The organism is Streptomyces sp. NPDC104313 (assembly GCF_055583985.1).
Map to the genome: position 1 here is coordinate 1 of NZ_JBVJMW010000002.1, position 57,328 is coordinate 57,328.

A 57,328-nucleotide genomic window follows, 5' to 3' on the forward strand; every position below is an offset into this window, starting at 1 on the left:
GGGGGGGGGGGGGGGGGGGGGGGGGGGGGGGGGGGGGGGGGGGGGGGGGGGGGCGCCGGGGGGGGGGGGGGGGGGGGGGGGGGGGGGGGCGGGGGGGGGGGGGGGGGGGCCCCCCCCCGGGGGGGGGGCCGGGGGGGGGGGGGCCCCCCCCCCCCCCCCCCGACGCTCAGGTTCGGGACGTCATCGGCGGTGGGTCACCCGCTGATGACCGGGGACTTGCCCGTCGCCTGGTTCACGATGGTGTACAGGCCCTGAAAGCTGGCGGTGGTGCCGACGATGCCGCAGCCGCCGCCGACCTTGTTGGCGATGGCGAGGGTGAGGCCGCCACCCGCGGTGTTCAGCGTGCCGTTGCTGCCGCCCGCGCTCGGGTTGTTGTACTTGGCCGCGACCTTGCCGGTCACATCGAAGGTGCACGGGCCGAGGACGCTGTTCCCGGACACCTTCGCCTTGATCGCTCGGATCTCACCGGTCACCTGGCCCGTGGAGTTGGCGCCGGCGCCCGCCGCGTAGTCCAGGCCCCAGATCTCCCACGGCGGCGTGGTGGTCACCGTCCATGTCGAGCTGAACGGCCCGGTGCACGGCGAGTTGAACGAGATCGCCGAGATGGACGCGAGCTTGGCCGGGCTCCCGGCGACCGGGGAGGTCGGCGCCGAGCCCGAGGCGGCCGAGGTCGCACACTGGATCTTGTTGCCGTTGTTGTCGGTCAGGACGGTCACTCCGGCGCTGCCGTTGAAGGGGCCCGCCGGGCTGATCGTCCAGCTGGTCGGCGCGGCGACGGCCGACGGGGCGGCCAGGACGACGGATGCCGCGGCGGCACCGATCGCGGTCAGGACACCGGTTCGCTTGAACATGGGGTACTCCCTTTACTCGTCCCGTTGGGGATGCGGCTGAACGTGACTGGAGAGGCGCTTTTGCTCAGTTGCTCGCCGTGCCGGACGGTGCGGCACTCGGCGGATCCCCGACACCGGCTCGTGTCGAGGTGCGCGGACAAGGGCTTGGGGGGCGGGTTGCGCACCACCTCCTCGTACTCGGGATCAGGGGGTGTCCGGCGGATCGTGCCCGGGGCCTACCGCTTCGCGGAGTGCCAGAATTCGGACAGCTTCCTGCCCTCGTTCGGCGCGAGGCCGACGGGGTCGTAGGGGCTGCCGAAGTACGTCGAGGTGGCGTCGAGCGTCACGCTGTTCTTTCCGGCAGCGGACGGGAGACCGGTCTTGAGATTCACCGCCCAGTCCAGGAGCCCGGCACCGCAGCCGCTGGCCCCGGGAACGGCGAACGCGGCGTCACCCTGGTCGGCGCCGTCGAAGGTGTAGCGCCCCATCTCGCCCTCGTCGTCGTTCGGCGTCCCGTCGGCCGAGAACCGCTGCAGTGAGAGGCTCGGAGCCGTCGCGTTCTGTGGCTTCAGGAGCACCGGGTTGGACGTGGTCCCGATGTAGCACTTGTCACCGAGGAACGGATTCTTGAGGTGGATGCGGACCGGAATGGTGAGAATGGGCTCACCGGCGGAGAATGCCGCGCTCATATGGAAGTCGCGCGGCGCTCCGGCCGGTTCGATGGTGGCCGTCACACGGTTGAGATTGTTGTCCGTCAGCTGGCGGCAGATTCCCGATACGAGCGGAATTCCGCTGGGACACATGAGCCCGATCAGCCCGCCGGGGATCTCCGCCGGGTCCGCGGTGAGCGCCCCCTCGGGCGGGGCCACCAGTGAGGCGGCGCCACCGGGGCGCTGGATGACTCCGAGCTGCAGATCGGTGTGGCCGGTGGAGACCTTCGTCTTGCCCAGTGTGATGGTTCCGCCGGCCGAGCTGGACGCTATGCAGGTCGCGATGGTGTTGAGGCCGTCCGCGGCGAGCATGGTGGGCGCGTCGACCGGGCAGCGGTCGAAGGGCGCCCAGTCGCCGTTGAGCTGGGTGGCGGCGGTGGCCGAGCCGGTGGAAAGCAGGGCACTGAATGCCGTGAACGCCGCGAGCAGACCTACGCGGGTTCGATGGGAAACGGATCTCATGTCGTCCCCTCTGTCGGCCGCCGTGGCGCGGCCTCGTGCACGAAGTTGACCGGTTCTGCAATGCAAGCCCGCACCGCGACGACTTCTCGACGGCGATGGAGCCTCGGGTGGGCCCGGGGGCGAAGGATCGGAGCATCAAATTTCGGGCAGATTTCGTGACCGAATTGATCGAGGCGTGATGTTACTCGCGGGAAACAGGGCGACACAATCCGTCCGTCTAAGATTCTTTGCACCACACCCTTTTTGATGCGGAAATGAGCATCGGGGCACCGCTTCCTTGTCAAGGAATGCGCACCCGGGGGTATGGATTCGGGCTCGGGCGACCGGAACCCCGCACGCCGTGCGCACACGGCGGCGCGGGGGCGGGGGCCGCGGAAGCCCCGCCTCCACTCACCCCACGGATAGCGCACATATCAGCCACTCGGCCAAAAACGCTCGCCGAAGAGAGGCCCCGCCCGCATTCACCGTGGTGAGCCGCCCGCGCGCCCTGCCGCCACAAGGATCGACCGACGACGCGCGCGCCTCACCGGGAACATGTCGGTGCGGTGGAACGACTTTGTTGTCACCGTCGGAGCATGCGGCCGAAATTCATTGTCCGAAAGCGCGCAGTACCGCCCGACCTGCACGAAAGTCGCACCGTGCGGCCGGGCCGTGTGCCCCTCGCACTTCGATCTTGTCCAAGTGGTTTGCAGTGCCAGTTCGTTGGTCTATCTTCGTCGCGAACTTGGTACGCACCTGTCGGTTCGTGGGAGCGCTTTCCCCCCACCGCCTCACCCCACCACCGGGCGCCGAGAGCAAGGGGACTTGTCATGGCACATCTCATACAGCCGTTGGATACCGAAGACCCGCTGGGGCCGCTCCCCCAGGAATTCGCGGCGATCATGCGGCCCGAACTGCCCAGCCTCATCAAGGAAATCGGCGTCGAGGTCACCCGGGCCTATCCGGAATACGCCCGTCTGCTCGACGGCCCGAACGGGCAGACCATCCGGGTGGGCGTGGAACAGAGCCTCGCCTCGTTCGTCGATCTGGTGGCCGAGCCCTCCTCCCCCACCACACTCCGGGACGACATGTGCCGGCGCTTCGGACGTTTCGAGGCGTACGAGGGCCGGACCATGGACACCCTGCAGGGGGCCTACCGGCTGGGCGCACGGGTGGCCCTGCGGCGGGCCAAGAAGGTCGGGCAGAGCTACCACCTCTCCCCCACCCTGATGCTGAGCTTCGCCGACGCGCTCTTCGCCTACGTCGACGAACTGGAATCGCTTTCCCGGGAGGGATTCCAGGAGGCGCAGTCCCAGTCGGGCGAGCACAGTGAGGCGTTACGCCGCCGTCTGCTCCACCTCATCCTCGCCGGACGCCCGGCCCCCGGCAGCGCCATCGCCGATCTGTGCGAGCAGGTCGGGTGGGCGCTGCCGGAGGAGGTCACGCTGATCGCCGTCCGCGCCCCGGCGAAGCTGGACCGGCTCGGCGCGGACCGCGACCTCCTCGTCGATCTCAGCGCCCCGCAGCCCCATCTGCTGATCCCCGGCGCACTGGACGACGCACGAAGATCCATGCTGGAGCAGGCGCTGCCGGCCGGCCGCGCGGCGATCGGACTGACCGTCCCCACGGCGCTGGCCTGCGAGTCGATCCGCTGGGCCCGCCGGGTCCTGGAGCTTGTCGACTCCGGCGTGATCGACGACGCACCGCTGATCCGCTGCGAGGACCACCTCACCACCCTGTGGCTGCTGTCCGACCCCGCCCTGCTGGACCAGCTCGCCCAGCGGGAGCTGGCCGCTGTCGCGGGAATCAGCGCCACCCGTCGTGACCGACTGGTCGAGACGCTGCGCATCTGGCTCGACACCCGGGGCACCGCGGCCCAGATGGGTGCACTACTGGATGTCCACCCGCAGACCGTGCGCTACCGCATGCGGAGCCTGGATACCATCTTCGGTGACCAACTCATCGATCCCGAGAGCCGTTTCGCCACCGAGGCGGTCCTGCGAGCGCTGCGTCTGCGCTCCCGCGCGACCGGCACATCCCCCTGATCCGGATCACCTGCGGCCCGATCCGGATCACGTTCGGCGCGATCCGGATCACGTTCGGCGCGGCGGGTCAACTTACCGCCGCGTAACGCGAAATAGACGGTCAGTCCCCAACGGTTGCGACACGGAGACGTATCCGACGAGAAACCCGGAACCGCGTCCCGTACACAGGAAGGAACCTGCCGCCCACCAGGTGACAGGACCCGTGCACCGCCTCCTGGCCAACCACCCGAGAGGGAACGCCCCATGACCGCCTCGCACCTCCTCGTCCCCGTGCCGATCCCGGACCGGGTCGCCGCGCTGATCGGTTCGTGCATTCCGCCGCACATCCTCCAGGCCGAGTTCGCCGCCGACTGCGCGGCCCGCGAGGTACGCCGGTTCCGCGGTCCCCGGCTCGGCGTCGAGGACCAGGCCGACCGCGAACAGGCCCTGTCCGACCTGGCCCGCGCCAACAAGGTCCTGGCCGCGCACCACCCCGGACTCGCCGTGCTGCCGGGCTCGCCCTTCTGACCGTCCCTCATCTCTCGCCTCTCGCCCGCCGCTCTCCCCTCGACCGGCGGCGGACCGGCCTTGCGGGGCGCCCGTCCCTCCTGCTGGATCTGCCCCTGATCCGGACCGGTTCCCCCCTCGAATCCATGTGATCCTCGTCGCCTCGAACGCGTACGCCGACGTGGAACGGAGCCGTGGAAATACCCATCGGGTCAGGCCGGACGGTGATCGTCACCGAGCGCGTCGGAGCGTGTACGCGACAGCTCCGAGGCCCCGCCACAGGCCGCCGACGTGCGGCAACAGGGTTCGGATCGTCCGGTTGTGACGATCCGTGACGGCGGTATGGAGAGAGTCGCGGCACGGGGCGACAGTGTGTCGGCGCCGCTTCGGGGCCGGGGACGAACGGTGCCCGTGGTGGGCCCCACACGCGTAACCGGTGCTTCTCCGGCTCCCCTGCCACTAGCCTCTTCACATGACCTCCACTTCGACCGAGCCGACGCCTGCCCGCCCGATGGTTGTGCTGAACGCGGAGATCCGCGCTCTGGTCGCCGACGGCGGTGTGGTGTCGCCCGAGGGCCGCCGGGAGTACGAGCGGCTGCTCGTCGAGTGGGTGGCGGCCGTACGGAGCGGATCCACAGAAGCTGTCTGACCCCGGGGCGGGGCTCCCGCCGGGTCGGTGAGGACGTCCGTGAGGCGTTCGTGGCGCGGCTGAAGGCGTCGATCGTCCCGCTGCTCCGCTGACCCCCGTCCGGCCCGCCCCCGCATGCGGGGGCGGGGGGCCGGTGTGAGGGTGCAGGGGTGACCACTGCCAGCGAGCAAGCCCCCGCCGCGCAGAGTGCCGCCGCGCCGCCGCCTGTCCTCGACCGGCGGCGGCGCAACATCGTCTTCACCACGATCGTGCTGGGCATGCTGCTCGCCGCACTGGACCAGACGATCGTGGGCACGGCCCTGCCGACGATCGTCTCGGACCTGGGCGGGGCCGAGCACATGTCGTGGGTGGTCACCGCTTATCTGCTGGCGGAGACGGTGGCCACCGTCCTGGTCGGCAAGTTCGGCGACCTGTTCGGGCGGAAGCTGGTCTTCCAGGTCTCGGCGATCATCTTCATCACGGGTTCGTTCCTGTGCGGCCTCGCCTCGGACATGCTGCTGTTGATCATCTGGCGCGGTATGCAGGGCATCGGCGCGGGCGGCCTCATGGTCACATCGATGGCGCTGATCGCGGACGTGATCCCGCTGCGCGAACGGGGCAAGTACCAGGGCGCGATCGGGGCGGTCTTCGGCATCTCGACCGTGATCGGGCCACTGATCGGCGGACTCTTCACCGACCATCTGACCTGGCGCTGGGCGTTCTACGTCAATGTGCCGATCGCCATCGTGGTGGTGATCGCCGCCGCCCGGACCATTCCCTCGGTGAAGGCCGCGGGCCGGCCGGTCATCGACTACGCCGGGATCGCGCTGGTCACGGTCGGGGCGAGTGCGCTGATCCTGGCGACGAGCTGGGGCGGCAACGAGTACGCCTGGGGCTCGCCCATGATCATCGGGATGTTCGTCGGCGGGCTGATCGCCCTGACGCTGTTCTGCGTGGTGGAGACGCGGGCGAAGGAACCGATGCTGCCGATGCGGCTGTTCCGCAACCCGGTGTTCACGGTCTGCTCGGTCCTCAGCTTCATCGTGGGCTTCGCGATGCTGGGCTCGATGATCTTCCTGCCGACCTACCTGCAGTACGTGGACGGGGACTCGGCGACGCTCTCCGGGGTGCGGACGCTGCCGCTGGTCGCCGGTCTGCTGGCCGCCTCGATCTTCAGCGGCAACGTGGTGAGCAAGACGGGCCGCTACCGGCTGTTCCCCATCGTGGGGACCCTGGTCATGGCGGCCGGACTGTTCCTCCTGTCCCGGATGGGGCCGGGGACCGGCGTCTGGCTGGAGTCGCTCTACATGGTGGTGCTGGGGCTCGGCATCGGGCTGGCCATGCAGGTGCTGACGATCGCCGTGCAGAACACCGTCGACTACGAGGACCTGGGCACGGCCACCTCGGGCGTGACGTTCTTCCGCACCCTGGGCAGCGCCTTCGGCACGGCGGTGTTCGGCACGATCTACGCCAACGCGCTGAAGCCGAACCTCACTGACGGCGTCGCGCGGGCGGTGGCCGCGGGCGGCGACCCGGCGGCCCTGGCCCGTGCCTCGCACAGCCCGCAGGCCCTGCACGCGCTGCCCGCCGCCCAGTCCGAACCGCTGGCCCAAGCCTACGCGGACACCCTGCACACCGTGTTCCTGTGGACGGTACCCGTCGCGTTGATCGGCTTCGTCGTCGCCCTGTTCCTGAAGGAGGTGAAGCTGCGGGACTCGGCCCGGCTCGGGTCGACGGACATGGGCGAGGGCTTCGCCCAGCCGGGCAGCGGTGATTCGGCGCAGGTCCTGGAGTACTCCGTGGCCACGCTCCTGCACGGCGCGGGCCCGGACACCGCCCGTCGGATCACCGCCGAGTCCGACACCCGCCTCGATATGGCGGGGGCCTGGGCGGTGATGCAGGTGGACCTCTTCACCAGGATGGTCGGCCACGCGGGCCTCGGGCTGATCGCGGCCCGGCACCGCATCCCGCCGGAGGTGCTGGTGCCCGTCTTCGACCGGATGATCGAGGAGGGCTATCTGACGGGCGACGGCCGGATCTTCTCGCATACGGCGGCGGGCCGGCGCGAGGCCGCGGTGATCTCCGACGCCTGGGGCCGCTGGCTCAACGAGCGCCTGGCCGAGGACGGCGCCCGCCCCGACGACCGTCAGCTCCGGGCCACCGTGGATGTGATCGCCAAAAGGCTGCTGGCGGAGGACCTGGCCCAGGAGCTGTCCCCGGCGGCCGGTCCCGGCGGTTCGAGGCGGCTGGGGGCCCCCGTCTGAGGCAGCCGCTCGGACCCGCTCCAGGTCCCGGGCGCCGCCCTTACGGGCGGGTCAGTGCTCCCAGGACCGGGGACGCTCCAACGCCTCCCACTCCGCGCGGAGCAGGCCGAGGACCGCGCTGTCGTGGCGGCGGCCGTGGTGCAGGCACGAGGACCGGCGTACGCCCTCCCGGACGAAACCGGCTCCGCTCAGGACGGCGAGGGCCGCCGCGTTGTCGGTGTGGGTGAAGGCCTCGACCCGGTGCAGGGGCAGTTCGCCGAAGGCCAGGTCGGTGAGGGCTTCGAGCGCGTCGGCGCCGAGCCCCCGGCCGCGGTGTCCGGGGGCGAGCACGAGGTAGACCTCGGCGGTGCCGTCGACGAAGTCCTCCTCGATGAGGGCGATGTGGCCGACCGGCGTGCCGTCCTCGAGGAGGACGAGGAAGTCGTCGCGGCAGCGGTCCTCGATGTGGGACTCGATACGCTCACGGAGTTCGTGCAGGGTGCCGGGCCAGACGCCGGTCTCCCGCGCGGTCACCGGGTCCACGCGCCAGTGGTGGATCAGTTCGGCGTCGTCGGGCTCGACGGGGGTGAAGGCGACGTCACGACCCCGCCAGAATCGTTTCCGCGCGGCGTACGGTGTCACTGCTTCGTCCTCGTCCATGCGCGGATCGTACGATCGCGCGCGGTCCGCCGGGAAACGAATTCCCGCGGGTCCGCGATCACCGTCCGGGAAGCGTTCGGACGCTCGTGAGGAGGTGGGACGGCCTCGGGAGGCTGATCGGCCGGCTCAGTCGACGAAGACCGCCTTCGTGTAGACCCAGGCGCCCTCGTGCCGGCCGAAGCGGCTCTTCTCGTGGAGGGAGCCGGGGAGCCCGTCGTCGGTGTAGTGGGCGCGGAAGGTGACCGTTCCGGTGGAGTGGAAGGCGCTGCCCTCGGTGGTGTCCAGGATGTCCAGCCCCACCCAGCACGTCGCGGGGTCGAAGTCGACGCCGGGCGGCCGGGTCTCGGGGTGCCAGGTGCGCAGTAGGTACGCCGCGTCCCGGACGACGAAGGCCGCGTACCGGGAGCGCATCAGGGCCTCGCAGGTCGGCGCGGCGACGCCGCCGGAATGAAACCGGCCGCAGCATCGCCCGTAGGGGGCGGGCAGGCCGCAGGGGCACGGGGAGGCGGAGGTGATCCGCGCGGCGGGCCCCCGGGGCCGGGAAGTGCGTCGTGACATGGGTCCATTGTGACGCGTGGCGGCGGGCTCAGCGGGCCGGGGCGGGGCGACAGCGGTATTCGGGGGCGTCGGTCCGCTGCGGCGGCGGGGCTGGGCGCCCGGTCCGGTCGCCGTGCCGGGCCCGCCGGAGCGGGCGATCAGGTCGCGTTCCTGACGGCGTTCCAGGAGCGGCGGGCCTGCGTGACGCGCTGCTCGGTGAGCCGGGCCGACGGCCTGGTGCCCAGGGGCTGGGAGCGGCGATGGAGCGTGGCGGGGCCGACGTCGGGGGGCGATGCGCACGACGAGGCACCCGGGCATGTGGCCGTCACCATGGGAAACGCTCTCGGCGCCTGAGCAGGGGACTCCACCGCCCGCCCGCGTCGGATGCGGGCGGGCGGGCGGTGGAACCGGAGATCAGGGTTTGCGAGCCACGCCGGCATAGCCGGGGATCGGCTCGTCGCCCTGGACGTCGATGACCTCACCGAGCTCCGGATGCCAGTCGGCGCAGAGCGAGACGCCCGGCTCCACCAGTTCGAGACCGTCGAAGAACGCCGTGAGTTCGGCGTGGCTGCGGGGACGCAGCGTCATCCCGCGCGCCTTGTACATGGCCCGTGCCTGCGCGGCGCCCTCCGGGTTGAAGTCGCCGGTGGTGTGTGAGAGCACCAGATAGCTGCCGGAGGGAAGACGCTCGACCAGCTTGTCGACCAGTTCGCCCGCGCCGTCCTCGTCGTCGATGAAGTGCAGCAGGGCCAGCAGCGACAGGGCGATCGGCTCGTCGAAGTCCAGGACCTTGCCGGCCTCCGCCAGGATGGTCTCCGGCTTGCGGGCGTCGGCCTGGATGTACTCGGTGGCGCCCTCCGGCGTGGAGCGGAGCAGCGCCGCGGCGTGGGCGAGAACGATCGGGTCGTTGTCGCAGTAGACGACGCGTGCGTCGGGGGCGGTCTGCTGGGCGATCTGGTGGAGGTTCGGCTCGGTGGGTATGCCGGCGCCGATGTCCAGGAACTGGCGCACCCCGCTCTCGGCGAGCCGGCGGGTGGCCCGGTGCATGAACGCCCGGTTGACCCGCGCCATGTCACGGCCCCTCGTGTCCAGGGCGAGCAGCTGTCGCGCCATCTGTTCGTCGACCGGGTAGTTGTCCTTGCCGCCGAGGAACCAGTCGTACATCCGGGCCGGATGCGGCTTGCTGGTGTCGATCTCGATGGAGTGGGGTTCTTGCCCGGTCATGGCGCGCTCCGTGGTCAGGTATCCGTACGTCGACGATGGGAACAAGCGAAGGAACTGCGGGTACGTGCCCAAGTGTTGTGCCGGTCCGGACGCTTCGCCGGATCCGCACTGGGCTCTGTACCACCGTGTTGAGCTCTGTACTGGGCTCTGTACTGGGCTCTGTACTGGGCTCTGTGCCGGGCCCTTCGGTATCCGGACAACACATGGGGTGTGGTCTCAGGTGAGGAGGAAGTCCGCCTGGCCGGCCTTGGCGCCCTGGATGAACGCGGCGATCTCGCCGTTGGAGTAGATCAGGGCGGGGCCGTCCGGGTCGGCGGACTGGCGTACGGCCACCCGCCCGTCGGCGAGCTTCATGGCCTCGACGCAGTTGCCGCCGTTCCCGCCGCTCCACGGCTTGTACCAGCCTTCGGAGCCGAGGTCACCGGCAGGCATGCCGTTGTATATGTGGTTCATCACAGCTCCTTGCGGAAGTCCCGGAGGATTTCCTTCGTGCGTTGTGCAGTCGCGGCCTGAGCCGCCATGCGGTCCATGACTTCGAGATAGGAGGCCACCTCGGGGCGGGCGTCGAAGTAGACGGCTCCGGTCAGGTACTCGCTGTAGACCATGTCGGGGAGTTCGGGAACGGCGAACCGGAAGAGGACGAACGGTCCGTAGGTTCCCGGGTGGTGGCCGGTGGCGAACTCCGCGATCTGAAGCGTGACGTGGGGAAGCTCCGTGGATGCGAGCAGCTTGTCGATCTGCCCCCGCATCACCTGCGCACTGCCGACGGGACGCCGCAGGACGGTCTCGTCCATGATCGCCCACAGTCTGGGGGCGTCGTCCTTGGCCAGCAGTGACTGGCGCTCCATCCGCAGCGCCACATGGCGCTCGATGTCCTCGGGCCGGGTCTGTCCGACGGCTCCGGTCCGCATCACGGAACGTGCGTAGTCCTCGGTCTGGAGAAGTCCGGGCACGAAGTGCGGCTCGTACATGCGCAGCAGGCTCGCCGCGCCCTCCAGGCTGACGTACATGCTGAACCAGTCGGGCAGGACGTCGTGGAAGCGTTGCCACCAGCCCGGTTTGTTCGCCTCCTCGGCCAGGTCGACGAAGGCGTCGGCCTCCTGGTCGGCGATGCCGTACGCCTTCAGCAACAGCTGGACGTAGGGGATCTTCAGCCCGACCTCGGCCGTTTCCATTCTGCGTATCGTCGCCGGTGCGACCCTGAGTACCTTCGCCGCCTGGTCACGGGTCAGGCCGACACGCTCGCGCAGATCCTGCAGGCGCTTGCCGAGAACGACCTGGCCCACGGTCGGGGCGGACCGCGGTTCGCTCACTTCAGACCTCCCCATGCGCTGTTTTGCGAGCAGTGTGCCATGCGTGCGCCCCCAACGACACAGTCACTCTGAAAATTTCAGAGTGCCCCTTGCCAAGTGTCATCGTCGGGGGGAGAGTTGAGACCCGAACCAGTTCGCTCGGTCGCGCCCGCCCCCCGATCACCCGGGGAGCGAAGCGTGACGCAGCCCCCACTGTGAGGAATCGGTCGTGGCACCTGACAGTGCGCTCATCCCCCGGCTCATGGACCTCAGCCCCGGGACGGAGACGCTCCGTTACTGCTTCGCGCTGCCGGCGCACCCCGAGTCGGTGGCCGGTGCGCGCGCGCTGACGCGAGCCCGGACGGACGCCTGGAAGCTGAACCGCGACGCCTGTGACGCGGCCGTCCTCATCGTCTCCGAGCTGGTGACCAACGCCGTCGTGCACACCGCGAGCACCCGGGTGGTGTGCGAGCTGAGCCGGCCCGGCGGTCGACTGCGGATAGCCGTGCAGGACCAGGGGCACCAGCCCGGCGGCCCGCGGCTGCGCCGCTCGTCCGACGACGAGCACGGGAGGGGTCTACTGCTGGTCGACGCGATGAGCAGCGCCTGGGGCTCGCACGACGCCGGGAACGCCTCCGGGCGCATCGTCTGGGCGGAGCTGCCGTACGACACGGAGCAGCCGTACGACGCGGAGCAACTGTCCGGCGCGGAGCGGCCATGCTGAGGAACGCGCTGGCCAGGCTGCGCTCGGCACACCGGGCCCGGACGCCCGAGCAGGTCCGTGGCGGCCGGGTGCGGCTGGTCCTGCCGGCTGCGATGTCGGCCACCCTGGGCTGTGACGCGGTCGGGGTGCCCGCCCGGCACGGCTTTCGTCTCATGTCCCATCTGCCGCGCACCGGATGCGTCTTCGCCGACGCGGACCGCTGGTGGTGGATCGTCCCGGCCGGCTCCGACCTGGATCTCGACTGGCCCGAGCAGGTGACATACGCGCGTGACGCGGACGTGCCCGGCGGACGGCTGCGGCTGATCCACACACCGGGCGGCCTCACTCCGTACACCCCGCCCATTCCGCTCTTCCTGATGGTCTGCCAGGTGACCGGGGTGGTGCCGAGCTGGGCCACGGCCGGCCGGACGAGCGTGGTGTCCGCGCCGTAGCCTCCCTGGCGACCGGGCCTCGGGGCCCGCGTCGGAACGAGCCGGGCCCGGTCAGGTCGGGCCCGTCTCGTTCCGACGCGGGTCGCGCGGGCTCAGGTCCCGTCGAGGTACGCGAGCCCCGGGTGGACCTCGGCGTACCGGTCGAGCAGCCTCCGGGCCACTACCACGGAGTCGACCAGCGGGTGCAGCGCGAACGCCTGGACGGCCGCCGTGCGGGACCCGCTCTCCGCCGCCTCCAGCACCGCCCGCTCCACGGCCTTCACCGCGGTGACGAGGCCGACCGCGTGGTTCGGGAGGGGTGAGACAGCCACCGGGTGGGCCCCGTTGGCGTCGACGAGGCAGGGCACCTCGACGACGGCGTCCACGTCCAGGGCCGACAGGGTCGTGCGGTTGCGGACGTTGAGGATCAAGGAGGTGCGTTCGTTGCGGGCCACGGCCCGCATCAGGGCGAGGGCGACCTGTTCGTAGCCGCCGGACTCCAGGTCGCTCTCCTCCCGCTCCCCCGCCCCGGCCACGTCGCGGTTCTCCGCCATGTACGTCGCCTCGCGTTCGGCGCGGGTGCGGTCCCAGGTGGCCAGGGCAGGGGTGCCGGGCTCCCGCATGCGGGCGTAGAAGCCCTCCTGCTGGTCCTGGAGGAAGGCGCCCCGGGTCTGTCCGGCCTCCTGGTAGGCGCCCTTGGCCTCACGGTTGAAGTAGTAGTAGTGCAGGTATTCGTTGGGGATCGCGCCCAGCGACCGGAGCAGTTCCGCGCCGAAGAGACGGCCCTCCTCGAAGGACTCCAGCAGCTCCGGGTCGGCGAGCAGCCGGGGCAGTTCGTCCCGCCCGTCCACATACAGTCCCCGCAGCCATCCGAGGTGGTTGAGCCCGGAGTAGTCGATCCAGGCCCGGTCCGGGTCGGCGCCCAGGACGCGGGCGACGCGCCGCCCCAGCCCGACCGGCGAGTCGCAGATCCCGATGACCCGGTCGCCCAGATGCCGGGACATCGCCTCGGTCACGAGGCCCGCCGGGTTGGTGAAGTTGATGACCCAGGCGTGCGGGGCGAGCCGGGCGACGCGGCGGGCGAGGTCGAGGGCGACGGGAACGGTGCGCAGCCCGTACGCGATACCGCCGGCGCCGACGGTCTCCTGGCCGAGGACGCCTTCGTCGAGGGCCACCCGCTCGTCGGCGGCACGTCCGGCCAGCCCGCCGACCCGGATGGCGGAGAAGACGAAGTCGGCTCCGCGCAGCGCCTCGTCGAGTTCCGTGGTGGCGACGACGGCGGGCGCGTCCGCGATGCCCCGCCCCTGCTCCTCCAGGACGCGGGCGACGGCGGTGAGCCGGTCGGCGTCGGTGTCGTACAGCGTGACCCGGGAGACGCGGCCCTCGGCGTGATCGCCGAGGAGCGCCCCGTACACGAGAGGCACCCGGAATCCGCCACCGCCAAGAATTGTCAGCTTCACGCTGCTCGATGGTACGGGCAGGCCCGGGCTTCAGCCGTCGGCCGCGCCCACGGGCCCGGGGCACGACGCGGTGGCCCGGGCCCGTGGGCGTGCTCCGGGGCCGCCGCGGCCCGACGTTCGACGGTGTGTCAGTAGCCGCTCCACCAGCGGGCGACCGCCTGCCAGAGCCGGGCGGGGGCGGCCGGTCGGCGCTGCTGCGGGATCGTCGCCACCGGCGCGGGTTTCGGGGAAGGTGCCGGCTCGGCCGCGGGGGGTGCGGCCGGGGCGGGAGTGGGTGCGGCGCCCGAGGCGTGGGCGGGCTGCGCCACGGCCGCCTCGTGCCGGGGCTCGGGGACCTGCCTGGTCGGGGAGGGGATCTCCCAGGCGTCGGCCGGGCGGGCGGCACGGGCCATCACCGAGAGCGGATCCGCGTCCAGCTTCTGCCGGGGGCTGGGGGCGAACTTCACCGGCAGCTCGATCAGATGGCGGGACATGATGGTGCCGATCCAGCGCAGCTCGCTCTCCTCGGCGCCGAGCTCCAGGTCCGGCAGGCGCATCAGGAGCGCGTCGATCCCGACGTCGGCGATGGCCCGGCCGATGTCCTGTCCCGGGCACTCGTGGGGGCCACCGCTGAAGGCGAGGTGGGCGCGGTTGCCGCCCATGTCGGCGCCCGGGTCCGGGCGGACGGTGGGGTCGGTGTTGGCCGGGGCGATCCCGATGAGCAGGGCGTCGCCCGCCTTGATCTGCTGGCCGCCCAGCTCCGTGTCACCGACCGCCCAGCGGCCGAACACGGCGGTGAAAGGGGGCTCGTCCCAGAGGGTCTGCTCGACCGCCTCGGGGATGGTCATGTGCCCGCCGCTGAGCCGGGCACGGAAGCGCGGGTCGATCAGGACCATGCGCAGCACGTTGGCGATGAGATTGGCGGTGGACTCGTAGGCGGCGATCATGATGAGGCGCAGATGCTCGATGACCTCGGTGTCGGTCATCGTCGCGGGATGCTCGACGAGCCACGAGGCCAGGTCCGGCGAGGGTTCGGCGCGGCGCCGCTCGACCAGGCGCGTCAGCACCGACACGATGTGGGCGTTGCTCGCCACAGCGGTCTCGGTGCCGCGTGTCATGTCCCGGGCCGCCTGGACGAGACGCTCGTCGTACTCCTCCGGCATGCCGAAGATCGCACACAACACCATCATCGGCAGATGCTCCGCGAACTGGCTGACCAGGTCGGCGGTGCCCTTCTCGCAGAAGTCGTTGACGAGGCGGTTACTGAAGCGGTTGATGTGGCGGCGCACCCCGCGGGTGTCGATGCGCTCCATGCTGTCGGTGACCGCGCCGCGCTGCCGCTCGTGCTTGGCGCCGTCGGCGAACACGCAGACGGGCTGCCAGGTGAAGATCGGGGCGAGCGGGTGGTCCGGGGCGACGCTGCCGTCCTGGAGGGCCCGCCAGCGCCGCGAGTCCCGGGAGAACTGGGAGGGCGTACGGGTGACATGAAGGTTCTCGCTGTGGCCGAGCACGAGCCAGGCGGGCACGTCGCCGTGGAGCAGGATCGGGGCGACCGTGCCGTGTTCGGCGCGGAGTTTGTCGTAGAGACCCGCCGGGTTGTTCTCCGCCTCGGGTCCGTAGAACCGACGCAGTCCGCCGGGGCCGATGTCGAGGTTGTGGGCCGGGCACTGGGGCGGGGGCACGGCGCCGGGTTCGTGGTGGAAGGGGGTTGTCACAGGGGCTCCAGGGATCAGGATTCCAGGGCTGGTGCACAAGCGGGCGGGACGGGCCGACGGTTCACGGACCGGGCCGGGGGCAGACGCCGCGGGATGGCGCGCCCCCGGTCGTGGATCCGGTCGTGGATCCGGTCGTGGATCCGGTCGTGGATCCGGTCGTGGATCCGGTCGTGGATCCGGTCGTGGATCCGGTGGTCCGGGGTGTCCCGAAGGAGGTTCCGCGTCAGACGAGCGGGACGGCCAGGCTGTGCAGATAGCGCATCAGGGTCATCAGCACATCGCGGCTGGAGGCCCGCGACCGGGCGTCGCAGTCGATCATCGGGACCTCGTCCGGCAGGTCGAGGGCTCTGCGCAGGGACTCGACCGGGTGGTGCGGCGCGTCGGGGAAGGTGTTCACGGCCACCACGAAGGGCACTCCGCGCTCCTCCAGCCGGCCGATGACGTCGAAGCTGACTTCGAGCCGTCTCGTGTCGATGAGGACCACCGCGCCGAGGGCGCCCTCGAAGAGGCCGTTCCAGAGGAACCAGAAGCGTTCCTGACCGGGGGTGCCGAACAGATAGAGGATCAGTTCCTCGCTGAGGCTGATCCGCCCGAAGTCCATGGCGACCGTGGTGGCGGTCTTCGTCTCCACCCCGGCGTTGTCGTCCACGCCTACGCCGGCCTGGGTCATGGTCTCTTCGGTCGTCAGCGGCCGGATCTCGCTCACCGAGCCGACCATGGTGGTCTTGCCGACGCCGAACCCGCCGACGATCACGACCTTCACCGCGGCGGTGACCGTGGTGGGAAGGACGTCCTCACTGCGGGGTCCGGTGATCGTGTCAGAGTTTCTGAAGTCCATGCATCACCGCTTCGAGAAGGGACCTGTCAGGGAGCGTGGCGCGGACGATCGGCGCACGCGACTGGATGAGTTCGGTTGCGAGGAGATCGCTCAGGAGCGAGGTGACCACGCTGAACGGCAGGCTGAGGTAGGCCGAGATCTCGGCGACGGACAACGGTGCCTGGCAGAGTCGCAGGATCGCCGCCTGCTCGGGCTGGAAGGTCGGCGAGGGCTCTGCCTGCGCGACGACCATCGTGACCAGGTCGAGCGCGGACCGTTCGCTGTCGTCGAGATCGCCGGTGATCACGTACAGCCGTTCCGGATCGTGCCGGTCCGGATCGGCCTTGCGGCGCTCTCGTCGAGGACCACTCATCCGGACTGCCCGCCGTGGCGGGGCGGGCTGGTCAGGTGGGCTCCGATCCGCACGACCATGTCCCGCATCCGGGCCCCGACGAGTCCGGCGTCGACCGTCTCGCCGGCCAGGACCGCGAGATAGGCGCCGGCCCCGGCCGCCATCAGGTAGAAGAACCCGCCCGTCACCTCGATGACCACGAGCTTCATGAGGCCGTCGCTGTACGGGATCTCGGTGGCCACGGCGGCGGCCAGGCTCTGCAGCCCGGCACAGGCCGCCGCGAGCCGGTCGGCGACGTCGGGGTCGCCGCCGTGCATCGCGATGCGCAGGCCGTCCGACGAGAGCACCACGATCTGGTGGATGCTCGGAACGTCGTCGGCCAGTTCCTTGAGCATCCAGTCCATGTTTCCCCGCTGCTGGATCACTTCAGGTCTCCCTTGTCCCACGCGTCATCGGAGTCTTCGCCGTGCTTTCGTTCCTGCGGTACGCCGTTGACGGCCTTGGTGAAGGCCTCCAGCCAGAGGCCGGGGGGCTTCTCCTCGCCGCGCCCCTCGTCCGCGCCCTCGTCCGCGCCGGGGTGGAAACCGTTGGCGGGGGCGGGGGGCGGTGAGGGCTGCTGCGGGAGGTTGTGCGAGCCGAGCGGGGCGCGGCCCCGGCTGCGGCGCTGCGGCAGCCCGTTCTCGGTCCACTCGGTGACCACGGGAAGGTCGTCCTCCATGGCTGCCGCGGGAACGACCGGGTGCGACGTGGCCACGGGGGCTCCGGCGGAGACCGGTGCGGCCACGGACGGCACGGGGCCGGTGGCGGCGGGCTTGGGCTTGCGCTTGCCGGGCGGCGGCACCACGTGCTGGAGCTGCGACATGTCCAGGGAGCTGGTGGGCCGCGAGGTGGCGCCGATGCCGTGGGCGATGCCGGGGGCGGGCCCGGTGGTGATCATGTCGCGCGGCACGATGAGGACGGCGCGGACGCCGCCGTAGGCCGACTGACGCAGCGACACCTGGAGCTGGTACATCCGGGAGAGCCGGCCCACGACGGCCATGCCGAGGCGCGGGGACTCGCCGAGGTCGTTCATGTTGATGCCGGCCTGGGCCTGGGCGAGCATGTTCTCGGCGCGGGCGCGGGCCTCCTCGCTGAGGCTGACGCCACCATCCTCGATCTCGATGGCGATGCCGGTCTGCACCTCGACCGCGGTGACGTGCACCCGGGTCTGGGGCGGCGAGTAGCGGGTCGCGTTGTCGAGGAGTTCGGCGCAGGCGTGGATGAGCGGTTCGACCGAGGTGCCGACGATGGCGACCTTGGCGATCGAGTGCAGATCTACGCGCTGGTACTCCAGGATGCGGGACATCGCACCGCGCAGCACGCTGAACAGCGGTACGGGCTTGGGCCACTGGCGGCTCGGGCGGGCGCCGCCGAGCACGGCGATGGAGTCGGCGAGGCGGCCGATCAGCGCGGTGCCGTGGTCGATGCGCAGGAGGTCGTCGAAGACCTCGGGGTTGCGCCCGTAGTGGTCCTCCATCTCCCGCAGTTCACTGGCCTGGCGGTGCACGATCGCCTGGACGCGGCGGGCGACGCTGACGAAGGCGCGCTGAGCGGAGTCACGCCGCGCCTCCTCGTTGTCGATGACTTCGAGGACCTGGTAGATCTGCTCGCGCAGCGCCTTGGGGAGATGACGGTTGGCCACATCCGCGTCGACGATGTCGCGCATTACCTCTTCGGGCGAATTGCCCGCGCGCAGCCGCCGGATGGCGGCGGGCATGACTTCCTTGGTGAGCCGTACCGTCTCGGCGTCGTGCGAGAGGATGCGGTGTTCCAGGTAGGCGATGCGCTGTTCGTACTCCGCGCGCTGGACGCGCATGGCGCGTCGGCGGCGGTGCAGCGCCACGGTAAGTACGGCGACCACGAGCGTGGCGATCGCGCCGCACACGACGACTGGTATCCGCGCGGCCGGTGCGACCAGGGCCGAGCCGGCGGCGGTGGCTCCGAGGAGCAGGGCCGCGGGCGGCAGGACTACGCGGACGACGGGAATTTCTCTGTCGGTCGGCGGTGATTCAACACGGACCATCTAAAACCCTCTGGCGGTTGATTCCGGGATACATGCGCACGTGAGCGGAGACTCAGGAACAAGTGCTCGAATTCATCTCAACTCGACTTCACTGTGCGTGAGCTTAGCCAGATCAGAACAGTGCTTCGGCATATTCACCCAACCCTCTGCGGAAGCTCGCCGAGAGGAATACACTCACCAGTTTTCGCACGCTGCGCTGCGAGGCGTGTGCGGTGAGTGATCGCGGCGGAAAAACGTCTCTCTCGAGACCCGCCCGCCACGGAAGGCCGGAACCATCCATGCCAGTTAGCGGCTTTTTCTAGGGCAAATCACCTTCACGTGAGCGACTCTCACCCCACAGAACAGGACAACGGCACAGATGATCGAACCGGATCGAAAGGTGCAGATTCCCGACCAACGGGCGAGTGACACGCGAAATCGCCGCGCTGACGCGTCCGCGAAGCACCTCCGCGCCCACCGGGGGGGCAACTCCCGGTGGGCCCCGCGCAGGGCGCCGAGGAGGTCGAATCCAGCGCGGGTCAGTCCGGCGGAAGGGTTGCGGCGGAGAGCCGGCCAGGGCAGATAGGCGCATAGGTCACTCATACGCGTCGGCAGGTACCGCACCGGTAAATATTCTGGACTCTGTTCGAGCGGCGACGACTCGGGCACACTGTCCCGCGGACAGCGACCCATCTTCTTTGAATCTTCATGCACCCACTACGATGACGGGCGATGACCAGGGTGAGCACGCGGACCGACCGGCAGCGGTACAGCCCCCGCACGCCCCTCGCTCTGGGCTGGGTGTTCTTCCTGCCGGCCATGGCCATGCTCTTCTGCTGCTCGATCACCACCTCGGCCGCCGCCGCGCCCGTCGCGGCGGACCCCGCCGGTGCGAGTGCCGTCCGCGCTTTCACCCCGACGCCCGACGCCGCCTTCGAACCGGTCGTCACGGCCTCCCCGGCGGACCGCGGGCTCGGGACGTCGTGCCACGGCGGCTCGACGCACGCGGCGGCCGTCGTGCTTCCGGCGTCGTCCGCCCCCGTCACCGTCCCCTCGCCCGTGACCTCCGTTCCCGCCATCCCGCTCACCGGCGCGGCGGCCATCCGGGGTCCCGCGCACGACGGTGTGCGCTCCGTCGATCAACTACGCCTTCAGGTCCAGCGGATCTAGAGGCCGGGTCCGCTCTCCCGCCGCGCCCCGGCGCCGGTTCACCGGGAGCGGCTTTTCGCCTGCCCCGCACCCCTTCCCCCTTCATGCATCGCCTGTATGCATCGGTTGAACGACGAGGACTCCCCATGGCTTCCGCCAAGAACCAGAACAACCCGGCCTCAGCGCGTCGCGCCAAGCTCGAAGAGGCGCGCCGCAAGGAGCGCGCCCGCGAGCGGCGGGTCCGCATCATCACCATCAGCGCCTCGGTGGCCGTGGTCGGCGCCCTGGTCGCCGGGGGCGGTTACCTGATGTCGCAGGCGAACGAGAAGGACAAGAAGGAACAGCAGGCCAAGACCTCGCCGGTCACCGGCGAACGCAGCTGGGACAAGCTGACGCAGGAGCATGTGGCGACCAAGGTCGACTACCCGATGAACCCGCCCGTCGGCGGCGACCACAACCAGGTCTGGATGAACTGCAACGCCGACGTCTACACCGACGAGATACCGAAGGAGAACGCCGTGCACTCGCTGGAGCACGGCGCGGTCTGGGTCACGTACAACGACAAGGCCTCGGACGCCGACATCGAGGCGCTCACCAAGAAGGTCAAGTCGACTCCGTACTCCCTGATGAGCCCGGTCAAGGACCAGAAGGACCCGCTGACGCTCAGCGCGTGGGGCAAGCAGGTGACGATCAAGAGCGCCACGGACGACCGGGTCGCACAGTTCTTCACCAAGTACGTGCAGGGCCCGCAGACCCCTGAGCCGGGGGCCGCCTGCACCGGCGGGCTGGACAAGTGACCGCCCTGTCGCCTTCCGGCTCCACCCCTCGGATGGTCCTCGCGGGGGCCGCCGTGCTGCTCCTGGCGCTGGGGCTGGTGGCGCTGATGGTCGTACGCCCCTCCTCGGCCTCCCCGTCCGGGGCGTCCGCGGTGGCACGGTCCGCTCCGGCGGAGGACTCCGTGGACGCGGGCTTCGCCCGGGACATGGCGATCCACCACCAGCAGGCGGTCGAGATGTCGTTCATCGTGCGGGACCGCACCGGCGACGAGGACGTGCGGCGTCTCGCGTACGACATCATCAACACCCAGGCCAACCAGCGCGGCATGATGCTGGGCTGGCTGGAGCTGTGGGGGCTGCCGAAGAGCGCGGCCGGGCCGCCGATGGAGTGGATGGGCCACACCCTCACGCCGGCCGACGACGGTTCGCTGATGCCGGGCATGGCCACCGACGCGGAGCTGGCGGCCCTCACGGCCGCGGAGGGCGAGAAGGCCGAGGTGCTGTTCCTGCGGCTGATGACCGTGCACCACCGCGCCGGCGCGGACATGGCGCAGGCGGCCGCCGGGGCGGCCAGGACGGATGTCATCCGGGATCTGGCGGCGGGTATGGTCCGCGGCCAGCAGTCGGAGATCGGCCTGATGGCGGACATGCTGACGGCCCGGGGCGCCAAGCCCTGAGCCGAGGTGGATAGGGGGTGGTTCCGGCCGGACGGCCGGAACCACCCCCTTCCGCGACGCGTCCCCCTCCCCTTCCGCGATACCGCCCGTTCCCGCACCCCCGCCGGGAGCCCCGCATCACATAGGCTCGGCGACGATATGAAGAGCATCCTCACTCCGCTGGGGCCCAAGGCCGACAAGGACACCGTGCGACGGCACAATCTGAGCCTGGTACTCCGCGCCGTACGGGACGAGGGCGAGCGCGGCGAGGCGACCCGGGCCGGAGTGGCCGCCCGGGTCGGACTGACCCGGGCCGCGGTGTCCTCGCTCGTCGAGCAGCTGATGGACAGCGGGTTCCTCACCGAGTCGGGCAAGACGTTCAGCGGGCAGGCCGGCCGCCCCGGCACCGCGCTCAAGGTGGCCCGGACCGGCCCGGCCGGACTCGGCGTGGAGATCAACATCGCCTACGTCTCGGTGTGCGTGGTGGACCTGGCGGGCACCGGCCGGGTCCGGCAGACCGAACACCTCGACAACCGGGGCGCGCCCGCCGATGAGGTGCTGGCCCGGGCGGCCCGGATCGCCGCGCGGACCCTGGAGTCGGCGTACGAGCAGGAGTTGCGTCCGGTGGGCGCGGCACTGGCGCTGCCGGGTCTCGTCTCCGGCGGGTCGGTGCGGCAGGCCCCCAACCTCGGCTGGAACGAGGTTCCGGCGCAGGAGCTGTTCGCCGACGCGCTGGCCGCCCTGCGCCCCGGCCACCCGGTGCTGCCGGTCGCCTCGGAGAACGAGGCCAATCTCGCGGCGCTGGCCGAGCTGTGGTTCGGCGGCCTCGATGACGTGCGGAGCTTCCTCTATCTGACGGGGGAGATCGGGGTCGGTGGCGCACTCGTCCTGGGCGGCGAACTGCTGCGCGGTGCGCACGGTTTCGCCGGCGAGATCGGGCACGTGGTGGTGGATCCGGCGGGGCCGGAGTGCCGGTGCGGTTCACGGGGGTGCCTGGAGCAGTACGCCGGTCAGGCGGCGCTGCTGCGGGCGGCCGGGATCGAGGGCCTCGGCGGCGCCTCCGGGGTGCTGGAGCTGGAGCGGCGCGCGGGCGCCGGGGACCGGCGCGCGGTGGCCGCGGTCGGTGAGGCGGGCCGGATGCTGGGCCGGGTGCTGTCGGGCGCGGTGAACCTGATCGACCCGGACGCGGTGGTGCTCGGCGGGATCTATCGGGGGCTGATGCCGTGGCTGGCGCCGCCCGCCGACGAGGAGCTGACCGGCCGGGTGGTGTCGGGGCTCTGGTCCCCGGGCAGCGGCCGGCTCCGGGCGTCCTCGGTGGCGGGCGACGCGGCGCGGGGCGCGGCGGCGCTCGTGGTGCAGGACGTACTGGACGATCCGGTGGCGTACGCGGAGCCGTCCGGCGGCTGAGCCGGGGCGGACCGGCCCCGGACCGTCCGGTGTCGGACCGTCCGGTGTCGGCCCGGCGGGTCAGCGCACGGCGAGCAGGTGGTCCATGGCGAGCTGGTCCAGTGCCTCGAAGGCCATGCCGCGTGCCGCGGCGGCGTCCACATCGAAGTCCTCGTACGCGCCGCGGTCGGCGAGGAGACCCGCCAAGCCCTCCCCGGCGGTGGGACGCGCCAGTTCGTCGAGCCGGGACGCGCGCAGGGCCGCCCGCACCTCGGGGTCGGCGCGGAAGGCCGCGGCCCGCTCCTTGAGGATGAGGTAGTTGCGCATGCAGCCCGCGGCGGAGGCCCAGACACCGTCGTAGTCCTCGGTGCGCGGGGGCTTGAAGTCGAAGTGGCGGGGGCCCTCGTAGCCGCTCTCCAGCAGGTCGACGAGCCAGAACGCCTGGCGCAGATCGCCCGCGCCGAAGCGCAGGTCCTGGTCGTACTTGATGCCGGACTGACCATTGAGGTCGATATGGAAGAGCTTGTCCGCCCACATGGCCTGGGCGATGCCGTGCGGGAAGTTGAGCCCGGCCATCTGCTCGTGCCCGGTCTCCGGGTTGACGCCGACCAGTTCGGGGCGCTCCAGGCGCTCGATGAAGGCCAGGGCGTGGCCGATGGTGGGCAGCAGGATGTCGCCGCGCGGCTCGTTGGGCTTGGGCTCGATGGCGAAGCGGAGGTCGTAGCCCTGTTCGACGACGTACTCGCCCAGCAGGTCGAAGGCCTCCTTCATCCGATGGAGGGCGAGGCGGACGTCCTTCGCGCCGCCGGACTCGGCCCCCTCACGCCCGCCCCATGCCACGAAGGTCCTCGCGCCCAGCTGGACGGCGAGGTCGATGTTGCGCAGGGTCTTGCGGAGTGCGTAGCGGCGCACGCCACGGTCGTTGGCGGTGAATCCGCCGTCCTTGAAGACGGGATGGGTGAAGAGGTTCGTCGTCACCATGGGCACGACGAGTCCACTGCCGTCGACCGCCCGCCGGAAGCGCTGGACGATCCTTTCGCGCTCGGTCTCCGGCGCCCCGAAGGGGATCAGATCGTCGTCGTGGAAGGTCACCCCCCAGGCACCCAGTTCCGCGAGCCGCTGGACCGACTCGACAGGGTCGATGGCCTCGCGGGTCGCGTCGCCGAAGGGGTCCCGGCCCTGCCAGCCCACGGTCCACAGACCGAAACTGAACTTGTCCTCGGGGGTGGGAGTGAAGCGTTCCGTCATCGTCGTCCGACCGCCTTCGCCTGCCGTCGGGACGCCCGGCCACCAGCCCGGCACCCCTATTTGTTCAGAGTCATGACTAATCAAGCACACCGCACCCCTGACATGGAACCCCCCTGCCGCACGGAGCGCCCCCGACCCTCTGTGCAGGGGGCCACGCATCCCGTAATTTGTTCGTGCCGCAGCCGAATACCGGACCCGTGACCAGCACCCGCAGCGCGAAAGAGGCCCTCATGCCGTCACCCGCCGTCGTCATCGGCGTGGACAGCTCCACCCAGTCCACCAAGGCCGCCTTCATCGACGCCGTGACCGGCGAGCAGCTCGCCGTGGGGCGCGCCCCGCACGTGGTCACCGGCGAGGCCGGGGCCCGGGAGAGCGATCCGGAGGTCTGGTGGCGGGCCCTGTGCGAGGCGGTGGCCGCCGGCCTGAAGGAGTCCGGTCTCCCCGCCCGCGCGGTCACCGGCATCGCGGTCGCCGGGCAGCAGCACGGGCTCGTCGTGCTGGACGGGGCCGGCCGGCCCCTGCGCCCCGCTCTGCTGTGGAACGACACCCGCTCCGCGCCGCAGGCCGCCGCTCTCACCGACGCGCTCGGCGGACCCGGGGCCTGGACGGAGCGGACCGGGTCCGTGCCGGTCGCCTCGATCACCGCGTCCAAGTGGCAGTGGCTGCGCGAGAGGGACCCGGCGAGCGCCGCGAACGCGGCGGCGGTCCGGCTCCCCCACGACTTCCTGACCGAACGCCTCGCGGGCGTCGCCGCCACCGACCCCGGGGACGCCTCGGGCAGCGGCTGGTACTCCACCGCCACCGGCGCCTACGACCCCGACCTGCTGGAACTGCTCGGCCTCGACGCGGCCCTGCTCCCGGAGGTCGCGCCCACCGGGGCGGCCCGGATCGGCTCGCTCACCGAGGCGGCGGCGACAGCGCTCGGCCTGCCCGCGGGGATCGCGGTGGCGGCCGGCACCGGCGACAACATGAGCGCCGCCGTGGGCCTCGGGCTGGGCGGCGCCGGGCTGCTGGACCACCCGGCTCTCAGCCTCGGCACCTCCGGCACGGTGTTCGCCGCCTCCCGCACCCGGTCCACGTCCACCGCGCTGAACGGATTCGCCGCCGGCGACGGCACCTACCTCCCGCTGGCCTGCACCCTCAACTGCACGCTCGCCGTGGACAAGGTGGCCGCCCTGCTCGGCCTGGACCGCGAGGACGCTGCCGCCGGCGGCGAGGCGGTCCTGCTCCCCTACCTCGACGGCGAACGGACCCCCGACCTGCCGGCCGCCTCCGGGCTGCTGACCGGACTGCGCCACGACACGACCCGGCAGCAACTGCTGGGCGCCGCCTATGAGGGCGCGGCCGTCACCGTGCTGCGGGCCATGGACGAACTGCTGTCGGCCTGTGGTCTCGACCCGGACGCGCCCGGGGTCACCGACCGCCCGCTGCGCCTGATCGGCGGCGGGGCACGGGGGCGGATGTGGGTGGAGACGGTGCGCCGGCTCTCCGGCCGGCCGCTCGTCATCCCGGGCAGCGGGGAGCTGGTCGCCCTCGGCGCGGCGGCGCTCGCCGCCTCGGCCGCCGGGGGCGGCGATCCGGTGGCGCTGGCGACGGCCTGGCAGGAATCCGGAACGGACCGCCGTCTGCCGCCGGTGGAACGCGACCTGGAGACGTGGGGGCGGGTCACCTCGGTCCTGGAGCGCGCTTCGAGGCCCCTGCTCGGCGGCTGAACCCCGGGCTGCGACGACGGCCGGGCGGGGGCCCCGCGCCCCACCGGCCGGCCCGCGGGGCCTTCGGCCGGGGACTGTCGGGCGCCCCCGGGGCCACCATTCCCTCGACGAGGCCGACGGCGCGCGGGGTACCGCCCTCGCTCCGGCGCGGCGGCGTGCTCGCCGCGCCGGCAGCCGTGTTCGCCACCTCGCTGACGCGGGGCCGTGGCCGGCCGGATCACGTGCCGCCCGGCGTCCGAGCGAAGGAGCCGACGCTCCCCGAGTGGCGGCCTTGCCCGGCCTCGAAGATCCTGGCCCCCGACGGGGGCGGGATCGTCGGAACAGGGGAGGCACGACCGGTGTGGCAGTTCTTCGCGGACAACCCGTGGGTGGCGGTGTTCACCGTGATCACGCTCGGCGCGCTGCTCGGCATGGTGCGCTTCGGCCCGGTCCGGCTCGGCTCGGCCGGGGTCCTGTTCGTCGGCCTCCTCGTCGGGGCACTCGACGAGGACATCGCCGCCGCCGTGCCGGCCGGGGTCTCGGCGCTGGGCCTGGCCCTGTACGTGTACACGGTCGGCCTCGAGTCGGGCCCCGCGTTCTTCCGTGAACTGCGCGGCCAGCTCCCGGTGATGGCCGGAGCCGTGGTGGCCCTGGCGCTGACGGCGGCGGTGGTCGGCTTCGTCGGACACCGCGGGTTCGGCATCGACGGACCGTTCCTCGCGGGCGGGTACGCGGGCATCGGTACCACCACCCCGGGCCTCGCCGCCGCCCAGGAGGCCTCCGCGGATCCGGCCCAGCCCGCCGTGGGCTACGCCATCGGCTATCCGCTCGCCGTCGTCATCACGATCCTGTTCGTCTCGGCGATCGCGGCCCGCCGCCACTGGGCCGCCCGCCGGGACCCCGACTCGGGCCTGCCGTCCACCCTCGTCACCCGTACGGTCCTGGTGGCCCGGGAGCTGCGCTGGGCGGACGTGCCCGGCGTCGCCGCGCACCGGGTGCTGGCCAGCGGGTACCGTCCCGCGGACGGCGTGACCCGGGTCGCCCGGGACCTGGACCGTCTCTCCTCCGGCGACCGGGTCGTCCTGGTCGGCGGCGAGGACGACGTACGGGCGGCGACGGACGCGCTCGGGGCCCTCGCCCCGCGCCATCTGCTGGACGACCGCAGTGCGGTGGACTACCGGCGGGTCCTGCTCACCAACCCGGACCTGGCCGGGCGCACCGTGGGGGAGCTGGGGCTCGGCGAGAAGTACGGGGCCCTCGTCAGCCGGGTGCGGCGGGGCGACTTCGACATGCTCGCCCACGACGACCTGCCGCTCCAGCTCGACGACCGGGTGCGGGTGGTCATGCCGCGCGAGCGGACGGGCGAGGTCACCACCTACCTCGGGGACACCGAGGCGAAGGTCAGCGAGGTCAGCGCGGTCAGCCTGGGGCTCGGTCTCACCCTGGGCTTCCTCGTCGGCATCCCCTCCCTGACCCTGGGCTCCACCACGCTCGCCCTGGGCACCGGGGCCGGACCGCTGGTGATGGGGATGATCCTCGGCTGGCGCCGGCGCACCGGCCCCCTGGTGTGGACCCTGCCGACCCGCGCCAACCTCACCCTGCGCCAGATCGGGCTGCTGCTCTTCCTCGCCGTCGTGGGCCTCACCTCCGGCTACTCGTTCCGGGAGAACGCCTTCTCCCTCTTCGGGCTGAAGCTGGTGGCCGTGCTGGCGATCGGCGCGGTCGTCAGCTACACCCTGATGGTGCTGGTCGCGAAGGCGCTGGGGCAGAGCCGGGAGCGGACCATGGGGCTGCTGTCGGGCTACGTCGGCAATCCGGCGATCCTGGCGTACGCGAACAGCCGGGCGAGCGACAGCCGGATCAACAACGGCTATGCGACGCTGTTCGCACTCGCCATCCTGGTCAAGATCGTCTGCATCCAGCTGATCGTCGGTCTCTGAGCCGTGCCGCCCGCCCCGGGCCTACGCTGAACCCCTCACCGGCCACGGCGGAGGGAAGCGGGATGGGCGGCGGGAGTCCGCGGATCCCCGGCAGGGTCGTGTACGAGGACGAGCACCAGGTCGTCGTGGTGCCGGAATCAGCGGGCGAACAGCTGGCGACTGCCCCCGACTCGCCTGCTCCGCAGGGTGCCTGACTGATTCCGGCCACGCCTGTCGCCGCCCTGGCGGAGTGCCGCCCCCATCCTGTTCGATAGAGCTCGAACAGTCGCGCGCCGGTGGCGGCGCGCCCCAGGGAGCGGAGTTCCTCGATGTCCACGCAGACCGGCCCGGCGCTCGACACCCCGCCTCACGGCCACGCGTTCGTGCCGGGCCCCAAGGGGCTGCCGCTCGTGGGGAATCTGCCGCGATTCGGCAAGAACCCGCTCGCGTTCTTCGAACTCCTCCGCGGTCACGGGGACATGGTGAGATGGCGGTTCGGCCGCAACCGGTGCGTCTTCCTCGCCGACCCCGACTGCATAGGCGAGTTGCTCACCAAGACGGAGCAGACGTTCGACCAGCCGAAGCTCGGCATCGCGTTCCGTACGGTGCTGGGCAACGGGATGCTTGTGGCGCGGGGCCGGGACTGGCGGCGCAAGCGCTCGCTGGTGCAGCCCTCCGTGCGGCCCAGGCAGGTCACGTCGTACGCGACCACGATGGCGGACTGTGCGGTGGAGCTGGCGGACCGCTGGGCGGACGGCCAACGGGTCGACGTCAAGCGGGAGATGTCCGCACTGACCCAGAAGATCGCGGTACGCACGATCTTCGGCGTGGACACCCCTGCGGACTCCGAGGCGATGGGGCGTGCGATGGACATCGCCCAGATGGAGATCGGCAAGGAGTTCGCCGGGCTCGGAGCGCTGCTGCCGGACTGGGTGCCGACACCGGGCCGGGCTCGGATCAGGAAGGCCGCCGCCGTCATCGACGCCGAGGTCCGCCGGGTCGTCGCCCGGCACCGGGACGGTGAGGAGGAACGCCCCGACCTGCTCAGCCGGTTGCTCAGCGCCGTCGACGAGAGCGGGGCACACCTCAGCGACGAGGAGATCCGGGACGAGGCGGTCACGCTGTACATCGGTGGTCATGAGACGACGAGTACGACGCTGGTGTGGGCGTGGTACCTGCTCGCCCGTAACCCCCGGGTCCGCGACGCGCTCGCCGAGGAGCTGGACCGGGTGCTCGGCGACCGGGAGCCCGGCTTCGAGGACTACGCGCGACTGCCCTACGCCCAGGCCGTGGTGAAGGAGACCCTGCGGCTGTTCCCGGCGATCTGGCTGATCACCGGGATCGCGAAGAAGGGGGCGACGATAGGCGGCCTGCCGGTCGAGGAGGGCACCCGGGTGTGGAGCAGCCAGTGGGCCACTCACCGCGACGCCCGGTGGTTCCCCGAGCCGGAGGAGTTCCGGCCCGAGCGCTGGGACGCCACGGGCGGCGAGAAGATCCCGGAGTACGCGTGGTTCCCGTTCGGCGGCGGTCCCCGGGTCTGCATCGGCACGCGCTTCGCGATGGTGGAGTCCGTCCTCCTCCTCGCCGTGCTGGCCCGCCGTTTCACCCTGAACGTGGACCCGGGTGTGATCACGCCGCTGACGGGTCTGACGCTCCAGCCGGACCGGGACCTCCTGGCGACGGTCCGGGCGCGATAGCGGAGCGGTGCCCGGCCCCTCGGGAGAGGGGCCGGGCACCGGACCGTGTCAGTCCCTCGGCAGCCACTTCTTCCAGATGTCGGGGTGGCGCTCGACCCAGCGCTTCGCCGCCTCCTGGGGGGTGAGCTTCTGCGAGGCGATCATCTCGGAGACCTCGTTCTGGTCCTTCTCCGACCAGTGGAACTTCTTCAGGAACGCGGACGCCTCGCCGCCGCGCTCGGCGAAGTCGGCGTTGAGGAACTTCTGCAGCGGTGTCGTCGGGTACGCGCAGTCGATGTCGGCCGGGTCCTTGGCCGCGCACGCCTCGGTGTATTCGGGGAGCTTCACCTCGGCCATCGGCACCTCGTTGAACAGCCACTGCGGCTGGTACCAGTAGCTGAGGAAGGGCTTCTTCTCCTTGGCGAACTGCTGGATCTGGGTGATCTGGGCCGCCTCGGAGCCGGCGAAGACCACCTGGTAGTCCAGGTCCAGGTTCTTCACCAGCGCCACGTCGTTGGTGACGTAGGAGGGCGAGCCGTCCATCAACTGGCCCTTGCCGCCGCTCTCGGCGGTCGTGAGTTCCTTCGCGTACGTGTCGAGGTTCTTCCAGTCGGTGACATCGGGGTTCTCGTCCGCCCAGTACTTCGGGACGTACCACCCGATGTGGCCGGTGACCCCGAGGTCGCCGCCCCGGACGATGGTCTTCTTCTCGTCGACGTACAGCTTCTCCTGGTCCGGGTGGCCCCAGTCCTCGAGGATCGCGTCGACGCGGCCCTGGCTGAGGGCGTCCCAGGCGGGGACCTCGTCGGTCTGGACGAGGTCGACGCGGTAGCCGAGTTCCTCCTTGAGGAGGTGCTCCGCCACGGCGACGTTGGCCTGGGCGCCGACCCAGGACTGGACGGAGAGCGTGACCGTCCTGACCCCGGCGGGGGCCGCGAAGGGAGAGGCCTGCTCGGTCATGTCGGCGGCGCCGCAGCCGGCCGTGGCGAGCAGGGCCCCGGTCGAGGCGAGCGCCACGAGCAGGCGGGTGCGGGAGCGGTTCATCTCAGCTCTCCTGTCGCTGGCGGCGGGTGGTGGGCTGGGTGACCCGGTCGAGCGTCAGACCGAGGCAGACGATCGCCGCTCCGGCTACGAGGCCGGTGGCCAGGTCGCCCTGCGCGAGCCCGAGGACCACCTCGTAACCGAGTGCGCCGGAGCCGACGAGTCCGCCGATGATGACGACGGCGAGCACCAGGACCACCGCCTGGTTGACGGCGAGCAGCAGGGACGGCCTGGCCAGCGGGATCTGGACCTGGCGCAGTTGCTGACCCGGGGTCGCGCCGAGCGAGCGGGCGCACTCCATCGCCGCCGGGTCGACGCCCCGCAGCCCCTGGGTGGTGATGCGGATGACGGCGGGCAGCGCGTAGATCACCGCGGCAGCGGCGGCGGGGGCGCGGCCGACACCGAAGAGGGCGACGACGGGGATCAGGTAGACGAACTGAGGCATCGTCTGGAAGACGTCCAGGATTGGTCGCAGCAGCCTCTCCAGGCGTTCGCTGCGGGCGGCTCCGACGGCGACGCCGAAGCCGATGACCAGGGTGACGGCGACGGCGGCGAGCACCTGGCTGAGGGTGTCCATCGAGGGCTCCCACACGCCGAGTACGCCGATCGCGGCCATGGCGAGGACCGCGGTGGCGGCGGTCCGCCAGGTGCCGATGGTCCAGGCGAGGGCGGCGACGATGAGCAGCACCGACCACCAGGGCAGACCGGTGAGCCCGCTGCGCAGCGGGTTGAGGACGCCGCTGGTGAAGTGGGAGGCGAGGTCGGCGGTGCCGCCGACGACGGGCACCCCGGTGTAGAGGTGGTCGACCATCCAGTCCTTGGCGGTGTTGACCGGTCCGGCGATGGCCAGGGTCACGTCCTCGGGCCAGACCCGGCCGTCGGTGGCCCGTCCGGCGACGGCGACGGCCGCGGTGACCACGGCGGCCAGGGTCCAGCCGCGCGGGCCGCGCAGCAGGGCCGGACCGGTGGGCTCGGCGCCGATGCGGCGGCCGGCCGCCTCCGTCGTACGGTCCAGCACGACGGCCAGCAGCACGATCGGGATGCCCGCGGCGAGAGCGGCGCCGACGTCCACGGAGGACAGGGCCTGGTAGACCCGGTCGCCGAGGCCGCCCGCGCCGATCACGGAGGCGATGACGGCCATGGAGAGCGCCATCATGATGGTCTGGTTCAGGCCGAGGAGCAGTTCCCTGCGGGCCAGCGGGAGGCGGGCGCTCAGCAGCCGCTGGCGTCCGGTCGCGCCGAGGGAGGCGACGGCCTCCATGACGCCGGCGTCCGCGCCGCGCAGGCCGAGCGCGGTGAGCCGGGCCATCGGCGGAGCCGCGTACACGACGGTGGCGAGGACGGCTCCGGGGACGCCGATGCCGAAGACCAGCACCACGGGGAGCAGATACGCGAAGGCGGGCAGCACCTGCATGGTGTCGAGCACCGGGCGCAGGATGCGGAACACACGGTCCGAGAGCCCGGCCGCCAGGCCGAGGAGCAGCCCCAGCACGACGGAGGCGAGGACGGCGACGAGCATCAGCGCGAGCGTCTGCATGGTCGGCACCCACATGCCGAGCAGCCCGCAGACCAGGAACGAGAGCGCCGCGGTGAGGGCGAGGCGGACCCCCGCGACGCGCCAGGCGACGGCGGCGGCGAACACGGTGACGCCGGCCCAGCCGAGGGCCAGGAGGACCAGGTAGACACCGCGTACCGACAGCACGACGGCGTTGCTGATGTGGCCGAGGAAGTAGAGGAACAGCGGGTGGCTGTCGCGGTTGGAGACGATCCAGTCCGTGACGTCACCGAGCGGCGCGGAGAGCTCGGCGGTCAGCGCGGCGGGCCAGACGCCACCGCCCCAGCGGCCGTGCACGACGGGGACGGCGACGGCGGCGACGAGCGCGATCAGCAGGAGCTTCGCGGCGGCCGGGCGGTCGCGGAGCGCGGCCGACGGCCCCCGGCGCGCGCCCGCTCGCACGGGGCCGGCCGGGGTGGCGCGGGCGGTGGCCATCAGAGGGTCACCTCGCGGGAGCCGTCCGGCGCGTCCGGGGCACCGGTCCGGGACGTGGGCGCGGTCGCGTGCCCGGGTCCGGTCGTTCCGGCGACGACGTCGAGCAGGCACGCGTGGTCGACGACGCCGACGAGCCGGCCGCGCTCCATCACCCGGGCGGCGGGCTCGCCGGAGCGGGAGACCGCTTCGATGGCCTCGGAGACGGTGGCCTCGGGGCGTACGGCCGGGCCGCGCTCGCTCTCCCCGGCGAGCGCGGGCCGCATGGCGGTGGCGACGGTCAGGACCTGCTCGCGCGGCACGTCGCGGACGAACGCGCGGACGTAGTCGTCGGCGGGCGAGCCCACGATCTCCTCGGGGGTGCCGAGCTGCACGATGCCGCCGTCGCGCATCAGCGCGATCCGGGTGCCCAGGCGCAGCGCCTCGCTGAGGTCGTGGGTGATGAAGACCATGGTGCGGCCCTCCTCGCGGTGCAGCCGGACCACTTCGTCCTGCATCTCGCGGCGGATCAGCGGGTCCAGCGCGCTGAACGGCTCGTCGAAGAGGAGGACGGACGGGTCGACGGCGAGCGCGCGGGCGAGCCCGACGCGCTGCTGCTGGCCGCCGGAGAGCTGGGACGGGCGGCGGTCCTCCAGACCAGCGAGGCCCACCTTGGCCACCAACTCAGCTGCCTTGGAACGGCGTTCGGCCTTGCTCAGGCCCTGGATCTCCAGGCCGTAGGCGACGTTGTCCAACACCGTTCGGTGCGGCAGCAGTCCGAAGTGCTGGAAGACCATCGCGGCGCGGTGGCGGCGCAGTTCGCGCAGCCGGGCACGGTCCATCCCGAGGATGTCCTCGCCGTCGATGGCGAGGGAGCCGCTGGTGGGCTCGATGAGCCGGGTCAGACAGCGCACGAGGGTCGACTTGCCGGAGCCCGACAGGCCCATGACGACGAAGACCTCGCCCTTGCGGACGTCGAAGGAGACGTCGCGTACGGCGGCGGTGCAGCCGGTGGCCTCGCGCAGTTCGGCGGGCGGGAGCGCGGCGTGCTCGCCGCCGGGGATCCGGTCGGCCTTGGGGCCGAAGACCTTCCAGAGGTTGCGCACGGAGAACACGGGGGCCCCCGTGTTCCCCTCGGACGCGGCGCTCCCGGTGGCCTTGAGGGTCTCGGTTGCGGTCATCGGACATCGCCTCCGGTGCCGGCGCTGGTGACCGGCACGGCGTCACGTGGCTGGTCCGCGAGGAGTTCGGCGCATTTCTCGCCGACCATGAGGACGCCGATCATCGGGTTGACGGCGGGCATGGTCGGGAACACGGAGGCGTCGGCGATCCGTATGCCTTCCAGGCCCCGGATGCGCAACTGCGGGTCCACGACGGCCTGCTGGTCGTCGGAGGCGCCCATCCGGCACGTGCCGGCCGGGTGGTAGACGGTGTGGGCGACCTTGCGGGCGTACTCACTGATGTCCTCGTCCGAGGTGACCTCGGGACCGGGGCAGACCTCGCGCCTCAGCCAGTGGGCCAGCGGCTCGGTGGCCGCGATCCTCCGGGCGAGCTTGATGCCGTCGACCAGGGTGCGGCCGTCGTGGTCGTCCTCGTCGGTGAAGTACCCGAAGTCCAGGGCCGGCTTGACCTCGGGGTCGGCGCTCGTGAGGTAGAGGCGGCCCCGGCTGCGCGGCTTGGGGATGTTCGGGGTCATCGACACCCCGTGCTCGGGCTTCTCGTAGCCGAGCCGCTCCGGGTTGTCGGTGAACGGGATCTGGTAGAAGTGGAACATCAGGTCCGGGCCCCGGGATGCGGGGTCGCGGCGCACGAAGAGTCCCGCGTCGGAGTCCATCGCGGAGTTCTCCGGGATGGGCCCCTCGGTCTCCCAGACGATGACGGACTCGGGGTGGTCGAGCAGGTTCTCGCCGACGCCCGGGAGGTCGTGGCGGACGTCGATGCCCAGTGCGGCCAGGTCCTCGCGCGGGCCGATGCCGGAATGCAGCAGCAGCCGGGGGGTGTCCACCGCGCCCGCGCAGACGATGACTTCGCGGGCGGCGCGCAGGAGGATCTCCGCGCCGTCCTTCGTCCGCACGTGTACGCCGGTGGCGCGGGCGCCGTCGAACTCCAGGCGGTACGCCCACGTCTCCAGCATGATCCGCAGGTTGGGCCGGTCGCCGGCCTCGATGTGCGGGTGGAGATAGGCCACCGAGGCGGAGGAGCGCTTGTTGTTCTCGGGGTGGTAGGCGAGGTCGAAGAAGCCGACGCCCTCGTGGAACGGCTCGCTGTTGAAGCTGTCCACGCGCGGGACGCCGGCTGCCTGCTGGGCGGCGTCGACGAAGTCGCGGGCGATCGCGTTGCGGTCCTTCTCGTCGACCGGGACGATGTTGTTGCGCAGCTTGGCGAAGTACGGGTCCATCGCGGCCGCGCCCCAGCCCTCGGCGCCCGCCTCGGCCCACTCGTCCCAGTCGCCGGGCAGCGGCTTGAAGCTGATGAGGGTGTTGTGCGAGGAGCAGCCGCCGAGGACCCGGGCCCGGCTGTGCCGGATGTGGGAGTTGCCGCGCGGCTGCTCGGTGGTGGGGTAGTCGTAGTCGAGGTCGCCGCCGAGCAGGCCGAGCCAGCGCCGCAGGGTGAGCACGTCGTCCCGGTCGATATCGGTGGGGCCGCCCTCGACGACCGTGACGGTGACATCCGGGTCCTCGGTGAGCCGGGAGGCGATGACCGAGCCGGCGGTGCCGCCGCCGACGATCACGTAGTCGGCCACGGGGCCGTCGGGGACTGCGGTGCCGCGGGGGGTGGAAGGCATCGGTCACTGCTCCTTCTGCAAGGTTCGTGCGTGTACGTGGTGCTGCGAACAGCCGGGCGGGACCGGGCGTTTCGGAGAGGAGTGGCCCGGTCCCCACAGGCTCAGCCGGCGAACCAGCGCTGGGGGCGCGGGTTCAGGTTCTGGTAGATGTGCTTGGACTCGCGGTACTCGGCGAGCCCCGTCGGGCCGAGCTCGCGCCCCGTCCCGGACTTCCCGAAGCCGCCCCACTCGGCCTGCGGCAGGTAGGGGTGGTAGTCGTTGATCCAGACGGTGCCGTGGCGCAGCCGTCCGGCGACCCGGCGGGCCCGGCCGGCGTCGGTGCTCCAGACGGCGCCCGCGAGGCCGTAGTCGGTGTCGTTGGCCAGCGTGATGGCCTCTTCCTCGGTACGGAAGGTCTCGACGGTGAGAATCGGGCCGAAGGTCTCCTCGCGGACCACCCGCATCCCTCGGTGGCAGCCGTCGAGGACGGTCGGCCGGTAGAAGTAACCGCCCTCGGGCCGTACGTCGCTGGGCCCCGGGCGTTCGCCACCCGCCCGGACGATCGCGCCCTCCTCGCGGGCGGAGGCGACGTACGCCTCGACCTTGGCGAGCTGCTGGGCGGAGACGAGGGGGCCGCACTCGACGCCCTCCAGAGTGCCCCGGCCGAGGCGGATGGCGTCGGCGCGGCGGGCCAGCTCGGTGACGAACCGCTCGCTGACCGTGTCCTGGACGATCAGGCGGGACCCGGCGGAGCAGACCTGGCCGCTGTGGAAGAACGCGGCGTTCAGCGCCTGGTCGACGGCGGTGTCGAAGCCCTCGTCGGTGGCGCAGGCGTCGGCGAAGACCACGTTGGGGTTCTTGCCGCCCAGCTCCAGGGCGACCTTCTTCACGGTCGGCGCGGCGGCTTGGGCCACCTTCGTGCCGCTGGCGAGGCCACCGGTGAAGGAGACCAGGTCGACGTGGCTGTGCTCGGAGAGCCGCGCGCCCACCGGGTCGCCCGCGCCGGTGACGAGGTTGGCCGCGCCGTCGGGGAGACCGGCCTCGGAGAGCAGCTTGATCAGGTGGACGGTGGAGAGCGGGGTGACCTCGCTGGGCTTGAGCACGAAGGTGTTGCCGGCGGCGAGGGCCGGGGCGATCTTCCAGCTGGCCTGGAGGAGGGGGTAGTTCCAGGGGGCGATCAGGGCGCAGACACCGACGGGCTCGTGGACGACGATGCTGTGGATGTCGGGGTCACCCGCGTCGATGACCCGGCCGCCGCTCTCGTTCATCACGAGATCGGCGAAGTAGCGGAAGGCGCCTGTCACGTCGTCGACGTCGACCCGGCCCTCCTCCAAGGTCTTGCCGGTGTCGCGGCTCTCGGTGATCGCGATCTCCTCACGGTCCCGCTGGAGCAGGTCGGCGACCCGGCGCAGCAGCCCGGCCCGCTCGGCGACGGGCTTGTGCGGCCAGGGGCCGTCGTCGAAGGCGCGTCGCGCCGCCGCGATCGCCGCGTCGGCGTCCTCGGCCCCGCCCTCCGCGACGACGGCCAGGACCGTGGCGTCGGCGGGGTCGATGACCTCGCGCGTCGCGCCTGATCCGGCGGCCCGCCAAGTGCCGTCGATGTGGATGGTATTGAGCGCCGACATATCGATTTTCGCCTTCCGTGCCTGAAATGCCCCCTCCGGTTCGGCCGGGGCGTGCTGCGCGGTCGACCGGGGTACAGCCGCATCAGCGGCCTGGACCCCTCCCCGGTCCGGCGGAATGTATGCCGAGAATTTCACGCAGAGTGATGCGCCTCACGCGTGGAGGACCCCGCGAGGTCCGGTCCGGGCTCCGTGCGGGACGTCCCGGCGCTGGTCAGGCGGGCGGTTCCGTCCTCGCCAGCCGGTGGGCTGCGTGTTCCCACACCTGTGGCCCCTGCCCCGCGACGGCGGCGGCGAACCGCTCCGGGCGGGCGAGGAGCCGTCGGTGGCCGGGGTGGAGCGCGGTGTGCGCCAGCAGCCAGCCCGCCAGCGCGTGCGGGTCCCCCGGCGCGGCGGACCAGCGTTCCCGGTACGCCATCCGCGCCGCCGCCGCGTCCCCTCGGACCAGCAGCACATCGGCGCGGACCGGAGCCGCGGCCTCCGGGCGGACGCCACGGGCGGCGGTGACCGGGGCGAGGTCCGGAAGGGCGACCGACGCGAGGTCCGGCGCGCTGTCCGGAGCAGCGACGTCCGGCGCACTGTCCGGTGCGAGGTCCGGGCGGAGGTAGAGCGCGCCCCGCACGTCCTGCCAGTGCGCGCGTTCCGACGCCGGGACGAGCAGGGGCCGCTGTACGGGCGGCGGCGGGGCCCCCGTGCGCAGCGCCGCCGCCAGCCCGGCACGCTCCTCGTCCGCGCACCGTAGGTTGCGCAGCCGCCACTCGACCCGGTGCCCGGCCGCCGCGGCGCGGGCACGCGCCACGGCCCGCCCGTCCACCGGTTCGCGCAGCCAGCCGTCGACGGTGCGGGTGAGTCCGGCGACCAGTCGGCGGCCCGGCCCGGTGAGTGCGGCGCGGGTCGCCAGGGTCCGCAGGACCATACGTGTCTGGACCCGGCGAAGCGCGAACCGGAAGGGCGCGAGGTCCAGCGGATCGGCCGCCCGGTCACCGATCCTCTCCCGCCAGAATCCGGCGACGCCGACGAAGGCGTACGCCCCGTGGAGAAGCCCCGGCAGATGACGCGGGTCAGGGCGCCACGGGGAGTAGTGCCGCTCCTCGCGGTCGTCGTCGAGCATCGCGAAGAGGTGCAGCAGTGCGCCGAGTTTGCTGTGCTGGAACTCGTGGACCATCGTCTCCGCGAGCGCCGCGCCGTCCGGGGGCCGGGCCACCACCATGGAGCCGAACGCGTCGGCGGTGGAGGCGCTGAGCCCTGCGACGGGGCCGTGTCGTAACCGTCCCGGCCAGGGCACGATGCGCCTGATCTCCTCGGGGCGCAGGGTGCCCGGCCCCGTACCGGCCGAACGCGGGCCGGCGCCGACGCCCGCCGCCGGGCCGGACGCGGGGCCGAGCAGCGCGACCGCCTCGGCGAAGAGGCGCTGCCAGGCGTCGAGTTCGCGCGGAGCGAGCCGGCCGGGCGGGATCGGGCGGTCGAGGTCGCGGTACGGGTCGGTGTCGTCGAGGGCTACCTCGGGCCCGCCCGGCCGGACCGGCAGCCGGTGCGCCGGCCACCACAGGGCGCTCGGCGGCGCGGTGAGCGGTCGCACGGTCAGGGCCCTCGCCCCGGTGCCCCTTACGGTCGGGGCGAGGAGCAGCTCCCCCTCCCGTACGCGCGCGTGCACCGGCTGGTAGCCCAGCAGCGGGGTGCCCGGCAGCAGGGCGAGGCCGAGGGTCGGCAGGGCGACCGCACCCTCCCTCGAGGGGACGACGAGCCCGGTTGCCGTCCCTGCCTTCAACGCGGCCACCAGGGCGACGCCGGCCAGGTGTCCGGCGTCCACCCACAGCGGAGGGCCGGCGGAAGTACCGTGCAAGCGGCGCAGCGTATGGGCGAGCCAGCTCCCCACCGACGGGCTGAGCAGCAACTCCTCCACACAGTCCGGCCTGCGGGCCTCGGCCCGTTCGACGGTCCGCCAGATGGCGCCCAGGTCGGCGGGGCCCAGCAGCGTGGGCCGCTCCTCCAGCCGGCCCAACAACTCGCGCAGCAGGACGAGGCGTCGGGCCCGCTCGCCCTTCAGGAGGAAGCCCACGCTCTCCACCGAGCCGCCGCCCTCGGCGAGTTCGTCGAACCAGTGGCCGGGCATCCGCATCGGTCTGTGCACCCGCGCTCCTCTGTCATGATCCTGACGTGACCCGCGAGGTCTCTCCCGGGCGGGCCGCACAGCGCTCAGTCGGCGCGAGCGGTGGGGGGTTCGGACAGCGTGCTGGTGCGCGCTCTTCGGATCTCCTCCAGCAGACGCTGTCCGGGCGCGGGAGCGAGGGCGCGCACGGTGGCGACGCCCACTTCCGCGAGGTCCGCCACATCGGACTCCAGGTAGTCGGCCGGATCACCGGCCGATGCCGTCTGCTGCAAGGCCTTCTCCCCCTTTTCGGTCCGGCGGCACACCATGCCACCCGTCCCTTCCCATCATGACGAATGGGTTGCCTTCCGGAAACCCGTGCGATCACGCCGTACGATCAGGGACCGGCCGGACCGGTCCGGCCCTCGACCATGAACTCCCGCAGAGCTTCCTCCAGTTCGGCCGCCCTGCCGGGGTCGTCGTCGAGCAGGGTGACGGCCCGGTAGAGGTCCCAGGGGCCCTCCGGACGCCGCCGCAGCGTCCGCAGGATGCCCAGGACGTCCGTACGGGGCACCGCGTGCCGCGGCATCCGCGCCACCAGGACCGGGTCCAGCTCCCCGACCATCGTCTGGCGTTCGTCCCGGTCGCTCATCAGCGGATAGGCGAGGAGCGCCTCGACCACCCGGACCAGCCCGCCACCCGTCCGGTCGGATCCGGGGCGAACTCCGTTCCCCGGTGGCGGTGTCGACGGACGGCCGGGCAGGTGCTCGGCGTGTCCGGGACGGTACAACCGGAGTGTGGGGAGCTGGCTGTGGCTACCCTCGGCACGCAGCCGGTCGAACCGGTCCCGGACGGCCGCGAAAAGCGCCTCCGGGTCGGGAGCCGGACCGCCGGGCAGGTCCGCCAGTTCACTCAGGAGGATGTCCGAGAAGACGCCCGACCCGCGTACAGGGTCGTTGGCCGCACGCTGCCCCCGGTCGGCGGCCAGCAGCACGTTCTGCCGGTGCACCCGCAGTCGCTGCCCGGTGGGGAGGCTCCCGTCCGGGATCGTGACGGCCGGGCGGTGGCGCTCCTCGAAGGTCTGGCAGGCGTCCACGACCCAGTTCTGCTCCGCGAAGCCGGGCAGGACATCGCTGCTCAGGCGGCGGCGGGCGGACTCCAGATCGATATTGCGCCGGTCGGCGTCCGTGGCGTCGGCGCAGTAGAGCCGCAGGTGTTCGTCCCGGTCCAGGACGCCGTGCCCACCCCACCAGACCCAGAGCACGTCCCCCTGCCGGGCGGGCAACTCGTGGACCAGGACCCGACGCAGGGTCTCGTGATCGGCACCGCGGTGGCCGGTGGCCTCGTCCGTTCCCCGCGCCGGGGCGAGGTGCAGCAGGATGTTGGCGTCCGGTACGCCCGTGGACCGCAGCCAGTCCCGGAAGCGCAGCGCGTCGCGGACCGGCCCCGGCAGCGTCCAGTGCGGGCCGGCCGTGTACCGCTCGACGGCGACGACGAGCGCCACCACCCGTGCCGGGTCGACACCGCCCGCGCTCACGGCAGCCGCTCCGCGATGACGCGGTAGACGGCCGGATCGGTCCAGTAGGCGCTGTGGGCGGCGGGGAACGGCTGCCGGTTGTCGGTCGCGATGTCCTCGGCCCGGCCCGGGAACAGCGGTGCGGCGGCGAAGCCCAGCAGGTCGCGGCGGTCGTGGATGTTCAGCCAGACGGGGACGTGGGCGGGCAGCGGTTCCGGGTGTTCGAGGTGGGGCAACGCCCCCGTCTCGTACAGGAACGGCCCCTGCGAGCCCACCGTGACCAGCAGCCGGACACCGGGCAGCGGGGCCTCGATCAGGGTGTCGAGGGCGATGATCCCGCCGAGGCTGTGGCCGAGCAGGACGACCGGGGGCTCCACGGCGGCGACCAGCTCGCGCAGGGCGGCGCGCAGGGGGCCGCCGCGGACGAGGAAGGTGAGCACGTCTCCCGCCGCCGGGTGGGCGGCCCCGGTGAGGGCGCGGCGGCGGCGCACCGCGTAACGGGAGCCGAGCCGGGTTACGGGCCGGGCGACCAGCCTGCCCACCGGCCCCCTGCCGGTACCGGGCGCCGCGGCGCCGAGCTGCCGGGCGATCCGGTCCACGGCGGCGTCGCGGGTGGCGCCGTCGGGGATCACGGGCACGTCGTCGGCCAGGGCCGCGCCGATCACGGCCGCGGCCAGCGCGCGGGCCAGGAACGTCGCCAGGGCTTCGGGGTCCACGGCTTCGGCGGCCGGGGCCAGCAGGGGACTACGGGCCAGGGCGGCGGCCCGGGCAGCGAGCCCCGGGCCCAGCTCCGGGGCGGCCCCCTCGCCCCGGGCGGCCAGCGCCGTCAGCCGGTCCCGGAACTCCTCGTCGGGGAAGGCCGCACCCGGCGGTATCGCGCCCGAGGGGCCGCGCGCGGCGGCGAGGGCCAGCTCCGCCTCCGGGTCGCGGTAGAGGCGCTCCCAGGCGGCGGTCCCGTCCTCCTCCTCCTCGCTCTCCGTGTCCCGTCGGGTGGCTCCGGCCCCGTCCTGCGGGATGCTGGCCCCGCCCGCGGCGAGCCGGGCCCCGTACCGCTCTCCCCAGTCGAGCGGCACGACCCGCACGCCAGGGGCGGCCTCTTCGAGCGAGGCCGTGACCCGCGTGTACAGGGCCTGGGCGTGCGGAGGCCGCACGCCCGTGCCGTGAATGAATATCACCGTGGTCATGCGTCGCCCCCGTCAGTGGTCAACCGGCCCGTCGGCCCGGGCCGGGCCCCGTGGTCGTCCCGAGGAGGTGTCGGGGTCTCGGCCCGGTCCGTCGCCTCACAACGGGATCACCGTCACGTCGTACTCGATGCGCTGGTGCAGCCGGGCCGAGGTACGCCACGGGTGCTGCTCCCCCAGGACTCGCGTCAGGCCGTCCACCGCCTGGGCGTTGAGCCGGTCCGCCTCCGCCGGACGGCCGAGTCCGCGCTGGTCCAGGGAGAGGTTCGCGACACAGACGAGGGTGAGGGGATGGTTCTCGCCCACCACCTCGGTGAGCAGCGGCAGCGTGGCGCTGTCCACCTCCAGGGCGCCCGCGAAGTCCAGCCGGGCGTAGTGGTCGTTGGCCCGGCCGAGCGCGGCGGCCAACGTGTAGACGTGCCGCTCCCCCAGGTCCGCCCGGAGCCGTACCCCCGCGACCGTGTCCAGCCGCTCGGCCTCCTCCACCTCGCCCATGGCACGCAGGGTGGCGGCCACGTTGACCATGGCGCACAGGGTGTACGGGTGGTGCTCACCGAAGATGTCCCGGTAGCGGTCCAGGATCTGCCGGCCGAGGCGCCGGGAGTCCTCCAGCCGGCCCGCGATCCTGCGGTCGACGACCGCCGCCATGGCGGCTCCCAGGGTCTCCGGGTACTCGGCGCCGTACCGGGTGGTGAAGCGCTCCAGGATGTCCTCGACCAGCTCCGACGCCTCCTCCTGCAGTCCGGCCCGGCGGCGGCAGATCGCCAGATTCAGGGCGGCCCGGATCGTCGCCGCGTTGGTGGCGCCGAAGTGGGTCCGATAGGTCTGGTACGTCGACTCCTGCAGGACCCGGGCCCGGGGGAAGTCGCCCGCCTCACGGGTGTCCGCCGCCAGGGCGCTCAGCGTGTTGAGTGTGAGGCCGCTGGTCGGGCCGTAGAGCAACTGGCGTTGCCTGGCGGTCTCTTCGTCGATCTCCATCGCCAGCCGGAAGTCACCGGCGACCCGCAGCGATACACCGTAGCTGTGGGCCGCGCTCAGTGTCGTCGGGTCCTCCGGACCGTAGAGGTCGTTCGACCGCTCGAAGGCCTCGGCACTCAGCTCCCGGGAGGCGTCGAAGTCGCCCCGGTAGCGCAGCGAACCGGCCATCTGGAGCATGGAGTCGATGAGCTCCTCCTCCGGGATGGGCGCGCTGCGCGAGACCTCCATGGCCTGTTCGCTCAAGGCCGCGGCCTCCGGGATCCGGCCGAGGTGCTGGAGGTAGAAGCCGAGCATCTTGGTGATCCGGATGACATGCAGGTCCTCCTCGGCCGACTGCTCGCTCCAGGCCTCCCACGCCCGCCGGGTCAGGTCCGCGCCCGCCTCGTGCGCGCCCCAGTAGTAGAGGAAGGTGACCATGTCGAAGACCAGGTCGCGCACCCAGCCGTCGGAGCTGTTCACCGCACCGGAGGCGATCACGTGGGGCAGCAGCCCGAGGTAGGTGGGCCACTGCTCAGGTGAGGCGGGCAGACCGGGCTTGGCGGTGGTCAGGAGCAGGTGGGCGGCGTTGCGCATCGTCTCCCGCTCCTGTTGATCCAGCCGGGCGACGATCACGTTCTGCATCAGCCGGTGCATCTGGAGCGTGCCGGCCTTGTGGTCGAGACGCACCAGCGAGAGCTTGCTCAGATCGCGGGTGGCGCGGGCGAGCAACAGCGGGTCGCGCAGCACACGGTCCAGCTCCGGGGTGATCTGGACGTTGCGGCCACCGCGGAGCATGTTGAGCGGGATGGGCTCGGGTGCCATGCAGGCGCAGATCTGGAGCAGTTGACGGGCGGCGGGGTTCTCGACGGACAGCCGGCCGAGCGAGATGTCCCAGACCGCGGCGACGGGCAGGGGGTAGTCCGGGGACGGGGCCAGTTCGAGGATCTCGGGGCGGCGTTCGTCGAGCAGCTGGAGGTACTCGTCGACCGGCATGCCGGTGGCGGCGTGCCAGGCGCCGGCCTGTTCGACGGCCAGCGGAAGATCGCCGAGCGCCTCGGCGAGCCGGCCGGCGTCCTGGGTGCTCAGCCCCCGGGCCCGGCGCTGGAGCAGGGAGATGCTCTCCTCACGGTCGAAGACATCGACACTGAGGGGGGTGGCGACCCGTTCCCACTCCCGGTTGCGCGAGGTGACGATGATCTTTCCCGGTCCGCCGTTGGGGAAGTACGAGCGCACCGACTCGATGTCCTCCGCGTTGTCGAAGACCAGCAGCCAGTTACCGAAGGGCTTGCCGGTACGCAGGGCCTCGCGGACGGCGGGGACGGCGGTGTTCGCCTGCGGCCCGACCTCCAGGCCGAGGCCGGCCGCCAGCTCGGCGAGCGCGGCCAGGATCAGGCTCTCCTGCTCGGCGGGGATCCACCAGATGACGTTGTACTCGCCGCTGTGGCGATAGACGTACTCCACCGCGATCTGCGACTTGCCCACGCCGCCGAGGCCGTGCAGCGCGTGCGGGAGGACCGCCGTCGTCTCGTCCTCGGTCAGCTGCCGCTCCACGGCGGCGAGAAGGGACTCGCGGCCGGTGAAGTTGGGGTTCTTGGGCGGCACGTTGCCCATGATCCTCGGCTGGCCCGAACGGACGGCGCGTGGATCCGGCGCTTTGACTTCCATCTCCTCGTGAGCCCTCCGGGCCGTGTTGTCAGCTGGTGCCGAGGTGTCAGCTGCTGGGGGTGTCGTGGGCGGCACGGGTCCTCCTGGTGAAACGACGCTGTCCGGTGGCAGCTTTGCCCAGTTCGGGGCATTTTTCATCGGTTCCGCATCGATCTCACCCGGCCGGGCAGGGGGGTCGTCCGACGAACGCACCAGGCGGGTGGCCACCCTGGCGGCCCGGCCGGCGTAGGGCCCCGCCAGTGCGCGCAGGACCGCCAGTTCGATCCGGAGCCAGGGGCGGGCGCCGGGCTCCGCACCGGGGAGGGCGGTGCGCTCCGGGTCGTGGAGGGCCGCGCGGAGCCGTGCGCCGTGCCCCTGCCCCGTACGCAGCCGCGCCAGCAGGCCCACGGTGCGCGCGAGTTGGGTTCTGGTGCTGGTGGCGAGCAGTGCTTCGCGTACGTCGTCGGCGAAGTCCGGGCCGCTCCCGGCGTCGGTGTCCCAGTCGATCAGCCCGCCCATCAGGACCTCGGCGAGGTGCTCGGGCCCGGCCTCCGGCAGGGCCAGGTCGCGCAGCTCGTCGATGACGGCGAAGTCCATGGGTGCGAGGGCCAGCAGCACGGCGAGCTGCCGGGCAGGCGGGCTGGCGAGCGAGCGGAACCGGCGCACAGCGGCGGCCGCCGCCCGGGGACCGTCGACGACGGGGGTGCGCAGCCCGGGGGCGGAGGCCCCCTTCGCCATCGCGCCCGCCAGGACGACCGGCAGTGTTCGCCGCACTCCTCGTTCGCCGGTCACCAGGTCGGCCCAGGCGCGGAAGGACCCGGCGCGCACGCTGAGCACCGGTACGGGCACGGTGTCGTCGTCCGATTCGGGCAGCGGCCGGACGGGGTCGTGCGCGCCGAACGGCGGGCGGAAGCGGAAGCGCCGGTTCGGTGCGCCGAAGCCCCCGGCTTCCAGTTGGGCACGGAAGGGGAACAACGAGGAGCGGTGGCGCAGATAGGGCGGCAGGAGGTGGACCAGCGCGGTGGGCCCGCCGGAAGCGAGCCGTTCCAGTAGCCGATCGGCTCCGGGGCCCGCCCAGCCGTGGGCGAGTCCGTCCGTGACGACGAGGAAGAGCCGCGAGCCGCGGCCGTCGAGCAGTTCGGCGGGGTCGCCGTCGCGTCCGCCGGGCCAGCGCAGCGTGGGTTCGCCGGCCCCGGCGGGCAGGGCCACCCCGACCGTGCGGACATCGCGGAAGGCCCCGCTGCGGGCGGCCTCCTCGGCGATCTGCCGGACGGTGCCGTGCCATGGCGGCATGGTGGGGGCTCGGTCGGCGAGAAGGACGAGGTCGAACGCCCGCTCGCGGTCGGGGAGGAAGTAGGGGACCCACAGCCCGTCGGTGAGCCCGTGCTCGGCCGTACTCTCCTCGTCCAGCGTGCTCCGGCCCCCGGTGGGCACCCTGCGGCCCAGCCCGCGCAGAGACCCGGCCAGCCGCGGCGGGGCCGTCCGCACGGCCCGGGGGCGGGGGCCCGGCAGCCGTTCGGGGCCGGTGCGCGTGCGCTCCTGGACGGTCCGGATCTCCCGTTCGTACGCCGGTGGCCCGGGCAGCCCAAAGACCCCGGGCACGGCCTCGGGCGCGGGGTCCGGGGCGGACGGCGGGTGGGGGGCCGGGGCGAGGCGGGAGTCGGGTGCTCCGGTGGGCGGGGGCCCGTCGGGGGACGGGTGGGCGGGGCCGGGCGCACCGGGGCGCTGCCCGGCGGGGGGCGGGTGGTTCGGGGCGGTGCGGTGGGCGTCGAGGCGGGCGGCGGCGAGCCAGGCGGCGTCGGCGAGCTCCGTCCAGTCGGCCCCGCCCGGTTCGTACGGGCCGCCGTCCTCGTGTCGGTCGCCGGTGGCGCGGTCGGGGGAGCCGGCCGGCACGGACGCGGGGTCCGGAGCACGCTCCCTGGGCAAGCCGTTCATCAGCGGCCCTTCGAGAGGTCTCGGAGGAGCATCTCGACGAGCTTACGCCCGTCGGCATCCGCTTGAAAACCGCCCGCGGTCGTCAGCTGGACGGCGTTGAGCAACTGGTCGATCGACTGGGTGCCGCCGCCGAGCTGACGGCTGACGAACTCGTCCACCAGCGCCTCGACACCTTCCGGGCGTTGCCGCAGATGGCTGACGACGATGCCGATCAGCTGCTCGCGGCCCGGCGGCAGCATCTCCAGCGGCAGGCAGCGGCGGCGGAACGCCGCGGGGAACTCCCGTTCGCCGTTGCTCGTGATGACCACGACGGGGAACTGCGCGCATTCCACCCGGCCGCCCTCGACCCTCGCCGAGCCGCGCGGGTCGTCGGTGAACACGGTCGCCGACTCCTCGTTGCCGCGGACGAGTTCGGGGATCTCGTAGCTGCCGTTCTCCAGGACGTGCAGGAGGTCGTTGGGCAGGTCGATGTCGCTCTTGTCCAGCTCGTCGACGAGCAGCACCCGGGGGCGCCCGTAGGCGAGCAGGGCGGTGCCGAGCGGGCCGAGGGTGACGAAGTCCCCCAACGCGGGCGGCCCTTCACCGGTCGGGCCGCGTCCGTCCGGATCTCCGTCGACGGCGTCGGGGGCGGGGGCGTGCGTACTGTCGGCGTCGGCCGCCCGCCAGGCCGCGATCGCCTGGGCGCGGCCGATCGCGTCGTACGCGTACAGGCCTCCCCTGAGCGTGCTGCGGCTGACGATGCTCCAGGGCAGGACCCGGCCGAGCCCCAGCTCACGGGCGATCAGATAGGCGAGGGTGGACTTGCCGACGCCCGGAGGGCCGGTGATGAGGAGCGGGCGGCGCAGCAGCAGGGCCGCGTTGACCGCGTCGATCTCCTCGCGGCGCAGCTGCGGCCCGTCCTGGATCCGGCCGAGACGGCGTTCCGCGGCACGGTCGTCCTCGGGCGGTGGCGGCTGGAGCGGTCCGCCGGGGAACGTACGCCAGGGCGGCGGCGTCGGCAGCTCCGGCGGCTCGCCCCCGGGGGCCCTTCCGGTCGCGTGGAAGACCCACCACGGGGGCGGCGGCGACGGTGGTACGGCAGCGGCCTCTCCGCTCATGCCGACAACAACTCCTCACGATCGACCAGTCGGTACGGGTCGTCCCAGAAGAACGCGATGTGCCTGCCCACCCACAGCGGGCCGTCCTCCTCGATCTCCGCCCCCGCCCTCAACCGGTGCACTTTTTCAGGCAGTTGTGCGTACGTGTGGCCCAGAAGCAGCGTGAGCAGTTCGCTGGACCGGGAGGAGCTTTCGGCTCTGCGGTCCCAGGCGGCGACACCCACGCCCTCGACGACGGCGGCCTGCAACGCCTCCAGGCCGTACCCCTTTACGGCGGGCGTGTCGAGAATGACCGCGGTGAGCGAATCGTCCCCGGCGAGATGGGCACGCCAGCGTTCGAACCCGTCCCGGTCGGCGGCCCTCCAGCGGTGGGGGGCCGGGGCGGTCGTGGTCCGGAGCTGATCCCAGCGGGCCTGCCAGCGGCGCAACTGCCCGGCGTCGCCGCGCATCCGGTCCAGACTGCGCAGATGGACCCGGTAGTGCATACCGATCGGCCGGGGCCTCGGGTCTCCGGTACCCAGTTCCAGGCGGGCCATATCGTGGTTCAGCAGGTCGAAGGGGAGCAGGAACTCGACGTGGACCGGCCCCCCGCCGGCCCCCGCCTTCCCCGCCTGCTCACCTGGCACCGGCGGCCCCGCATGCCCCTTCCGGGTGCCGGTCCACAGCGCCTCGCCCCGCTCGACGGCGCGCTCGACCGCTCCGGCCAGGGTGTTCAGGGTGACGGTCTCCATAGCGCCCTGCTCCGGCCGCCAGTAGCCGGGGGCCTTGTTGAGCCAGTGCCGGACGAAGACGTCCGGTGAACCGTCCCGGGCCGGTTCGACCATGACGACCAGACACCGGGGCACCGTCGGATCGGGGGCGGCGGGCCGCTCCAGGCGCCGCCGGCAGGCGGCAAGCGCCTCCTGCGCCCCGGCCGGGCCCTCCGCCTCCGCCCAGCGGTCCGCCCACCGGCGCAGCGCCGCGCCCTGCTCGGCCGACAGGGCGGCGGCGGCCTCGACGAGAACGACGGCTGCGGGGAGACCGTCGGCCAGCGCGGTCATGTCCATTGCCTGGTGGAAGAGTTCGGCCGGTGTTCCGTGGTCCGGCAGGTCTCCGGGCAGTTCGTCACCGAGGAGGGCGGCGAGGCGCCCGCCGTCGATGTCCTTCGCCTCGACGAGCAGCCGGCGCGCCTGCCGGGCGAGGTCCTCGGCGAAGACCGGCGCGGGCCAGGGACCCGGCCGGCCGCCGCCGGTCCGGATGCCCGCCTCCGCGGCGATCCGTTCGGCGTCGTCCTTGCCGGAGACCGTGCGGACCGCGTAGACGAGCGCCTCGGGGCCGCCGGGCCGGTGGATCACCTTGCGGACCAGATGCGTCATGTCGATCCGGGGCGTGCTGTCCGGGTAGGTCAGTTCGACGCCGAGTCTGTACCCCACCGTGCCCACGAACTCGACGCGCTGGCTCCGGTCCTTGACGCAGTCGAGCAGGGTCAGCGCGTCGACGAGGATCTGCATCAGGTCCGGTCCCGGGTGCCCGTGCGGGACAGCGTTCATCGCCGATGATCCCCCGCCGAGTCGGTCCAACTCACATGACTGAACGCGAAGTTACCACGACTGAATCTTCGGCAACCAGGATCTTCACGCGCCCCGGTGGCCCGGTCCGGAGCGCTGCCTCAGGCCCTGGACGCGGGCTCGGTGGGGCGGTCCCGCCGGAACGTCAGGTCCCGCTCGCGGACCAGAGCGTCGGGGCCCGCCGGTTGCGTCGTCAGCCCAGGAGGACCGGGAAGGCGGTCATGTCGTTCTGCGTCATCACCGGAAGCTTGGTGATCTCCTCGTCCGGGACAGCGAGGCGGAGCCCGGGGAAACGCGTGAACAGAGCGGGCAGCGCGATGCCCGCCTCGACGCGCGAGAGGGCCGCCCCGGGGCAGATGTGCGGGCCGTGACCGAAGGTCATGTGGCGGCCACGCGTGGGCCGGGTGATGTCGAAGGCGTCGGCGTCGGGGCCGTGTTGCTCGATATCGCGTCCGATCGCCCGGTAGGAGACGACGACCCCCTCGCCCTTGCGGATCACGTCGTCGCCGACGGTGATGTCCTCGGTGGCGAACCGCATCAGCAGGTGGGTGGTGGGGGTGTCCCAGCGCAGCGTCTCCTCGATCACCGCGTCCCAGCCGGCCTCCCCGGTGAGCACCATGCGCAGCTGGTCGGGGTGGGAGAGGAGGGCGCGTACGGCGTTGAGGACGAGGCCGATGGTGGTCTCGTGCCCGGCGGCGACCATGGCCTTGAGGTTGCCCACCACCTCCTCCTCGGTGAGCGGCTCGCCGCCCTCCTCGGCCAGGATCAGCGCGCTGGTGAGGTCGTCCGTGGGCCGGGCGGCCCTCTCCCGTACGAGGCCGGTGTAGAAGACGTCCAACTCGGCGAGCAGCGCGAGGCGTTCGTCCTGCGGAGTGAGCATGGAGAAGAACGCCTTGTACTGCCTGGTCAGCATGGCGTGCTGGGACTCGTCCACGCCCATGAGCAGGCCCACCACCCGCATCGGCAGCGGCTGGGCGAAGACCGCCTTCAGGTCGACGACCCCGTCGTCCCCCCGCGCCGCGTCGAGGGCGTCCAGCAGCTCCTGGGTGAACCTCTCGATCTCCGGGCGGATCGCCTCCAGGCGGCGGGGGGTGAGCGCCTGCGAGGTCTTGGTCCGCAGCCGCCGGTGTTCGGCCCCGTCGACGGTGAACATGGAGCGCCCGGCGTCGATCATGCCGATCAGCGGCCAGGCGTGGGTCACCGCGCCGCTCTGCCAGGGCCCCCAGGCGTCGATGTCCTTCACCAGCCGCGGGTCGAGCAGGAGTCGGCGCGCCTCGGCGTGCCGGGTGACCGTCCAGGCCGGGACGCCGAGCAGGTCGATCCGGGCCAGGACCCCGGCGTCGCGCAACCGTGCGGTCTCGCCGTCCAGGTCCTTGACCATGGGGTCGATGACGACGGTCCCGGCGTCCCGGTCGGCCGGCGCCGCGGCGGTGTGCGGACAGTTCACAACGCGTCTCCTGTCGTGCGTACGGGAGTGAAGCGGACGGGCAGCGCGGTGCTCCCGCGCAGGAAGGCGGACGGCCGGCGGACCAGTTCGGTCGCGGGGACGGCCAGTTCGAGGTCGGGCAGCCGGTCCAGGAGCACCTCGATGCCGGTACGGGCGATGATCTCGGCGATCTCCTGGGCGGGAAAGGGGCAGCGGTACTCGCCGTGGCTGAACGCCAGGTGCGCGCTGTTGCCGCCCTGCCCGGAGCGGACGGCGGAGGCGGTGACCTGCTGGCGGATGTGCGGGTCGGCGTTGGCCGCGCCGAGGCCGAGGAGCAGCATGTCGCCGCGGGCGATGTTCCGCCCGCCGAGCCGGGCGTCGCGCGCGGCCCACCGACCGGCCAGGATCTGGGTGGGGCCGTCCTCCCAGAGCACCTCGTTCATGGCCTCGGCGACACTGTGCCGGCCGCCGGACAGGGCGTCGGCGAACTGGTCCTCGGTGAGCATCAGCCGGGTGGAGTTGCTGATCCAGTCGGCGGTGGTCAGGTGTCCGGCGGCCGTGATGGCCATCAGGTCGAGCGCGTACTCCTCGTCCGTGAACGGTTCGGGATGGGCGAGCATCCGGGAGGTCACGTCGTCGCCGGGCCGCGCCCGCTTCGCCGCGACGAGACGCCGCATGTGCTCGCCGAAGCTCAGGTACGCCTGCTGCGCGCCGGGGCCGCCGTCGGCGAGGTCCTTGAGCACCCGCGCGATGTCGGCGCCCTCGTCGTCGGGGAAGCCGACGAGCCGGGCGAGCACGAGGACGGGCAGCGGCTCGGCGAACTCGGCGACGAGGTCGGCGGTGCCCCGGGTGCAGACGGCGTCGATGAGCCGGTCGGCCAGCTGCTCGCAGTGCTGCCGGATTTCGAAGGCGTCCGCCCCTTCGAGAGCCGGTAGGACCATGTCGACGTGCCGACGGTGCTCGGCTCCGGCGGTGAAGTAGATGGACGGCATGGGGGTGCCCACCATGGGCAGCAGCGGCCAGTCGGCGGGGACGTTCTCCCACTGGTTCCACAGGGAGACGTCCCGGGGGTACAGCTCCCCGTCGCTGGTGACCTGGTGGAGCTCCCGGTAGCCGATCACCAGCCAGGCGGGAAAGCCCCCGGGCAGCTCGACCGGGACGACGGGGCCGTGGTCGCGCCGCATGGACCGGTAGAGCGCCTGCGGTTCGGTGAGGGAGCCGGGTCCGCCGAGCGCGACGGCGCCCGTACCGGCGGCCACGGGGCAGCCGCCGCCGGTGCCGGCCGTGGACGCGGGCGTGGCGGACGAGGGGTTCGTCATCGTACGGACTCCAGGGGCGGCGGCTTCGCGCGTTGCGACCATACGATCAACGCGGCTCCACTATAAGGAGGTTGCGTGAAACACCGGAGCTGTTCGCGCTCATTATCGCCCGAACTCCGAACGATTCGACCTCGCCTTCCGCCCGTTCTCCTATGACATCTGCGCACCTTTGATCACAAGGTCGGCATCGCTCCAGGGCTCCGCCGGGCGTCGGCGGTCGTCGGACCCGGTCGGGATCGGGTCCGGGACGTGGACGGCCTCGGGGCCGCCCCCGGGCTCGCACCGTGATCCCGCCGCACTACGATCGGGGCGTGTGCGCTGACGTCATAGTTGCCGAGGACGACGAGAAGCAGGCCGAGCTCGTACGCCGCTATCTGGAACGGGAAGGACATGCCGTACGGATCGTGGGCGACGGCCTCGCCGCGCTCGACGCCGTCCGCCAACAGGAACCCGATCTGCTCGTTCTCGATGTGATGATGCCCCGGGCCGACGGCCTGGACGTGGTGCGGGTGCTGCGGTCCGAGAACCGCGAACTGCCGGTGCTGATGCTGACCGCCCGCTCGACCGAGGACGATCTCCTGCTCGGTCTCGACCTCGGCGCCGACGACTACATGACCAAGCCCTACAGCCCGCGCGAGCTGATGGCCCGGGTCCGTACCCTGTTGCGGCGTACCCGGCGGACCGCCTCCCCGGAGCCGGTGGCCGAGGACCCCGTCCTGCGTGTCGGCGCCCTCGTGGTCGACCCGGCGCGGCACGAGGTGTCCGTGGGCGGCGGGACGGTGGAGTGCACCCCGGGCGAATTCCGGATCCTGGCCGCCCTGGCGGCGGGACCGGACCGGGTGTTCAGCCGTCAGCGGCTGCTGGAGGAACTCCACGGGTTCGACCGCTACATCAGCGCCCGGACCGTCGACGTGCACGTCATGAACCTGCGCAAGAAGATCGAGCGGGCCCCGCGGCGACCGGAGCGCCTGCTCACCGTGTTCGGCGTCGGCTACAAGCTCACCGACCCGGCGGGGGCCACCCGGCGTGCGTAGAGCGCGCGGCGGGGACGACAGGCCGGATGGACGCGGGTCGGGCCGGGACGAGGGGAGTGGCGGCCGAGGAGGGCGGCACGAGGGGCCGCGGGAGAGGCCCGGCCGGGCGCGGCTGCCGCTGCGCCGGAGCCTGCTGGGGCGGCTGCTCGCCGTTTCGGCGCTGGTGGCCGCGTGTTCGGTGGCGGCCACCGCCTGGATCGCCGTGCAGACCACCTCGGGTGCGATCAAGCAGGAGCAGGGGCAGAACCTCACCGCGGACGCCCGGATCTACGACACCCTGCTGGACTACGCCGCCCGCAATCCGACCTGGGACGGGGTGGGTGCGACGGTGCGAAAGCTGGCCCGGGAGTCGGGACGTCGGGTCGCCCTGACCACGCAGGGCCGGCAGCCGCTCGCCGACTCCGCCACCGCGGCGACCGCCCCGGCGCTTCCGCCGCAGGCGTCCGCCGTGGTCGACCCGTTGTCCGTGGACACCGTTCTGGCGGCGCGCGGGACCGACGGACAGGACACGGCGGCCGACCGCATCGACCCCCGGGCGGTGGGGCCGTTCCGGCTGTCGGCGGCCGACAGCCGGGCGTTGCGGCGGACGGCCGACGGCACGGTGGCGTGCCTGAACCGGGCGGGGATCGCCTCGGACGTGGTGGTCGGCGCGAGCGGACGCCCCCGGGTACAGATCGTGGGGAACTACCCCGAACGCGCCTGGGGCACCCGCTGCGATCTCGCCGCACTGGACACACCCACCCGGTCGGAGCGGAAGGCGCTCGACGCGCTCACCGAGTTGGCCGACGCCTGCCTGAAACGCCAGGGCCGCGAGGGCGTACGGCTGAACAGCGACCTGTCCTGGGGCGATCCGGACTCCTCGTCCCTGCCGGACACATCCGGCCCGCTGATGTCGCGGCCGGTGCCGGCGCCGGCACCGACGCCCCGCGGCGCCCCCTCGAAGTCCGCCGCGCCGTCCGTCGTGACGCCGGAGCGCACCGGGGAGAACGACCGGGCCATCGCGTCCTGCGTGGGCACGGCCCGGAGCGAACAGCTCAGCTCGTACGTGGCCTCCCCCGCCCTCCTCTTCATCGGCGACGAGGGCGGCGCGACGCTGCCCGGGTTCGACCTGTCCCCCGCGAACACGGCCAGGATCGCCGGGGCCGCGGCGCTCGTGCTGGCACTGACCGTGGGCGCGTCGGTGTTCGCGGGGGCCCGGCTGGTGCGCCCGCTGCACGCGCTGACCGGCGCCGCGCAGCGGATGCGGGACGGGGAGCAGCCGGAGTCGGTGCCCGTCCCGGGGGATGACGAGATCGGGCGGCTGGCCGCGGCGTTCAACGACATGTCCGCACACCGGGCACGGTTGGAGGAGCAGCGCAAGGCCATGGTGAGCGACGTCGCCCATGAGCTGCGCACCCCGCTGAGCAACATCCGGGGCTGGCTGGAAGCCGCCCAGGACGGACTCGCCGACCCCGATCCGGCGTTCGTCTCCTCGCTGCTGGAGGAGGCCGTGCTGCTCCAGCACATCATCGACGACCTCCAGGACCTGGCGGCGGCCGACGCCGGGGTGCTGCGACTGCATCCCGAACCCGTCGAGGCCCGGGAGCTGCTGAGCCAGGTCGCCGCCGCCCACCAGGCGCGGGCGGAGAACGCGGGCGTCACACTCGCTGTAGCGGCCACCGCACCGGGCCCGGCCCTGCGCGCCGACCCGGTCAGGCTCCGGCAGGCGGTGGGCAACCTGGTGTCCAACGCCGTACGTCACACGCCGGAGGGCGGACGGGTGACGCTGCGCGCGTACGCCTGTGAGGAGGACGACGGGGCGGTGCTGGTCGAGGTGACGGACACCGGATCCGGCATCCCGCCTAAGGACCTTCCCCATGTCTTCGACCGGTTCTGGCGCGCGGAGAAGTCCCGCAGCCGTCGTACGGGCGGCAGCGGGCTGGGCCTCGCCATCGTCCGCAAACTGGTCGAGGCCCACGGCGGCACGGTGGGCGCGACGAGCGTCGAGGGCGAGGGATCCACGTTCGTCCTTCGGCTCCCCCGAACCACGCCGTTGGGCCCCTGACGCGATGACCACCGCGCTCTGACAGCTTCTTCATATCTCCACGCCAGCCTGGCGGCATGCCCCGTCCCCGGTGCGAACCGGCATCCGGGACCGTCACGGGGCCGCGTATGAAATGGAGCCATCTGTATGACCGCTTTCACCTCCCGCCTCACCCTGCGTGCCGCCGTCCTGTCCGCTGTCGCGGCCGGCGCGGTGCTGGTCCCGTCCGCCGCCGCCTTCGCCGACACCACCCCGAAGCCGTCGAAGCCCGCCGTGGTCGACCTGTCCCCGGAGCGCGCCAAGGCCGCAGCGGAGGCCCCGAAGTCCGCCGCCCCAGCCGTCACCCCGCGCGGCGGAGTCGCGGCCGGCGACCGCCCGGCACCCGCGCAGAAGGAGACCGCCCCGGCCGTCACCCCGCGCGGCGGTGTCGCGGCGGGCGACCGCCCGGCACCCGCGGCGAAGGACGCCGCCCCGGCCGTCACTCCGCGCGGCGGTGTCGCCGCCGGTGAGCGTATCGCCGGCAACGGCGGCAACAGCACCGCGCTGCTGGCCGGTTCGGTGGCCGGGACCGCGCTGCTCGCCGGCGTGGGCACGATCGTGCTGCGCCGCCGCTCCGCTGCCGGCCTCAACGGCTGACCCGCACCCTCACCAACGCTGACCGTGGCGCCGCCCCTGTACCGGGGCGGCGCCACGCCCGCTCACCGGCCCGCTCTTCCGCCCCGCCCCGATCCCGGAGTCCTCTGTGCCGTCCCGTACGCCCCGCCGCTTCCGGCGGACCACTGCCCTGTTGACCGCCGTCGCGGCCTGCGTCGCACTGGCCGGATGCTCGGCCTCCGAGCCATCCGTGTCCTCCCCCGCCACCGTGTCCGGCGCCCCCTCCGCCTCGGCGCAGGGCGAGGCGGCGTCCGGATCGTCCGGATCGACCAGGACCGACGAGCCGGACCGGTCGGCCCCCGCCCACGTCTCCATCCCCTCGATCGGCGTGCGGAGCGTCCTCATGGAGCTGGGGCTCAACGCGGACGGCACGGTCGAGGTCCCGCCCGCGGAGAAGGGCATGACGGCGGGCTGGTGGACCGGCGGGTCCGTGCCCGGGGCGCCAGGGCCGGCCGTACTGATCGGCCACAACGACACCCGCTTCGGCCGGGCCGTCTTCCACGACCTCAAGAACATCCGCGAGGGCGCCGAAGTGCTGGTCCGGGACGGGGCGGGGAAGACCCTGCGGTTCACGGTCACGGGCAAGGAGACGGTCAGCAAGAAGGCGTTTCCCACCGAGAAGGTCTACGGCCCGACGAAGGACAGCACGCTGCGGCTCATCACGTGCGACGGGGAGTTCGACGCGGAAGGCCATCCGGTCGACAACCTCATCGTGTACGGCGACCTCGCCTGAGAACGGCAGCTGTCACGGGAACTCGCGAGCGACGGCCGGCAGACGCCTGTGGCAACCCCTGCGCGTCAGGAGCCCTGGGCCGGGACGGAGAAGCCCTCGGGCGGCACGCCCTCGACGAACAGCATCCCCACCCTGGCCTTGCCTTCACGTATCCCTCGGGCCTTTCGGTAGCCGGGGGAGCCGTACCACTCCCGGATCCGGTCCAGGTCGGGAAACTCGATGACCACGAAGCGGGAGGAGTTCCAGACGCCTTCGACGGGCTCGGGCGTGGAGCCCGCGACCAGGTAACGGCCACCGTGGTCGAGAATGGACTTCTGGGCCGCTGACGCGTAGGCCAGACCCGCCTCCTCGTCCAGCACATCGACGTTGACGATGACGTAAGCGGGCATGGCATTCCCCTGTTCCGTTGGACACGGCGTGCACCGATGTCACGGTCGAGACTATGGCTCGGCGCCGCCACGGTCGGCGACGGATGGCAGCCGACCGGACAGACTCGTGCCACCCGATGTCTACCCGTGGGTAACTGCCGCTGCTTGGATGGGGGTCGCCCGGTACGCCCCCCAATCGACCACAGGAGACCCCGTGCCGAACACCGTGTTCCGCCGCCTGACCGGCGTGGCCCTGTCCGCCACCCTCGCCACCGTCACCCTCGCCGTGAGCGCACCGCGGGCGGCGGCTGCCGAGACCCCGTCACTGCGGGTGCTCTCGTACAACGCGTTCATCTTCAGCAAGACGCTCTACCCGAACTGGGGCCAGGACCACCGAGCGGCCGAGATCCCGAAGACGCCGTTCTTCCAGGGCAATGACGTCGTGGTGATCCAGGAGGCCTTCGACAACGGGGCCTCCGACGCGCTGCTGCGAAACTCCGCGTCCCAGTACCCGTACCAGACCCCGGTGGTCGGCCGGAGCAAGAGCGGCTGGGACGCGACGGGCGGCTCGTACGCGGCGGCGACACCGGAGGACGGCGGCGTCACGATCCTGAGCAAGTGGCCGATCGTGCGCAAGGAGCAGTTCGTCTTCAAGGACGCGTGCGGCGGCGACTGGTTCTCGAACAAGGGCTTCGCCTACACGGTGCTGAACGTCAACGGGGCCCGGGTCCACGTCGTCGGCACCCACGCCCAGTCGACCGACCCCGGCTGCTCGGCGGGCCAGGCGGCGCAGATGCGCGGCCGGCAGTTCAAGCAGATGGACGCGTTCCTCGACGCGAAGAAGATCCCGGCCTCGGAACAGGTCGTCGTGGCGGGCGACTTCAACGTCGACGGGCACTCGGCCGAGTACGCGTCGTTCCTCAACGACGCGGGCCTGACCGCGCCGGAGACCCGGACGGGCCACCCGTACTCCTTCGACACCCGCGACAACTCCATAGCCTCCGAGCGCTACCCCGACGACCCGCGCGAGGACCTGGACCACGTCCTGCACCGCACGGGCCACGCCAAGCCGTCGGGCTGGAAGAACGACGTGATCAAGGAGCGGAGCGCTCCCTGGACCGTGTCCAGCTGGGGCACGGACCACACCTACACGAACCTCTCCGACCACTATCCGGTGATCGGCTCCGGCCAGTAGCCGGACCATGGCGTGGGGGGGGCCCCCCCCCCCCCCGGGGGGGGGGGGGGGGGGCCCCGGGGGGGGCCCCCCCCCCGCGGGGGGGGGCCCCCGGGGTGGGGGGGGGAGGAGCAACCCGCAAG

At 72.4% G+C, this 57,328-nt stretch carries 48 protein-coding genes; 19 read left to right on the forward strand and 29 right to left on the reverse strand.

The genetic code is table 11. From position 1 onward, the window contains the following. Positions 1 to 194: 194 nt before the first annotated feature. Entirely contained in the window at positions 195 to 851 is a 657-nt protein-coding gene (locus tag ACZ60Q_RS04000) for a hypothetical protein (protein ID WP_469628036.1), read from the reverse strand. A 215-nt stretch (positions 852 to 1,066) separates the two neighbouring features. Continuing rightward, positions 1,067 to 2,002, reverse strand: a complete 936-nt coding sequence (locus ACZ60Q_RS04005; protein ID WP_469628038.1) for a hypothetical protein — start codon at positions 2,000 to 2,002, stop codon at positions 1,067 to 1,069. An 809-nt stretch (positions 2,003 to 2,811) separates the two neighbouring features. Here ACZ60Q_RS04005 and ACZ60Q_RS04010 point away from each other — a divergent pair. From ACZ60Q_RS04010 to ACZ60Q_RS04025, 4 genes are all read left to right on the forward strand, one after another. Next, positions 2,812 to 4,026, forward strand: a complete 1,215-nt coding sequence (locus tag ACZ60Q_RS04010; protein ID WP_469628040.1) for a PucR-like N-terminal domain-containing protein — start codon at positions 2,812 to 2,814, stop codon at positions 4,024 to 4,026. A gap of 243 nt (positions 4,027 to 4,269) precedes the next feature. Further along, positions 4,270 to 4,533: a hypothetical protein gene (locus ACZ60Q_RS04015; protein WP_469628042.1), complete on the forward strand. Its 264-nt coding sequence runs from the start codon at positions 4,270 to 4,272 to the stop codon at positions 4,531 to 4,533. A gap of 451 nt (positions 4,534 to 4,984) precedes the next feature. Further along, complete coding sequence (locus tag ACZ60Q_RS04020) at positions 4,985 to 5,161, forward strand: hypothetical protein (RefSeq protein WP_469628044.1); 177 nt, start codon at positions 4,985 to 4,987, stop codon at positions 5,159 to 5,161. 149 nt (positions 5,162 to 5,310) lie between these two features. Continuing rightward, positions 5,311 to 7,404: an MDR family MFS transporter gene (locus ACZ60Q_RS04025; RefSeq protein ID WP_469628047.1), complete on the forward strand. Its 2,094-nt coding sequence runs from the start codon at positions 5,311 to 5,313 to the stop codon at positions 7,402 to 7,404. Positions 7,405 to 7,455: 51 nt separating this feature from the next. Here ACZ60Q_RS04025 and ACZ60Q_RS04030 read toward each other — a convergent pair whose 3' ends face one another. The 5 genes from ACZ60Q_RS04030 to ACZ60Q_RS04050 form a co-directional block, all read right to left on the reverse strand. Next, complete coding sequence (locus ACZ60Q_RS04030) at positions 7,456 to 8,043, reverse strand: GNAT family N-acetyltransferase (RefSeq protein WP_469628049.1); 588 nt, start codon at positions 8,041 to 8,043, stop codon at positions 7,456 to 7,458. Between the two features lie 126 nt (positions 8,044 to 8,169). Next, complete coding sequence (locus tag ACZ60Q_RS04035) at positions 8,170 to 8,601, reverse strand: YchJ family protein (protein ID WP_469628052.1); 432 nt, start codon at positions 8,599 to 8,601, stop codon at positions 8,170 to 8,172. Between the two features lie 393 nt (positions 8,602 to 8,994). Beyond that, entirely contained in the window at positions 8,995 to 9,804 is an 810-nt protein-coding gene (locus ACZ60Q_RS04040) for an SAM-dependent methyltransferase (RefSeq protein ID WP_469628055.1), read from the reverse strand. A gap of 216 nt (positions 9,805 to 10,020) precedes the next feature. Next, on the reverse strand, positions 10,021 to 10,257 hold the full coding sequence (locus tag ACZ60Q_RS04045) for a DUF397 domain-containing protein (protein WP_018955330.1): 237 nt from the start codon (positions 10,255 to 10,257) through the stop codon (positions 10,021 to 10,023). Beyond that, positions 10,257 to 11,117, reverse strand: a complete 861-nt coding sequence (locus ACZ60Q_RS04050; protein ID WP_469628058.1) for a helix-turn-helix domain-containing protein — start codon at positions 11,115 to 11,117, stop codon at positions 10,257 to 10,259. The genes ACZ60Q_RS04045 and ACZ60Q_RS04050 overlap by 1 nt, the downstream gene beginning before the upstream one ends. A 208-nt stretch (positions 11,118 to 11,325) precedes the next feature. On the opposite strand from ACZ60Q_RS04050, the gene ACZ60Q_RS04055 reads away from it, so the two are divergent. After that, entirely contained in the window at positions 11,326 to 11,820 is a 495-nt protein-coding gene (locus ACZ60Q_RS04055; protein ID WP_469628061.1) for an ATP-binding protein, read from the forward strand. Then, positions 11,814 to 12,251, forward strand: coding sequence for a hypothetical protein (locus tag ACZ60Q_RS04060; RefSeq protein WP_469628064.1), 438 nt, complete (start codon positions 11,814 to 11,816; stop codon positions 12,249 to 12,251). The genes ACZ60Q_RS04055 and ACZ60Q_RS04060 overlap by 7 nt, the downstream gene beginning before the upstream one ends. Before the next feature lie 92 nt (positions 12,252 to 12,343). Here the strand turns inward: ACZ60Q_RS04060 and ACZ60Q_RS04065 are convergent, their stop codons facing one another. The 6 genes from ACZ60Q_RS04065 to ACZ60Q_RS04090 form a co-directional block, all read right to left on the reverse strand. Beyond that, positions 12,344 to 13,690 (reverse strand): 6-phospho-beta-glucosidase, encoded by a 1,347-nt coding sequence (locus ACZ60Q_RS04065; RefSeq protein WP_469628067.1) that lies wholly within the window; start codon positions 13,688 to 13,690, stop codon positions 12,344 to 12,346. Between the two features lie 128 nt (positions 13,691 to 13,818). Then, complete coding sequence (locus tag ACZ60Q_RS04070; protein ID WP_469628069.1) at positions 13,819 to 15,384, reverse strand: cytochrome P450; 1,566 nt, start codon at positions 15,382 to 15,384, stop codon at positions 13,819 to 13,821. Between the two features lie 223 nt (positions 15,385 to 15,607). Continuing rightward, positions 15,608 to 16,222: a GTP-binding protein gene (locus tag ACZ60Q_RS04075; protein ID WP_469628072.1), complete on the reverse strand. Its 615-nt coding sequence runs from the start codon at positions 16,220 to 16,222 to the stop codon at positions 15,608 to 15,610. After that, the gene (locus ACZ60Q_RS04080; protein ID WP_469628075.1) at positions 16,203 to 16,574 is read right to left on the reverse strand and encodes a DUF742 domain-containing protein; all 372 of its coding nucleotides are present in this window, start codon (positions 16,572 to 16,574) and stop codon (positions 16,203 to 16,205) included. The genes ACZ60Q_RS04075 and ACZ60Q_RS04080 overlap by 20 nt, the downstream gene beginning before the upstream one ends. Beyond that, on the reverse strand, positions 16,571 to 16,978 hold the full coding sequence (locus ACZ60Q_RS04085; RefSeq protein ID WP_007454741.1) for a roadblock/LC7 domain-containing protein: 408 nt from the start codon (positions 16,976 to 16,978) through the stop codon (positions 16,571 to 16,573). The genes ACZ60Q_RS04080 and ACZ60Q_RS04085 overlap by 4 nt, the downstream gene beginning before the upstream one ends. Beyond that, the gene (locus ACZ60Q_RS04090) at positions 16,975 to 18,615 is read right to left on the reverse strand and encodes a sensor histidine kinase (RefSeq protein ID WP_469628078.1); all 1,641 of its coding nucleotides are present in this window, start codon (positions 18,613 to 18,615) and stop codon (positions 16,975 to 16,977) included. Before ACZ60Q_RS04090 ends, ACZ60Q_RS04085 begins: the two co-directional genes overlap by 4 nt. A 711-nt stretch (positions 18,616 to 19,326) precedes the next feature. Between ACZ60Q_RS04090 and ACZ60Q_RS04095 the strand changes: the two genes are divergently transcribed. The 4 genes from ACZ60Q_RS04095 to ACZ60Q_RS04110 all read left to right on the forward strand — a co-directional run bounded on the left by ACZ60Q_RS04095 (position 19,327) and on the right by ACZ60Q_RS04110 (position 22,582). Further along, complete coding sequence (locus ACZ60Q_RS04095; protein ID WP_469628081.1) at positions 19,327 to 19,764, forward strand: hypothetical protein; 438 nt, start codon at positions 19,327 to 19,329, stop codon at positions 19,762 to 19,764. Positions 19,765 to 19,889: 125 nt separating this feature from the next. Further along, the gene (locus ACZ60Q_RS04100; RefSeq protein ID WP_469628083.1) at positions 19,890 to 20,540 is read left to right on the forward strand and encodes a DUF3105 domain-containing protein; all 651 of its coding nucleotides are present in this window, start codon (positions 19,890 to 19,892) and stop codon (positions 20,538 to 20,540) included. Then, on the forward strand, positions 20,537 to 21,196 hold the full coding sequence (locus tag ACZ60Q_RS04105) for a DUF305 domain-containing protein (RefSeq protein ID WP_469628086.1): 660 nt from the start codon (positions 20,537 to 20,539) through the stop codon (positions 21,194 to 21,196). The genes ACZ60Q_RS04100 and ACZ60Q_RS04105 overlap by 4 nt, the downstream gene beginning before the upstream one ends. 138 nt (positions 21,197 to 21,334) lie before the next feature. Further along, positions 21,335 to 22,582, forward strand: a complete 1,248-nt coding sequence (locus ACZ60Q_RS04110) for an ROK family protein (protein WP_469628088.1) — start codon at positions 21,335 to 21,337, stop codon at positions 22,580 to 22,582. Between the two features lie 60 nt (positions 22,583 to 22,642). Here ACZ60Q_RS04110 and xylA read toward each other — a convergent pair whose 3' ends face one another. Further along, entirely contained in the window at positions 22,643 to 23,809 is a 1,167-nt protein-coding gene (gene xylA / locus ACZ60Q_RS04115; protein WP_469628091.1) for a xylose isomerase, read from the reverse strand. 230 nt (positions 23,810 to 24,039) lie between these two features. Here xylA and xylB point away from each other — a divergent pair, with 230 nt between their 5' ends. The 4 genes from xylB to ACZ60Q_RS04135 all read left to right on the forward strand — a co-directional run bounded on the left by xylB (position 24,040) and on the right by ACZ60Q_RS04135 (position 29,116). After that, on the forward strand, positions 24,040 to 25,521 hold the full coding sequence (gene xylB / locus ACZ60Q_RS04120) for a xylulokinase (protein ID WP_469629496.1): 1,482 nt from the start codon (positions 24,040 to 24,042) through the stop codon (positions 25,519 to 25,521). Between the two features lie 338 nt (positions 25,522 to 25,859). Then, a complete protein-coding gene (locus ACZ60Q_RS04125; RefSeq protein WP_469628094.1) occupies positions 25,860 to 27,440 on the forward strand; it encodes an aspartate:alanine exchanger family transporter in 1,581 nt (526 codons plus the stop codon). Positions 27,441 to 27,502: 62 nt separating this feature from the next. Continuing rightward, positions 27,503 to 27,634: a hypothetical protein gene (locus tag ACZ60Q_RS04130; protein ID WP_469628096.1), complete on the forward strand. Its 132-nt coding sequence runs from the start codon at positions 27,503 to 27,505 to the stop codon at positions 27,632 to 27,634. Positions 27,635 to 27,748: 114 nt separating this feature from the next. Then, positions 27,749 to 29,116, forward strand: a complete 1,368-nt coding sequence (locus ACZ60Q_RS04135) for a cytochrome P450 (protein WP_469628099.1) — start codon at positions 27,749 to 27,751, stop codon at positions 29,114 to 29,116. A 48-nt stretch (positions 29,117 to 29,164) separates the two neighbouring features. Here ACZ60Q_RS04135 and ACZ60Q_RS04140 read toward each other — a convergent pair whose 3' ends face one another. The 14 genes from ACZ60Q_RS04140 to ACZ60Q_RS04205 all read right to left on the reverse strand — a co-directional run bounded on the left by ACZ60Q_RS04140 (position 29,165) and on the right by ACZ60Q_RS04205 (position 51,199). Beyond that, entirely contained in the window at positions 29,165 to 30,139 is a 975-nt protein-coding gene (locus tag ACZ60Q_RS04140) for an ABC transporter substrate-binding protein (protein ID WP_469628102.1), read from the reverse strand. A 1-nt stretch (position 30,140) separates the two neighbouring features. Further along, a complete protein-coding gene (locus ACZ60Q_RS04145) occupies positions 30,141 to 32,126 on the reverse strand; it encodes an ABC transporter permease (RefSeq protein ID WP_469628105.1) in 1,986 nt (661 codons plus the stop codon). Continuing rightward, positions 32,126 to 33,283 (reverse strand): quaternary amine ABC transporter ATP-binding protein, encoded by a 1,158-nt coding sequence (locus ACZ60Q_RS04150; protein WP_469628108.1) that lies wholly within the window; start codon positions 33,281 to 33,283, stop codon positions 32,126 to 32,128. Before ACZ60Q_RS04150 ends, ACZ60Q_RS04145 begins: the two co-directional genes overlap by 1 nt. Then, positions 33,280 to 34,887 (reverse strand): GMC family oxidoreductase, encoded by a 1,608-nt coding sequence (locus tag ACZ60Q_RS04155; protein ID WP_469628111.1) that lies wholly within the window; start codon positions 34,885 to 34,887, stop codon positions 33,280 to 33,282. Before ACZ60Q_RS04155 ends, ACZ60Q_RS04150 begins: the two co-directional genes overlap by 4 nt. Before the next feature lie 101 nt (positions 34,888 to 34,988). Further along, a complete protein-coding gene (locus ACZ60Q_RS04160) occupies positions 34,989 to 36,491 on the reverse strand; it encodes an aldehyde dehydrogenase family protein (RefSeq protein WP_469628114.1) in 1,503 nt (500 codons plus the stop codon). 211 nt (positions 36,492 to 36,702) lie between these two features. Next, positions 36,703 to 38,619: an aKG-HExxH-type peptide beta-hydroxylase gene (locus tag ACZ60Q_RS04165; RefSeq protein WP_469628117.1), complete on the reverse strand. Its 1,917-nt coding sequence runs from the start codon at positions 38,617 to 38,619 to the stop codon at positions 36,703 to 36,705. Positions 38,620 to 38,684: 65 nt separating this feature from the next. Further along, positions 38,685 to 38,870: a hypothetical protein gene (locus ACZ60Q_RS04170; protein ID WP_469628119.1), complete on the reverse strand. Its 186-nt coding sequence runs from the start codon at positions 38,868 to 38,870 to the stop codon at positions 38,685 to 38,687. A gap of 104 nt (positions 38,871 to 38,974) precedes the next feature. Then, positions 38,975 to 40,114, reverse strand: coding sequence for an effector-associated domain 2-containing protein (locus tag ACZ60Q_RS04175; RefSeq protein ID WP_469628122.1), 1,140 nt, complete (start codon positions 40,112 to 40,114; stop codon positions 38,975 to 38,977). Beyond that, positions 40,111 to 41,277: an alpha/beta fold hydrolase gene (locus ACZ60Q_RS04180; protein ID WP_469628125.1), complete on the reverse strand. Its 1,167-nt coding sequence runs from the start codon at positions 41,275 to 41,277 to the stop codon at positions 40,111 to 40,113. The genes ACZ60Q_RS04175 and ACZ60Q_RS04180 overlap by 4 nt, the downstream gene beginning before the upstream one ends. Before the next feature lie 96 nt (positions 41,278 to 41,373). Then, entirely contained in the window at positions 41,374 to 45,810 is a 4,437-nt protein-coding gene (gene fxsT, locus ACZ60Q_RS04185) for an FxSxx-COOH system tetratricopeptide repeat protein (protein ID WP_469628128.1), read from the reverse strand. Next, entirely contained in the window at positions 45,810 to 46,907 is a 1,098-nt protein-coding gene (locus ACZ60Q_RS04190; RefSeq protein ID WP_469628131.1) for an AAA family ATPase, read from the reverse strand. The genes fxsT and ACZ60Q_RS04190 overlap by 1 nt, the downstream gene beginning before the upstream one ends. Next, entirely contained in the window at positions 46,904 to 48,436 is a 1,533-nt protein-coding gene (locus ACZ60Q_RS04195) for a VMAP-C domain-containing protein (RefSeq protein ID WP_469628134.1), read from the reverse strand. The genes ACZ60Q_RS04190 and ACZ60Q_RS04195 overlap by 4 nt, the downstream gene beginning before the upstream one ends. 211 nt (positions 48,437 to 48,647) lie before the next feature. After that, complete coding sequence (locus ACZ60Q_RS04200; protein ID WP_469628137.1) at positions 48,648 to 49,901, reverse strand: cytochrome P450 family protein; 1,254 nt, start codon at positions 49,899 to 49,901, stop codon at positions 48,648 to 48,650. Next, positions 49,898 to 51,199: a cytochrome P450 gene (locus ACZ60Q_RS04205; protein WP_469628141.1), complete on the reverse strand. Its 1,302-nt coding sequence runs from the start codon at positions 51,197 to 51,199 to the stop codon at positions 49,898 to 49,900. The genes ACZ60Q_RS04200 and ACZ60Q_RS04205 overlap by 4 nt, the downstream gene beginning before the upstream one ends. A 311-nt stretch (positions 51,200 to 51,510) precedes the next feature. On the opposite strand from ACZ60Q_RS04205, the gene ACZ60Q_RS04210 reads away from it, so the two are divergent. The 4 genes from ACZ60Q_RS04210 to ACZ60Q_RS04225 all read left to right on the forward strand — a co-directional run bounded on the left by ACZ60Q_RS04210 (position 51,511) and on the right by ACZ60Q_RS04225 (position 55,643). Further along, complete coding sequence (locus ACZ60Q_RS04210) at positions 51,511 to 52,233, forward strand: response regulator transcription factor (RefSeq protein WP_469628144.1); 723 nt, start codon at positions 51,511 to 51,513, stop codon at positions 52,231 to 52,233. Positions 52,234 to 52,351: 118 nt separating this feature from the next. Next, on the forward strand, positions 52,352 to 54,277 hold the full coding sequence (locus ACZ60Q_RS04215; RefSeq protein ID WP_469629499.1) for a sensor histidine kinase: 1,926 nt from the start codon (positions 52,352 to 52,354) through the stop codon (positions 54,275 to 54,277). A 126-nt stretch (positions 54,278 to 54,403) separates the two neighbouring features. Next, positions 54,404 to 54,892, forward strand: coding sequence for a hypothetical protein (locus tag ACZ60Q_RS04220; RefSeq protein ID WP_469628147.1), 489 nt, complete (start codon positions 54,404 to 54,406; stop codon positions 54,890 to 54,892). Between the two features lie 106 nt (positions 54,893 to 54,998). Next, on the forward strand, positions 54,999 to 55,643 hold the full coding sequence (locus ACZ60Q_RS04225) for a class F sortase (protein WP_469628149.1): 645 nt from the start codon (positions 54,999 to 55,001) through the stop codon (positions 55,641 to 55,643). Positions 55,644 to 55,708: 65 nt separating this feature from the next. Here the strand turns inward: ACZ60Q_RS04225 and ACZ60Q_RS04230 are convergent, their stop codons facing one another. Next, on the reverse strand, positions 55,709 to 56,032 hold the full coding sequence (locus ACZ60Q_RS04230) for a DUF1330 domain-containing protein (RefSeq protein ID WP_469628151.1): 324 nt from the start codon (positions 56,030 to 56,032) through the stop codon (positions 55,709 to 55,711). 193 nt (positions 56,033 to 56,225) lie between these two features. On the opposite strand from ACZ60Q_RS04230, the gene sph reads away from it, so the two are divergent. After that, entirely contained in the window at positions 56,226 to 57,206 is a 981-nt protein-coding gene (gene sph, locus ACZ60Q_RS04235; protein WP_469628154.1) for a sphingomyelin phosphodiesterase, read from the forward strand. Positions 57,207 to 57,328: the final 122 nt, after the last annotated feature.

What these genes read in the sequence shown, in the direction of transcription:
- fxsT (WP_469628128.1), bottom strand. Translation starts at nt 45,810, where the DNA reads ATGAACGGCTTGCCCAGGGAGCGTGCTCCGGACCCCGCGTCCGTGCCG.
- ACZ60Q_RS04160 (WP_469628114.1), bottom strand. Translation starts at nt 36,491, where the DNA reads ATGTCGGCGCTCAATACCATCCACATCGACGGCACTTGGCGGGCCGCC.
- ACZ60Q_RS04205 (WP_469628141.1), bottom strand. Translation starts at nt 51,199, where the DNA reads ATGACGAACCCCTCGTCCGCCACGCCCGCGTCCACGGCCGGCACCGGC.
- ACZ60Q_RS04135 (WP_469628099.1), top strand. Translation starts at nt 27,749, where the DNA reads ATGTCCACGCAGACCGGCCCGGCGCTCGACACCCCGCCTCACGGCCAC.
- ACZ60Q_RS04140 (WP_469628102.1), bottom strand. Translation starts at nt 30,139, where the DNA reads ATGAACCGCTCCCGCACCCGCCTGCTCGTGGCGCTCGCCTCGACCGGG.
- ACZ60Q_RS04110 (WP_469628088.1), top strand. Translation starts at nt 21,335, where the DNA reads ATGAAGAGCATCCTCACTCCGCTGGGGCCCAAGGCCGACAAGGACACC.
- ACZ60Q_RS04005 (WP_469628038.1), bottom strand. Translation starts at nt 2,002, where the DNA reads ATGAGATCCGTTTCCCATCGAACCCGCGTAGGTCTGCTCGCGGCGTTC.
- ACZ60Q_RS04045 (WP_018955330.1), bottom strand. Translation starts at nt 10,257, where the DNA reads ATGAACCACATATACAACGGCATGCCTGCCGGTGACCTCGGCTCCGAA.
- ACZ60Q_RS04220 (WP_469628147.1), top strand. Translation starts at nt 54,404, where the DNA reads ATGACCGCTTTCACCTCCCGCCTCACCCTGCGTGCCGCCGTCCTGTCC.
- ACZ60Q_RS04040 (WP_469628055.1), bottom strand. Translation starts at nt 9,804, where the DNA reads ATGACCGGGCAAGAACCCCACTCCATCGAGATCGACACCAGCAAGCCG.
- ACZ60Q_RS04195 (WP_469628134.1), bottom strand. Translation starts at nt 48,436, where the DNA reads ATGAACGCTGTCCCGCACGGGCACCCGGGACCGGACCTGATGCAGATC.
- ACZ60Q_RS04230 (WP_469628151.1), bottom strand. Translation starts at nt 56,032, where the DNA reads ATGCCCGCTTACGTCATCGTCAACGTCGATGTGCTGGACGAGGAGGCG.
- ACZ60Q_RS04095 (WP_469628081.1), top strand. Translation starts at nt 19,327, where the DNA reads ATGACCAGGGTGAGCACGCGGACCGACCGGCAGCGGTACAGCCCCCGC.
- ACZ60Q_RS04150 (WP_469628108.1), bottom strand. Translation starts at nt 33,283, where the DNA reads ATGACCGCAACCGAGACCCTCAAGGCCACCGGGAGCGCCGCGTCCGAG.
- ACZ60Q_RS04000 (WP_469628036.1), bottom strand. Translation starts at nt 851, where the DNA reads ATGTTCAAGCGAACCGGTGTCCTGACCGCGATCGGTGCCGCCGCGGCA.
- ACZ60Q_RS04145 (WP_469628105.1), bottom strand. Translation starts at nt 32,126, where the DNA reads ATGGCCACCGCCCGCGCCACCCCGGCCGGCCCCGTGCGAGCGGGCGCG.
- ACZ60Q_RS04155 (WP_469628111.1), bottom strand. Translation starts at nt 34,887, where the DNA reads ATGCCTTCCACCCCCCGCGGCACCGCAGTCCCCGACGGCCCCGTGGCC.
- ACZ60Q_RS04090 (WP_469628078.1), bottom strand. Translation starts at nt 18,615, where the DNA reads ATGGTCCGTGTTGAATCACCGCCGACCGACAGAGAAATTCCCGTCGTC.
- ACZ60Q_RS04130 (WP_469628096.1), top strand. Translation starts at nt 27,503, where the DNA reads ATGGGCGGCGGGAGTCCGCGGATCCCCGGCAGGGTCGTGTACGAGGAC.
- ACZ60Q_RS04020 (WP_469628044.1), top strand. Translation starts at nt 4,985, where the DNA reads ATGACCTCCACTTCGACCGAGCCGACGCCTGCCCGCCCGATGGTTGTG.
- ACZ60Q_RS04035 (WP_469628052.1), bottom strand. Translation starts at nt 8,601, where the DNA reads ATGTCACGACGCACTTCCCGGCCCCGGGGGCCCGCCGCGCGGATCACC.
- ACZ60Q_RS04030 (WP_469628049.1), bottom strand. Translation starts at nt 8,043, where the DNA reads ATGGACGAGGACGAAGCAGTGACACCGTACGCCGCGCGGAAACGATTC.
- xylB (WP_469629496.1), top strand. Translation starts at nt 24,040, where the DNA reads ATGCCGTCACCCGCCGTCGTCATCGGCGTGGACAGCTCCACCCAGTCC.
- ACZ60Q_RS04190 (WP_469628131.1), bottom strand. Translation starts at nt 46,907, where the DNA reads ATGAGCGGAGAGGCCGCTGCCGTACCACCGTCGCCGCCGCCCCCGTGG.
- ACZ60Q_RS04100 (WP_469628083.1), top strand. Translation starts at nt 19,890, where the DNA reads ATGGCTTCCGCCAAGAACCAGAACAACCCGGCCTCAGCGCGTCGCGCC.
- ACZ60Q_RS04080 (WP_469628075.1), bottom strand. Translation starts at nt 16,574, where the DNA reads ATGAGTGGTCCTCGACGAGAGCGCCGCAAGGCCGATCCGGACCGGCAC.
- ACZ60Q_RS04015 (WP_469628042.1), top strand. Translation starts at nt 4,270, where the DNA reads ATGACCGCCTCGCACCTCCTCGTCCCCGTGCCGATCCCGGACCGGGTC.
- ACZ60Q_RS04075 (WP_469628072.1), bottom strand. Translation starts at nt 16,222, where the DNA reads ATGGACTTCAGAAACTCTGACACGATCACCGGACCCCGCAGTGAGGAC.
- ACZ60Q_RS04060 (WP_469628064.1), top strand. Translation starts at nt 11,814, where the DNA reads ATGCTGAGGAACGCGCTGGCCAGGCTGCGCTCGGCACACCGGGCCCGG.
- ACZ60Q_RS04010 (WP_469628040.1), top strand. Translation starts at nt 2,812, where the DNA reads ATGGCACATCTCATACAGCCGTTGGATACCGAAGACCCGCTGGGGCCG.
- xylA (WP_469628091.1), bottom strand. Translation starts at nt 23,809, where the DNA reads ATGACGGAACGCTTCACTCCCACCCCCGAGGACAAGTTCAGTTTCGGT.
- ACZ60Q_RS04180 (WP_469628125.1), bottom strand. Translation starts at nt 41,277, where the DNA reads ATGACCACGGTGATATTCATTCACGGCACGGGCGTGCGGCCTCCGCAC.